Raw genomic sequence first — 57,671 nt, 5'->3', positions numbered from 1 at the left:
AACCATACATTACTGCCAGAAGCATTAGAGCGTTGGCCTGTACGTATGTTGGGGCATATGTTGCCGAGGATCTTAGAAATCATTTACGAGATAAACGCACGCTATCTTGAGCAGGTTGCACACCATTGGCCGGGGGAGCCGCAAAAGCTGACGCAAATGTCGATTATCGAAGAGGGTAATGAGCCCCATGTGAGAATGGCTTATCTCGCCATAGTGGCCAGCTTCTCGGTTAACGGTGTAGCGGGCTTGCACAGTCAATTGCTTATCTCTGGTCTATTCAAAGATTTTTATGCCATGTGGCCAGAAAAGTTCAATAACAAAACCAATGGCGTCACGCCAAGGCGTTGGCTGGCGCACTGTAATCCAAGACTTGCAGAGCTGTTAAGGAAAAGGCTGGGTAGTGAGTGGGTGACAGACTTGAGTCATTTAAATGCATTAAACGCGTTTACTGATGATATGGCCTTTATTAAAGAGTGGCAGCAGGTTAAGCAGCAAAACAAAGCGGCTTTGGCAGAGCTGATAAAGCTTGAGTGCGACGTCGAGTTTGATGTTGATATGTTATTCGATGTGCAGGTCAAACGTATTCATGAATATAAGCGTCAGCTGCTAAATATTTTGCATGTGATCCATCTTTATCATCAGATCCAGCAAGGTCATACCGCCGATATCGTGCCTCGCTGCGTGTTAATTGGTGGTAAGGCCGCCCCAGGTTATGCCATGGCTAAGTTAGTGATAAAACTGGCGAGTAATGTCGCCCATATGGTGAACTCAGATCCTGACGTTTCCAAGTATCTCCGCTTTGCATTTCTGCCTAATTACAACGTCAGTGCGATGGAAAAAATTTGCCCCGCAACGGATCTTTCTGAGCAAATCTCTACTGCAGGCAAAGAGGCGTCGGGTACTGGCAACATGAAGTTCATGATGAATGGTGCCATCACAATCGGCACGCTCGATGGTGCCAATGTTGAAATGCTAGAAGAGGTCGGGGAGGACAATTTCTTCCTATTTGGTTTAAATGCTCAGCAGGTGGTTGAACAGCGCCAAAATTATCAGCCACAGCAATTTATCCATGACTCTACAGCATTAACTCAAGTCCTAGAGCTGATTAACAGTGGGCACTTTAGTCTGCTCGAACCCGGTATTTTCTCCCCGATAGTCGACTCCATAACCAGCTGTGATGACCCTTGGATGACGGCGGCGGACTTTGAATCTTTTCGACTAGCTCAACAAAGTGTTGCTAAAGCCTACCGTAACCCAACCAGTTGGACTCAAATGAGTATTCGTAATGCGGCGGCAAGTGGGCGCTTCTCAAGTGATGTCACCATCGCAGGCTATCGCGATGAGATCTGGGGAGCATAGCAATGAAATTGACAAGATGGGTCGCTGAGACCGAGATTGCGGCCAAAACAGTGAAGCATGAATCCAACTATTTGTTTGTAACAGTTAACTTTAAAGACAGTGTTCAAGGAGCGAACCTCAATGACTAAAACAAGCCCGCGTTATATCAGTAATTTAACTCGTGATACCTATGCAATCATTCTTGCTGGTGGAAGAGGTTCAAGGCTGCATGAACTGACAGATTGGCGTGCTAAGCCATCGCTGTATTTCGGAGGCAAGTTTCGCATTATAGATTTCCCGCTTTCAAACTGTATTAACTCAGGGATCCGTAGAATTGGTGTGGTCACGCAGTATAAGTCTCATTCACTGATCCGCCACGTGATGCGAGGCTGGGGCCACTTCAAGAAAGAATTAGGTGAATCGGTTGAGATCTTACCGGCATCACAGCGATATTCAGAAAATTGGTATCAGGGCACCGCAGACGCGGTGTTTCAAAATATCGATATTATCCGTCATGAATTGCCAAAGTACGTGATGATTTTATCTGGCGATCATGTTTACCGTATGGATTATGCCGGCCTGTTAGCGACCCATGCAGAATCTGGTGCCGATATGACAGTCTCTTGTTTAGAGGTGCCCGTTGCCGAAGCCGCCGGAGCATTTGGCGTTGTAGAGGTCGATGAAACTAAGCGCATTCTAGGGTTTGAAGAGAAACCTGAACTGCCTAAACACTTACCTGAAAACCCTGAGATGTGCTTAGCCTCTATGGGGAACTATGTGTTTAATACTGAGTTTTTGTTTGAGCAATTAAGGCGAGATGCACAAAACGAAGACTCAGATAGAGATTTTGGTAAAGATATTATTCCCGCCATTATCAAAGAGCATAAGGTGTACGCCCACCGTTTTCGTAGTGCCTTCCCTAACGAAGAGGCTTACTGGCGTGACGTGGGGACGTTGGACTCTTTCTGGCAATCGAACATGGAGTTGTTATCACCGACTCCCGCATTGAATCTTTATGATGCTAAGTGGCCAATCTGGACCTATCAGGAGCAGCTGCCTCCGGCTAAATTTGTGTTTGATGATGATGAACGTCGCGGTATGGCGCTGGACTCGATTATCTCTGGAGGTTGTATCATTTCAGGCTCAACGGTGCGCCGCAGCGTGTTATTTAATGAGGTGCGAGTCTGCTCTTATTCAACCGTAGAGGACTCGGTGATCTTACCTGATGTGGTGGTGCTACGAAATTGTAAAATTAAGAATGCGATTATCGACAGAGGCTGCATCATTCCTGAGGGAACCGTGATTGGTTATAACCATGAGCATGATAAAGCGAAAGGCTTTAGGGTGTCAGAAAAGGGCATAGTCTTGGTCACTCGTGACATGCTGGGCTTACCTGTAGGGTATGAGTAGCTTATGGCCTCTTTCAACCATGTAGAAGCCTCCGCATCAGAATACGGCGCTAGGGTATTAATGCTCGCTGCCGAGAACGGTGCAATAGCTGGCGCTAAGGTTGGCGGTATGGCAGATGTTATCCGTGATCTGCCGCTTGCTATGGCTGGGATGGGGGTTGCTGTCGATGTAGCTATGCCCAATTTCGGTAACTTGATCAATACAGCCGATGCCCGCTGGGTTGGTGATGTTCAGTTGCAGTTTTCAGGTCAGGAATATCAGGTTGGTGTTTATCAAGCGGCGCATCCTGCGCTTGATAACTGCAACTTTTATCTGTTTCAACACCCACTGTTTAATGGCAGCTATGGTGCCTATTCACAAGGCGATGCCAACCGGCCATTTGCTGAAGATGCCACTAAGTTTGCGTTGTTTAATCTGGCGGTTGCCGAAGCGTTACGCTGTGATACTCATGCAGTCAATAATCAAGGAATAGCGCAGAAGCGGATTGAGCAATCGAGTTTTTTTAAAGCTCTACCGAATATTGTTCACCTACATGACTGGCATACGGCACCGTTTGCAGTATTGCGGGCATTTGATCCTAACTATGCTTTTTTACAGGCGCTGCCTTGCGTGTTCAGCATACATAATCTGGCGCTACAGGGGATCCGGCCTATACGCGATGAGCCCTCGTCGTTTGCCGCTTGGTATCCTGAGCTGTTAGCACAGCTTAGCGAGCAACAGCTTAATCTTTTTCGCGATCCACGTTACCCAAACTGCATTAACCCTATGCGTGCAGGCATAGTACTGAGCGACAAGGTACATCTGGTATCGCCAAGTTATGCCGAGGAGGTGTTATTGCCTTCAGAGGCAGAAAAAGGCTTCTTTGGGGGAGAGGGACTCGAGCAAGATCTGCTTAACAGACTCGAAGAGCAGGCTTTAGTGGGCATATTAAATGGCTGTATGTACCCTGATGGCAGTGGTGAAAGCAATCATTTGTCCGAGCCGACATCAGATCTCAACAGACAGCAGCTGATTAACAGCCACATCGAGCTGGCACAGGAAAAGCTCATAGCGTGGCAGGTGGGTAACACTCAGGTCAGAACTCAGGACTTTATCGCTAAGCACCGGCTGCAGCAGTGGCAAAGGAGCGTTAGCGAGCAAGGGCAAGCTGATGGTGGCCATGTTGATGAAGCGCAAACTTCTCCCTTTATCATGACCTCAGTCGGCAGACTGACAGATCAAAAGGTATTGATCTTAAGAGCTCGTTTCCCTAGTGATATTGCTTTGGCATCACTCAGGGGAAAAACCGTGTTAGAGGCCCTGCTTGATAGGCTGGCTAAGCATCAAGCTGATGCTCGGTTTGTGTTACTTGGTAGCGGCGATGAGGTTATTGCCAGAGAGTTTAGTGATATTGCAGCTAAGTATCCGCAGTTTGTGTTTTTAAATGGTTATGACGAGCAATTGTCTCAGCAGCTCTATCAATTGGGGTCGCTCTTCTTAATGCCAAGTTCATTTGAGCCTTGTGGCATAAGTCAGATGCTGGCAATGCGAGAAGGGCAGTTATGTTTAGTTAACCGAATTGGTGGTCTTAAAGATACGGTGCATCACCTAGAAACGGGCTTTGTGTTTGAAGGCGATGACTTATTGGCGCAGGGGTTATCCTTACTCGCCATGTTCGAACAAGCGCTATCTATGGTCGATAGCCAAGCTTGGCTGGCTATGCAGCAGCACGCTAGGATGCAGCGTTTCGATTGGCACTCTCAGGCGCAGCGGTATAAACAGCGATTATATAGCTTGTCTGATTAGGGAGCACTAGGGTTAATTTAGGTGACTGTTTGAGGAGCGGGCGCATGCTAACTAAGCGCCCGATATTTTTAAATTTGAATGCAGGTAAGCTATCAAACTATCGATAAATCAATCAGTAAAACTATCAATGTATCAATGTATCAATCTATTAAAAGTAAAAACAGTTAAAGCAGTAAGCTATCATCAATTTCGTGGAACTGGTTTACTGAATCAATCAGTGATTTGGCGGTTAATGTCGGCACCCCATAGACCTGAGTTTCCACGCCGTACTTCTGGTGGATTTTTTGCATCAAGAGATCAAAGTCGCCATCCCCCGAGAGCAAAATGACACAATCGACTTCGCTTGCCGCCTCCATGATGTCGATAGTGATCCCCACATCCCAATCTCCTTTCGCCGAGCCATCACTTCTCTGGATAAAAGGTTTCAGTTTTACCTCAAAGCCGATGTGTTTCAGGGCATCTTGAAACTTGAGCTGGCCATCATCACCGCGATGAATCGCATAGGCCGTGGCCTGTTCTATATCGCCTTCATAGCCTAAGTGTTGCCAAAGTTTGCGGTAATTAAATTGTCGTCCGTATGCTTGGCGGCAAGTGTAATAGATGTTTTGAACATCGACAAAAAGGGCAATTTTTTTCACTTTATACTCATTTAGTTAGCTTGCGAGTAGAGAGGCGTCAGCGTTATTAAAGCCTGTAACTTGGAATAAAGAATACTATTGCATCGAGTCGAAAATAGCGACTGGAACAAGTATAAAATCTGATGCATTCAAAATGAGTGCTAGCAGCTTGAGTCAATATTCAGATTCTGACTGGATCTCTGCTTGTATAGTCGGGAGAGAAGAAATAAGCATAGCGAGAGTGCTCATTAAATATATAGGTCGACATGGGGCGTACGCCTTTGATTTGCTTGACGACGATCATACAGATCTAATCGACCCGATTGTTCGTTTGCCCTTCTGTCTAGGCACGATCGGCGCTCGGTAATATATTGGCCATTAATATTGAAGGTTTCATATAGCATGGGCTCGAGAGTTTTTGGCTTAGGTTTCTGCATAGGAGTCCTCCAACGAATGTAATCTTAGCCATCGGGGCGGTATGGCGTTAGTCAAACGATTGCAAACACCAACAATGATGAAGCCAATTGCATGGGTGTTATACCAATCAGTATAGGGGAGATTGTATTAACGGGAGTAGGTTTAGCCAATTGTTGCGGGAGAATAATTTGCTTGCTAAGCAGGTTATTTTAGCAAGTTAAGGAGCCACTGCTGATGAGCGGTGACTCCTTAATTGGGTATGCTATTTTCAGTTAGAGACTTGCTGGTGATCCTTAATAGCTTGATTAAGCTGTGACTCGACAAAGCCTGGTGACTTGGTTGCCACTGAAATTAAGCGATACATAGCTGGGATAACGAGCAGAGTAACAAAGGTGGCAAAAGCCATACCAAAGAACACCACAGTACCGACCGATATGCGGCTCTCAGCGCCCGCACCCGTAGATAAGATCAGCGGTATTGCACCAATCAGCGTGGTAAAGGCCGTCATCAAAATTGGACGTAAGCGTCTAGTTGATGCATCAATAATCGCTTGCTCAATCTCAAGACCTTTATCGCGAAGCTGGTTAGCAAACTCAACAATCAAGATGCCGTTTTTGGTTACCATACCAATTAGCATGATCATACCGATCTGGCTGTAGATATTTAGGCCTTGGCCTGTTAGATACAAACCTAAGAAACCACCGAATACGCCCATAGGTACGGTGAACATCACCACTAATGGGTTAATAAAACTCTCAAATTGCGCAGCTAACACTAGGTAGGCAACGAGCAAGGCTAAACCAAATACAATAAAGATGCTGCTTTGATTTTCTTTAAAGTCTTTCGACTCACCGGTATAAGCCACTGTGATGTCACTTGGCAGCATCTCAATCGCTTTTTGATCTAAGAAGTCTAATGCTTCACCTAAGGTGTAGCCATCGCCTAAGTTCGCCTTTAGGGTGATCGATTTTTGCTTGTTATTGTGGCTAAGTTTAAGCGCCGACGCCACTTCTTCAATATGAGTAATGGTATCTAAGGTGATGAGCTCGCCCTTGTTTGAGCGCATATAAATCTGGCTTAGATCTGCAACGTTATTAAAGCTGTCCTCGTCGCCGCGCAGATAAACATCGTACTCTTCACCACGTTCAACAAAGGTGGTTTCACTGCGACCGCCAAGCATGATCTCTAAGGTTTCAGATACTTCAGCAACACTAATGCCAAGCTGCGCTGCACGCTCTTTATCAACGGTAACCACAAGCTCTGGAGAGGTTTCTTTATAGTCGATTTCAGGGCTTTCAAATATCGGGCTATATAGCGCTTCTTCTTCAAGCATTGTGGCCCATTTAAATAGCTCTTGGTAGTCAGAGCCACCCAGTACAAATTGCACTGGCTCACTTGAACCGCCTCTAAAGCCTGGCAGTAAAGGACGCACCATTACATCTGGAATACCTTTTAACGCGTTGGCGATAACGCCTAATGCTTGCTGAGCATTAACGGTTCTGTCATTCCAATCTTCTAGCTGAATGATCACAAAGCCTGTTTGGTCGCCAGCGCGGCCGCCAAAGGCTGGGGCTTGAATACTAAACGACTTTACAACGCCTTGGCCTAATAGTGGCATTAGCTTATCTTCTGCGATCTCCATGTTCGCGGCCATACGGTTGTAACTGGTGCCTTCAGCGCCTTTGATAAAGGCAAAAATCACCCCACGGTCTTCACTAGGTGCAAGCTGAGCTGGAACTTGTTGCATTAACCAGCCACTACCAAGCACACACGCGATAATTACCAAAGGTGCGGCTAAACGTAAATTAACCGCTTTAGTGACCATTTTACGGTAGCCATTCTCGAGGCGGTTAAAGGCACAATCGACCATTAGGTTAAAGCGGTTTGGCTTCACATTCGCCTTGAGAATTTTACTGCCAAGCACAGGGGTCAATGTCAGTGCAATCAATGATGAAAACAGCACCGAAACGGCAAGCATGACAGAGAACTCGGTAAACAGTAGACCAACCATACCTTCCATAAAGGAGATGGGGAGGAACACCATAACCAGTACTGCAGTGGTTGCTATAACGGCAAAGCCTACTTCTCGGGTACCATTATATGCTGCTAGTAACGGAGGTTCGCCTTTTTCGATATGGTGGAAAATGTTTTCTACTACAACGATGGCGTCATCCACTACCAAACCGATAGATAAAATCAGCGCCATTAGGGTGAGTAGGTTAATTGAATAACCGAAGACGTTGGCAGCAATAAATGCTGAGATAAGTGATACCGGTACAGTAACGGCTGGAATTAAGGTGGCTCTAGCTTGACCAATAAAGATGTATAACACCAAAATGACCAGCAATGCGGTTACGGCTAAGGTGCTAAATACTTCATCAATAGAGCGGTCGATAAAAACGGTAGAGTCGTAATCGACAATCAGGTTTGTACCATCAGGTAAGAAGTCTTGGATTAGATCGACTTCTTTGTGAACGTCTTGCGCCACTTCCAGTGGGTTTGCATCAGATTGGGCTACGATACCCAGACTGATGTTAACTACGCCGTCACTTTTAAAGGTCGAGTTTTCGTTTTCTGCGCCAATAAATACGCTAGCCACATCTTTTAAATAGACTTGAGAACCGTCGCTTTCAGTGCGTAGTACTAAGTAGTTAAAGTCTTCTGGGCTCTGATAAAGGCGCGCTGTACGAACAGCCATTACTGTTGTGTCGTTACGGACTTGACCGCCAGGCGTTTCGACGTTTTCTTTATTCAGTACATTAACAATATCTGAGGTGGTAACGTTTCGGCCAGCCATGAGTTCAGGCTTAAGCTGCACATACATTACCTTGTATAGGCCACCAGAAATATCAACGCTACTGACGCCAGAGATAAGGCTGAATCTGTCTTCTAATACGCGCTGAGCGTAGTCTGTCAGCTGAGTTCTATCCATAGTCGATGAACTTAAATTGACATACACAGAAGGCTCGCCTGTACCGTTATCTTTAGATACAACTGGATCGTCGGCTTCATCAGGCAGGCGGCGCTGGGCTCTTGCTACCGCATCTCGCACGTCACTGACACCTTCAGTAAGATCCCAACCGATAAAGAAAGTAACAGTAATACGCGACATACCATTTCGGGTAACAGACTCGATTTGGTCTACACCGCTAATACCGGTTAATTCCGACTCTAGTGCGGTGGTGATCTGGCTTTCCATAATGGTGGCGGAAGCACCAGAATAGGTGGTCATTACGGTAACGACAGGGCTTTCTACATCAGGCATTTCGCGTACTGCGAGTTTGCTAAATGAGACCATGCCAAATACGCACAGCAATAAGCTTAATACGATAGCGACAACCGGGCGTTTTACTGAAACATCAGACAACCACATTTAGATGCTTCCTCTTGCTTGTTGTTCTTCTTGCGCTGCCTTGGCTTGTTTTTTAGCGAGAGCCGACTGGGCTAAATCATCGACACGTAAACCATCGCGCATATTCACAAGGCCTTGGACTACCACTTTGTCGCCAATTTTAATGCCGTCGGTGATCAACACTTCATCATTAATACGCGCGCCTAGCGTGACTTTAGTGCGCTTAGCAATATTGTCTGCACCAATAACATACACAAAGCGGTTAGTCCCTGAGTATTCAAGCGCTTGTACTGGAATCACCGGTTCTGACACACTTGGGAATAGCATAGTTGCAGACATCAACATGCCAGGTTTTAGTTGGTGCTTTGGATTACTAAACTGAACGCGTACACGTAGGTTTAAGGTGTCTTGGTTAACACGTGAATCAATAGCGATAACTTTGCCGACAAACTCTTGCTTAGGCCAAGCGCGGCTTTTTGCAACCACTGACATACCAATACTTAGCTGTGATAAGTAGTTTTCTGGTACTTGAAGATCGAGGCGCATGCTCGAAAGGTCATCAAGAGTTAATAATTCAGTTCCTGCACTGACCATCTTGCCCTGACTAAAATCGATAAGGCCGGCAGTCCCTGCGAAAGGTGCACTTAAATAATGATAATCAAGATCGGCCTGAGCTGCGGCTAAGCGAGCACTGGCCATATCGACACTGGCTTTTTGGGCGTCAATTTCTGTTTTAGTAATCGCGTTTTGATCAATCAGCTTTTGGAACTCTTTGAGCTTTCTCTTTTCATCGGCAAGGTAGGCAGCGGCTTCAGCAAGCGATGCTTGCGCTTTGGCATCGTCAAGTTGCACTAAGATCTGCCCTTGAGCGATCTCTTGATCTGTGTTGACTTGCACTGATTTAATTTTGCCAGTGATTTGCGGCGCAATGAAAACCGATTGTTCTGCATCCAATTTGCCAATAAGCGAGAGTGCCTGAGACAGTTCATGCTGCTCAACAAGACCGGTAACGACAGGAACAGTCCGAACGGGTCTATCTTTTGAGTCGGCTCGCTTCGCTTCAGACAGACTACTGAAGGTAAATGCTCCCGCAATAATTAATGCCAGAGGTAGAAGGAAATAGGATGATCTCATGAGTGATTACTTACACAGCTAAAGTTGGGATTATTCTAGATAAAAATCCAAGCTTGTAGGGTAAAGCAATGTAAAGTAAAGAAAATTAGAATATGATGTTTTACATTTTTGGATCTGAAAGTTATCACAGTTAACATTTGATATGGTTTTCTGATCATATTATTTGCAATGTTTGCGTTTGGTCTGTGAAAAAGTTGGGCTAGGTACACAAAAATAGCCATTGAGCTTGTGGTTAAATCGAGCTAGATGTTAGTGGCTCACTATTAAAGGGAGGAGTGTTCGTAGGCTGGTAAGGTGGGCTAGATATTAAGGCTCTGCTGTTTAGACTCAGTTATTAAGGCTCTGCTGTTTAGACTCAGTTATTAAGATTCAGTTATTAAGGCTCAGTTTTTTAAGGCTCTGCTGTTTAGACTCAGTTTTTAGGCCTGTAGTTTAGCATCAGGGATTAAGAGTCAGCCATGTTTGTTGGCTGACTGCTACTCAATATTCAATTGGCTCTTATGCTGATTTATAACGCTTGGCGAGAACCGTCATAGAGACCACGAGTTAATTCGCCATTCTGGATAAGCAGCAGCTCACCCTGTTCACCGAGTTTTATGCTGCTATCGATTGCAATAATCTTATTATCAAACAGCCCTAACACCTGCTTTTGAGAGGTGTGGCCGACGGTGATACGGTTGACGTCAAAATAGGTGAGGATTTTATCCAGCTCAGCTTCGGAAAAGCTGTCTTTAAAATAGCCCCGATACCAAGTTGGGCCATTGCCATAAAACAGGAAGTTTAATAACTCATCTTGTTTTAGCTCCGCTTTTGGCCTGCCAATATTCGCGCGAAATAGCTGGTTAGCCTCTTCGATGGTCAACTGACGCTCTAACCATTCACTACTTATGCCGCCGTGCATGTAAAGCACGTCATTGACCTTAACTAGGGTGTTTTTACTTCTAAGCCACTGGCCAATTTCGGTGTCTTCGCCATAAAGGGCATCGTTGCTTCTATCGAGTAATTTGCTAGCTAACTCATAACGCTCATGGACATACCTTAAGTCACCACCGAGTACCATTTGCTCGTGGTTACCCATAAGCAGGTGCAACATACCGCCTGCGGCTTTGGCTTGCCTGTCGAGTTGATACATAAACCACAGCACTTCGTTTATCTGATCGCCGCGGTCGAACATATCGCCTGTCATCACCATATGCCCATCACCAAAGGCCCAGTTGTTATCGGCATCTATTATTTTTTGGTTTTTTAGCAGAGTGATTAATACATCATACTGGCCATGGACATCGCTAAGGGCAACGACCTTTTTCACGCCATTATAACTGTCAGGCATCACCTGTTTGACATCCTCGCTGAGGAGCGGCTCAGGTAACTTGCCACAGTTTTCTGGTCGTTTTAGCGAGTGTTCACTCACTAAGGAGCTTATTAGCTGGCTATGGCAGATCCAATAGGCTGTTTGCTGGGATTGCGTAGCGGCCTCATCTTGGATGACATAGGGACCATCGAACTGATAGTTGATGGCTTCATGAGCGTTAAGCTGGTTTGAAATGCCAGCGAGCGCTGCGGCGCAGAGTAGGGTTTTAAACATCATCTTTAGTTTCTTATTAATTGTTATTGTTGAATGTTTTTATATTTCTGGTTCTGAATCTAGTTCTAAATTGAGTCGGTTAATATCACGCTTTACCAACCAATCAAATAGCGGCTACGTTTACTGAGCATCTTCTTTATCACTATCGCGATAGCATAAGAGATAGCGACCACCACTAAGGTGACGATTAAGGTGGTGAAGATATTCCCTTTTCCGGCGAGGCCAAATAAGTCTGGGCTGTCATAAATCATCCACCAGGGAGTGGTGATCCAAGGGTGAATAAAGTAGATGGCAAAGCTAACCTCGGCCAGCTTTTGCAGTGGCGCAATCGAGACATGCTCAAACTTATTTAAAATGGCCAATATGACTAAGGTCAGCAAGATCTTTTGCGGTAGCATCAAGTCCGGCACTGTCATCTCAAATGGCGCCTTATTGAGCACGCCAGCACCAAAATACTCGGCTTGAATGAGCGCTAAGGCAACCCCCGCCAACAACATCGGCAGCCAATACTTATCGATAAAGGGAAATAACTTATCGCGGTGAGCCGAGCCCCAAACCCCGAGTAGATAAACCGGTAAAAAGTAGACTAATGACTGGATCGCATTGAGGTTGGAAATCGGCCTATGCACCATGATGGCTATCAATAACAATGGAATGGCGTAGTAGAGTACTTGCTGCTTTTTAATCAGATACATGACCCAAGGTGACAAGGCGAACAGCATCATGCCCATGGGAATATACCAATATGCGGTAAGAGTACGGCCAGTGATGACATACCAACTCGCCGCCTGTGCTGGAGCGGTAATATCGGCAAGCTCTTTATGCATCATAGGATCAGTGCCGACCGTGAGGTGCCACACAATCCAGGGCAGTGACAATAAGAGGTAGGGCAGAAAAACAAACTTGGTTTTGCTCTTCATGTATTTCTTGTAATCCCAGCGATGATAAAACACATGGTGAAACAGAAAGCCTGAGATAAACACAAAAAACACCGTGCCATTCATCATCAAGTTAAACCAAGCCTTATCGGCAAAGGTTTCTATTTGCCAACCCGCTGGGCGGTAGCAGTGAGCCATGACGATAAAGATAATCGCTATGCCACGAAAATGGTTGATGCTATTTAAGAAGCCGGTAGATTTTTTAGGCTGAGTTTTATCCTGAGTCTTAGGCGTTGTAGACTCATGAGCGGTCGCCGATGAGTTTTCGCCAGCGGCACTGGTATTAACCTGAACCGAATTCGTTTTATCGTCCATAGCTTTGTTGTCCATTAATCGCTTTCTTATCCATGAGAGTACTTTTATTATTTTAGCGACACAGGGAAAACTGTTGCCGTTTCAATTGGCTATTTTATACCGATAGCTATCTTCGCATAATTATTAGGCTTTTTGTTGCTGGTTTGAAAATTATTTGTTTGCGAGATGCTGGCTTTGGATGGCAGTGATTAGATTCACTTTTTGGCAAAAAACAAAAAGGAGGCCGAAGCCTCCTTTTAAATGTGTGATTAACTTACTTAACCATACGCTTGTACTTCAAGCGGTGTGGCTCAACCACATCAGTACCCATGGTTTCTTTTAACCAAGTTGAATATTCGGTGTAGTTACCTTCGTAGAAGTTAACCTTACCTTCGTCGCGGTAATCTAGAATGTGAGTCGCGATTCTATCTAGGAACCAACGGTCGTGCGAAATCACCATGGCGCAACCTGGGAACTCAAGCAGCGCTTCTTCTAGTGCACGCAATGTTTCAACGTCCAAGTCGTTGGTTGGTTCATCGAGTAATAGTACGTTACCGCCAGCTTGTAGAAGCTTAGCAAGGTGCACACGGTTACGCTCACCACCAGATAGGGTGCCGATGATCTTTTGCTGATCGCCACCACGGAAGTTAAAGCGGCCAACATAGGCACGGCTTGGAATTTCCGTGTTGTTGATGCGCATGATGTCTTGGCCGTCAGAGATCTCTTGCCAAACCGTGTTCTTGTCATTCATTGAGTCACGGAACTGCTCAACCGATGCGATTTGAACAGACTCACCTAGCTCAACACTGCCGCTGTCTGGCTGCTCTGCGCCTGAAATCATCTTAAACAGGGTAGACTTACCAGCACCGTTAGCACCGATAATACCGACGATTGCGCCCTTAGGCACTGAGAAGCTTAAGTCATCGATCAGTACGCGGTCGCCGTAAGACTTAGTTAGGTTATTGATTTCAATAACCTTGTCACCTAAGCGTGGTCCTGGTGGGATAAATAGCTCGTTAGTCTCGTTACGCTTTTGGTAGTCGTTAGTATTAAGCTCTTCGAAGCGAGCCATACGCGCCTTACCTTTAGACTGACGGCCTTTAGCGCCTTGGCGTACCCATTCCAATTCTTTAGCGATAGTCTTTTGACGTGCACTTTCGGTCGCTGATTCTTGGGTTAAACGCGCATCTTTTTGCTCAAGCCAAGATGAGTAGTTACCTTCCCATGGAATACCTTCACCACGGTCAAGTTCTAAGATCCAGCCTGCGGCGTTATCGAGGAAATATCTATCGTGGGTAATTGCCACAACAGTCCCTGTGTACTCTTGTAAGAAGCGCTCTAACCAAGCAACCGATTCCGCATCCAAGTGGTTGGTTGGCTCGTCGAGTAATAGCATGTCTGGCTTTTCAAGTAGCAAGCGACAAATCGCGACACGACGACGCTCACCACCCGATAGGACTTCGATTTTCTCATCCCAATCAGGAAGACGCAGTGCGTTAGCCGCACGGTCCAATACCACATCTAGGTTATGAGCATCTTGAGATTGAATAATGGCTTCTAGCTCACCTTGCTCTTTTGCAAGCGCGTCAAAATCGGCATCTGGCTCAGCATAAAGTGCATAGACTTCATCTAAACGTACCAAGGCATTTTTCGCTTCGGCAACCGCTTCTTCCACCGCTTCGCGCACGGTTTGGTTTGGATCTAGTTTTGGTTCCTGTGGTAGGTAACCAATCTTAAGATCTTGCATTGGGCGCGCTTCACCCTCAATTTCAGTATCTAGACCCGCCATGATGCGCAGCAGGGTAGATTTACCTGAACCGTTTAGACCTAGGACACCGATTTTAGCGCCAGGGAAAAAGCTTAATGAGATATCTTTAAGGATCTGCTTCTTTGGCGGGACGATTTTGCCCACTCTAAGCATGCTATATACAAACTGAGCCATGTTAGTTCTCTTTGACTGTGTTTTTGAATCGGGAATGGAGGCAATTCTACAAGATCCGTTGCAGAACTTAAATCTGAATTAGAGGCGTTTAACATTAACAATCAGGTTAATGTCGTTGCGACTATTTCCAACAATTTTTATGTCCATTAGCGCTTTTTACGAAACTCACTCATCTAGAAATGCAAGTAATTTCATGTTGTAAATGCTGGGATTGTGATCAAATGCGCTGTAGAATACCGCGCAACCCTATTACAAGACTTTACAGCTGGAGTGAGTAATGCTGAAAAAAGATATGAATATCGCGGATTACGATCCACAACTATTTGCAGCAATTGAAGATGAAACACGCCGTCAAGAAGAGCACATCGAACTCATTGCTTCAGAAAACTATACAAGTCCTCGCGTAATCGAAGCACAAGGTACTCAGCTTACTAACAAGTATGCCGAAGGCTACCCAGGTAAGCGTTACTATGGTGGTTGTGAGCATGTAGATATAGTTGAAGAGTTAGCAATCTCTCGTGCTAAAGAGCTGTTTGGTGCAACGTATGCCAACGTTCAGCCACACTCAGGTTCTCAGGCTAACGCAGCCGTATTTATGGCACTACTTCAAGGCGGCGACACGGTTCTAGGTATGAGCCTAGCGCACGGTGGTCACCTAACTCACGGTTCTCACGTGAGCTTCTCAGGCAAACTATACAACGCAGTTCAGTACGGTATCGACGAAACAACGGGCCAGATTGACTACGCCGAAGTTGAGCGTCTAGCCGTTGAGCACAAGCCAAAGATGATCATCGCAGGTTTCAGTGCTTACTCAGGTATCATTGACTGGGGCAAATTCCGCGAAATCGCTGACAAAGTGGGCGCATACCTATTTGTCGATATGGCGCACGTTGCAGGTCTTGTTGCTGCAGGCATCTATCCAAACCCAATGCCACACGCGCACGTTGTAACAACAACGACTCATAAGACGTTAGCTGGCCCTCGTGGTGGTTTGATCCTTTCATCAATTAATGATGAAGATATCTACAAAAAGCTAAACTCTGCAGTTTTCCCTGGTGGCCAAGGCGGTCCTTTGATGCACGTTATTGCTGCTAAAGCGGTTGCATTTAAAGAAGCCCTAGACCCAGAGTTCACGACTTACCAAGAGCAAGTCGTTGTTAATGCTAAGGCAATGGCTCGTACGTTCATCGAACGTGGCTACGATGTGGTTTCTGGTGGTACAGATAACCACCTATTCTTGCTTGATTTGATCAGCAAAGACATCACAGGTAAAGATGCTGACGCGGCCCTAGGCAACGCTAACATTACAGTTAACAAGAACTCAGTACCAAACGACCCACGTTCACCATTTGTGACTTCTGGTCTTCGTATCGGTTCTCCTGCAATCACTCGCCGTGGTTTTGGTGAGCAAGAGTGTGTTCAGTTAACTCACTGGATGTGTGATGTACTGGATGATATTTCAGATCTAGCCGTTAGCGAGCGCGTTAAAGGACAGGTTCTGGAATTGTGCGCTAAGTTCCCTGTTTACGGTTAACCTTAAGCGTTAAATCAGTTAGACTCCAATGGCCGCATTTATGCGGCCATTTTTGTATGTAAACAGCATACTTTCTGAGGTTTTAAGTCGTACCAATCACATTTTTATTTTTGTCAAAGGTGACATAATTAAAAGGTTAGGTATAAATCCAGTGAGTCATAACATTTTTTCTAAACGGAGGCTAAATGCATTGTCCATTTTGCAGCGCAACTGACACAAAAGTGATTGATTCGCGATTAGTCGCTGACGGCCATCAGGTGCGTCGACGTAGAGAGTGTGTTCAGTGCCACGAACGTTTTACTACCTTCGAAGGGGCCGAGCTTGTGATGCCTCGCGTGGTGAAACAAGATGGCAGTCGCCAGCCGTTCGATGAAGAGAAGTTGCGCGGTGGTATGTTAAGAGCCGTAGAGAAAAGACCTGTTTCTATGGATCAAATTGAGCAGGCATTGACTAAGATTAAGTCGACTTTGCGCGCCACTGGTGAACGTGAAGTGAAATCTGAAATGATTGGTAACTTGATGATGGACCAATTAGTCAACTTAGATAAGGTTGCCTACATTCGTTTCGCGTCTGTTTATCGTGCCTTTGAAGATGTTTCAGAGTTTGGCGAAGCGATCGCCAAGCTACAAAAATAACCTACGCATTCGGGGCTAAGCGCTGCGCCTAGCCCTTCATCAATCGAATAATCGGAATTGCCGCCAATATGTGGTCTATAGAAGACAGTCAAATGATGAGCCTTGCCATTGAATTGGCACAAAAGGGCATGTACACCACTCGTCCAAACCCTAGCGTGGGCAGCGTTATCGTTAAAGATGGCGAGATCGTGGGTGAGGGCTATCATATTCGAGCCGGCGGTCCTCACGCGGAAGTGTACGCCCTGAATATGGCGGGCAGCGACGCAAAAGGCGCGACTGCTTACGTGACACTTGAGCCTTGCAGTCATTACGGCCGCACGCCACCTTGCGCAAAAGCGTTAATCGAGCACGGCGTTAGCCGAGTGGTTATCGCGGTGACCGACCCTAATCCAGAAGTTTCTGGCCGTGGCATTGCCATGTTGCGTGATGCGGGCATTCGAGTCGATGTTGGCCTGATGACCGAAGAAGCTAAGCAGGTTAATCTAGGCTTTTTGAAGCGTATGGAAAAAGGCATGCCTTGGGTGACGGTTAAGCTTGCCGCGAGCCTCGATGGCAAAACGGCACTGTCTAATGGCGTATCCAAATGGATTACCGGCCCTGAAGCGCGCCGAGATGTGCAGCGTCTTCGTGCTCGCCACTGTGCCTTAGTCACTGGGGTTGAAACGATTCTTGCCGATGATCCGAGTTTAAATGTGCGTCACGCAGAGTTAGGCTCACTAGCCAATCAGCTAGCCCCCGCCGAAATTCATCAACCTCTAAGGGTTGTATTAGACAGTCAGGCTCGCCTTGGAAGTGATTTAAACTTGTTTAAAGTTGATAGTCCGATTTTACTGGTGTCGACTCAAGCTTATCCCGAGAGCGTGCAGGCCGCTTGGCCGGCTCATGTTCAGAGTCAGGTATTAGCGGCAGTTGATTCACGTATCGACTTAAATGGATTGTTGAAGCTGCTGGGTGAGACTTGTAACTCCGTGTTGGTTGAAGCCGGTGCGACACTTGCGGGGGCCTTTGTTAATCAAGGGCTAGCCGATGAGATTGTACTGTATCAGGCGATGAAAATTTTAGGCTCGCAAGGGCGGAACCTGCTGACTCTGGATGATTTTCAAGCCATGTCAGAGGTGCCAAAGATTAACCTAATCGATGAGCGCAAAGTGGGGCCAGACACCCGCTTAACGTTAAGAGTGAGTAATTAGTTTATGTTTACTGGGATTATTGAATCAGTCGGACACCTACGAAAAGTTGAGCGCCGCGGCGATGATATTCGTTTAACGGTAGCCAGTGGTAAATTGGATCTGTCAGATGTAAAGCTTGGCGACAGTATCGCCACCAACGGTGTGTGCTTAACTGTGGTTGAGTTGATGAGCGACGGTTACGTGGCAGATATTTCTGCTGAGACTGTAACTTTGACGGGCTTCTCTCATTATCAAGTGGGAAAAGCCGTTAATCTTGAGAAGGCTGTGACCCCGACAACTCGTTTAGGCGGGCATATGGTCAGTGGCCATGTCGATGGCATCGCTCATGTGGATGACAGACAGTTTCGTGGCCAAGCCATCGAATTTTGGTTAAGCCCACCTGAGGAACTTGGCCGTTATATCGCCCATAAAGGCTCGATCACTATCGATGGTGTGAGTTTAACGGTCAATGAGGTGCAAGGTCATCGTTTTAGACTGACTATTGTGCCGCACACTGCAGGCGAAACGACCTTAGTGGATTTGAAAGCTGGTGATAGCGTTAATATTGAAGTGGACTTGATTGCGCGTCACTTAGAAAGGTTGATGAGCTATGCAAGCCAAGAGCAAGAGAGCGCTCCAAAGTCGGAAGTGACTATGGAATTGTTAGCTCGCTCAGGATTTTTGCGATAAACACTGGATTCAGCCTGTTATGGCGATTAGATTTGTCGTAATAGGCGTATAAAAGTAATAGATATAAGCATAATCATTAAATAATTCACTACAAGAGAGCATTGACCTCGATGCACGTTGTTCATTGTAGTGACAAAAATAAAGGTCTGAACATGGCGTTACATAGTATAGAAGAGATCATTGAAGATATTCGTCTAGGCAAGATGGTCATCTTAATGGATGACGAAGACAGAGAAAATGAAGGCGATCTAATCATGGCTGCCGACATGGTGACGCCAGAAGCGGTAAACTTTATGGCGACTTTTGGCCGTGGTCTGATTTGCCAGACATTGACCAAGGCACGTTGTCAGCAACTTAACCTGCCTTTGATGGTTACTAACAACAACGCGCAGTTCTCGACTAACTTCACCGTTTCAATCGAAGCGGCCGAGGGCGTAACTACCGGTATTTCAGCGCAAGACCGCGCGGTAACGGTATTAGCAGCGGTAGGCAAAGATGCTAAGCCTTCAGATATCGTGCAACCTGGACATATCTTCCCGTTGATGGCGCAGGAAGGCGGCGTACTTATTCGTGCAGGCCACACTGAAGCGGGTTGTGATATTGCACGTCTTGCAGGCTTTGAGCCTTCATCGGTTATCGTTGAGATCCTTAATGACGACGGCACCATGGCACGTCGCCCAGATCTTGAAATCTTTGCACAGAAGCACGGTTTGAAGATGGGCACCATTGCCGACCTTATCGAGTACCGTAATACCAAAGAAACCACCGTCGTTCGTGAAGCAAAATGTAAACTGCCAACCCGTTTTGGCGAGTTTGAGATGCTGACTTACCGCGATACTATCGACAACCAGTTGCATTATGTTCTGGTTAAAGGTGAAGTTTCTGACAACACCTTAGTGCGTGTACACCTGCAAAATACCTTCAATGATTTATTGCACTCAGAGCGCGATCAGCAACGCAGCTGGCCACTAGAGAAGGCGATGGAGCGTATCAGCAGCGAAGGCGGTGTGTTAGTGCTATTGAGTAGCCATGAACACAGCAGCGATATTCTCGCTAAAGTTAAGGCGTTTGAAGCCGAAGATAACGGTAGCACGCCTGCTGCAGCGCAGTGGAAGGGCACATCTCGTCAAGTCGGTGTTGGCTCACAAATCTTGGCTGACGTAGGCGTGACTTCTATGCGTCTATTGAGCTCGCCAAAGCGTTACCATTCTCTTTCAGGCTTTGGTTTAGAAGTAACTGAATATATTGCAGAATAAATCCTTGCCTCGGGTTGTTTAATAACCTGAGGCTTAAATTCACACTTTTCTTATTAATTGCATAGAGATCAGTAGGGAGTGCTGTGGTATCATACCGCCTCTTCCGTCCCTATGTAGGGTAATTAAGCTAATTTAGGTAAGATAAATGAACGTAGTTCAAGGTAATATCGAATCGAAAAACGCCAAAGTTGCGATCGTAGTTTCACGTTTTAACAGCTTTGTTGTTGATAGTTTACTCGATGGCGCGGTTGACACTCTTAAGCGTTTTGGCCAAGTTGCAGATGAAAACATCACTGTAGTTAGAGTGCCTGGCGCTGTTGAACTGCCACTGGCTGCACGTCGTGTTGCGGCGAGCGGAAAATTTGACGGAATTATCGCACTAGGTGCGGTGATCCGTGGTGGTACACCTCATTTTGATTTTGTAGCAGGTGAATGTAATAAAGGTTTGGCTCAGGTTGCACTTGAGTTCGATATCCCTGTTTCATTCGGCGTATTAACCACAGATACCATTGAACAAGCTATTGAGCGTTCGGGTACTAAAGCGGGCAACAAGGGCGGTGAAGCTGCACTTGGTCTGCTAGAAATGGTTAACGTTCTGCAAGCACTTGAAGAACAGCTGTAATTTAGGACAATTTAATGAAGCCTTCAGAGCGCCGCAAGGCACGTCGTTTAGCCGTTCAGGCCATCTATTCATGGCAGCTAAGTGGCAACAATATTGCTGATGTTGAGCATGAGTTTCTAACTGAACAAGTTGTTGATGGTGTCGACATTGCTTACTTCCGTGAGCTATTAGGCGGCGTTGCAACTAAAAAGAGTCAATTGGATGAGCTAATCGCTCCATTCGTGACTCGCCCACTCGATGAAGTGGATCCAGTTGAAAAAGCGATTGTACGTATCGCAACTTATGAACTGACATTCCGCAAGGATGTGCCTTACAAGGTAGCGATTAACGAAGCTATCGAGCTTGCAAAAGCATTCGGCGCAGAAGATGGACATAAGTTTGTTAACGGCATTCTAGATAAGCTGGTAGCACGCAATAAGTAGTAGAAACGGCATCTTCGGATGCCGTTTTTGTTATATCCGTTAGGGAGCTTAGAACAGTCCGCATATTCCCACTTTGAGCAAGCCTTGTGGCTTCCTTTTTTCGCTTGAGTGACGGCCTGAACTACACTTATCTTTTCTCTCCCTGAATACTTACTATTATTTGTGATTGGTATTGTGAAAGAATTTCAATTAATCGAAAGTTTCTTTACTGGACGCGCCCAGTCCCGCAAAGATGTAACCCTTGGTATTGGCGATGATTGCGCCATTGTGCAGCCAGCCGACAATAAGTCTATTGCCATCTCTTGTGACACCTTAGTGGAAAATGTCCACTTCTTCCCCGATATGCCAGCTGCCGATCTCGGCTATAAGTCTTTGGCGGTGAATCTATCTGATCTGGCCTCAATGGGGGCGGAACCTGCATGGATGACACTGGCCCTGACTCTACCTGAGGTTGACGAAACTTGGCTGGCTGAATTTAGCGCTGGTCTGTTTGATATTGCCGAGTATTACGGCGTGGCTTTGGTGGGAGGTGACACTACACGCGGTCCACGCTCAATTACCATCACCATCAACGGCCAACTTCCAAGCGATATAGGGTTGACCCGCAGTGGTGCTAAAAATGGTGATTGGATCTATGTGACTGGCACCTTAGGCGACTCGGCGCTAGGTTTAGATCTACTGAGAAATAAAGTCGAAGCAAATGCAGAGGACAGAGCCTATCTTATTCATCGTCACTACCGACCAACACCGAGAGTATTAGCTGGCCAATCGCTTAGAAATATCGCCTCAAGTGCCATCGATATCTCAGATGGTATCATGTCAGATATTCAACATGTCCTGAAGGCCTCAAATGTGGGAGCAGTCATTAACGTCGACAATATTCCATTGTCAGAGGCACTGACACGCAGCGTTTCACCTGAGGTGGCGCTGAGTTACGCGCTAACAGGCGGTGAAGACTATGAGCTGTTATTTACTGTTTCAGAGGCGCAAAAAGGCATGCTAGAGGTCGTCTTGGCGGAATCGGGAGTTAAGTTTACTCAGATAGGTCAGGTATGCACCGGTGGCCAGTTAAAGTTGCTTAAAGACAATCAGCCTTTTGAACCGATAAACTTAGGTTTTGAGCACTTTAACTAATGAATCTACTCTCTAAAGATCCAGTGCTAGCAAAGCTGTCACTGAAGAATCCTATTCACTTCCTTGCTCTAGGCTTTGGCTCTGGCTTAGCAGCCAAAGCGCCGGGAACCTTTGGTACCTTGGCTGCTGTCCCTGTTTTTCTGCTGATGGCACCGCTGAGTTTACCTTGGTATATCGCCCTTACGGTATTGAGTGTACTGGCGGGTTTTTATATCTGCGATAAAGCCTCGAAAGATATGGGCGTGCATGACCATGGCGCAATTGTCTGGGATGAAGTCGCAGGACTTTTGATCACCATGATTGCTGCACCTGTGGGTTGGCAGTGGTTAGTGGTGGGTTTTGTGCTGTTTCGTATCTTCGATATCTTAAAGCCATGGCCGATTCGTTGGCTAGATGCCAAGGTTCACGGCGGCTTCGGTATTATGATTGATGATGTGCTAGCGGGGATCTTTGCCATGCTTTGCTTACAAGGCCTAGCGTATTACTTTGCTTAATTGCATCAACTCGCATCAAAAAAATGCAGAGCTCAGCTCTGCATTTTTTTATGGGTTTTAGTTTTTTATAAGTTTTAAAAGTTAACTCAGTAATAATTCTTTGGCATTAGCTAAAGTGTTATTAGTGATGGTGTCACCCCCTAATAAGCGCGCTAACTCTTCAATACGCTGTTCTTTATCTAGTGCCACCATAGAGGTCTCTGTTTGACCCGCCTTGCTACTCTTATTAACGAACATGTGTTGATGACCGTTACCGGCCACTTGTGGCAAGTGAGTTACACAAAAGACCTGAGTCGACTCGCCAAGGCTGCGAAGCATACGTCCAACAACTGCAGCCGTAGGGCCAGAAATACCCACATCGACTTCATCGAAGATCAGTGTAGGAGTCGAGACTTTCTTGGCGGTGATCACCTGAATACCTAAACCGATGCGCGATAGCTCACCACCAGAGGCGACCTTAGCAATAGGCTGTAGCGGCTGACCAGGGTTAGTCGACACCAAAAACTCAATGCTGTCACAACCTGTTGGGGTGATAACGGCCTCATTGAAATTCACCGCAATAGTAAACTTACCCTTAGGCATGTTGAGCTCATGGATAGACTGAGTCACCTGTTTATCTAGCTCTTTGGCGTAACGGCTACGGCTGTTGCTTAGCTTTCTAGCGTGCTGCAGGTAAGCCTCTCGGTTGGCGTTTAACTGCTCACGAATATCATCTAACTTGTCAGAATCTGAGCCTAAATCTTCAAGCTCTTCCAATAAACTTTGGTGATGAGTATAAAGCTCATTTGGCATCACTTGATGTTTACGGGCAAGTTGCATGGTCTTAGACAGGCGCTGCTCTAGGTGAGCAAAGTACTCAGGGTCCAGCTCCAAGCCCTCTAAGTAACGCTCTATCTCACTGCTGCTTTCTTGTACCTGAATGAGAGCGTCATTAAGCATGGCAAGTACACTACCAAGCTCAGGATCGTAACTCTCCAGATCTTGGCCCTGACTGATAGAGGTGTTCAGTAGTGACTCAACGCTGCCATCATCATTGTCTTGTAAAATATGCAGCTGATTACGGCACAGCTCGATTAGCGCTGTGCTGTTAGCTAATTTTTTATGCTCGGCCTCTATCGACTCGTATTCGCCCTCATTAATAGCAAATTCGTTTAGCTCTTCGACTTGATATTGCAGTAGCTGTTTACGGGCTAAGCGCTCTTGCTGCGACATCTCAAGTAGGTGTAGTTGTTTTTCAGTCGTTTTACATCTGTGGTAGCTGGCTGTCACGCTGTCGAGCAGCATCTTATGGTTAGCATAGCTATCTAACAGGGTAAGTTGATGTTCACTCTTTAGCATAGCGTGATGAGCATGCTGGCCATGAATACCGATAAGTAACTGACCAAGACACTTTATCTGCGCCAATGGGACTGGGTTACCATTGATATAGGCGCGTGAGCGCCCATCACTGCTAATAGTGCGGCGCAGGATACACTCATCCTCGAGTTCAAGGTCGTTATCTTCAAGCCAGCGTCTTGCCGCTGGGGTATCATCTAATAAAAAGCGGGCACTTACTTCGGCCTTAGTGGCACCAGGTCTAATGGTATTGGCGTCGGCCCGGTTACCTAAACATAGGCCGAGGGCATCGATAGCAATCGATTTACCCGCACCAGTTTCACCAGTAATACTGGTCATGCCGGCTTTAAAGTCGAGTTCTAAGAAACGCACAATAGCAAAGTTGTTGATGCTGAGTTGGCAAAGCATAGTGATGTCCTTTATCAAAACACTGTATGGTTAAACAGTATATACTGTTTATTCATACAGTAAATACCCAGTTGATAAATCCGTTGAGGTGAATCACGCTTTCAATCTGGTTTTGTTCTAGCTTGTTTTGGGTTTTAGCCAAGTTTTAGCTTAGTTTTCGTCAGGCTTTCGTTTGGTTTTAGCTCTGGTTTTAGTTCTGGTTTTAGTTCTGGTTTTAGCTCTGGTTTGAGTTCTGGTTTTAGTTTCAGACTGATCCTGACTCGTTATTTGAAACAGACTTTTGTTACCTTTTTATGAGTGTAGGAATAAAAGGTTGGTTTTTCAAAAAACTAAAAGGTTAGGCCAGCCTTGGAATGAAGGCTTATTACATTATCTTCGTGTCGTTGCTATGGGATAGCCCGTTTTAACTTGTAGCTAAGTAGCTATCAATCGCCTCCTGCGGGGGATGTGCAGACACTGCTGAAGCACGGTGAGTAAAGCGAAGCTTTGTGCTACGAACGAGAGGCAGGATGCCAAACTGGCTTTTTAGCAGGGATGTTATTCGTCATGGTCGAGCCTCCACGGACCCTTTCCGTTATTGAGAAGTGCTGCGTGTCACGGAAGTGTCTGCACATAAGGTCGTTCATTCACATCCTTGTGATCACGACATTCGGACATCCTGTCCAGCACCTGCCGCAGGCAATTGGAACCACATTTCCAAAAAAGTTATCATCAGCTTAAAAATACTGATGAGCTTTATAGCTGTTAATCTAAGGTGTGGGCGAAGCGCCACGACGTTAGTTGTTAGACGCAGTCTAACTTGGAGTTTATGTGTGAGCTGGAAGCTCACGACCTTTATCAAACGAAGTTTGATTTAGCGTTAGAATAAGGATTATCTGCGTTTATCCTGAAACGCTTATTCAACTCTGCTTTTGCATTTGTCTATTGCCGCGAGATAGTAGTCTTGATAATTGATATTGACTAACTCCTGTTCGGCGTAAAGTTGTCTGACTACGTTATCGCAACGGCTTATTATTTCCCGAACTTGAGTGACACCCACTCCTTGTGGCCAGACATAGGACAGAGTCTTGATGATATTCAAGCACACCATCTTCAGTAGTGGGGCTTTCTCGTGGATGGCGAGATAAGTTTCTAGCAAAGCCGAGTTGTCGAGTTGGCTATCTTTGACTGCGAGATACTTCTTTTTAAGCCAGTTTTTCTTCGACTCGTTACCACTTTTTAGACCATCCAGCATGGTCACTTTACTTGAAAACACTATCTGACTCTGCTCATAGCCTAAGGTCTGGCTACTCCACTGTATGGCTTGGTTAAACTCATTTTCAACGCTCATGATATTAAGTAGCCATGCGTAATGATACGCGGCATAGAAGTGATTAAAACACTCTTTGCTATGTAGGTTTTTAAGGATATTAATTGCCGAGCGGAAGTAGCCTAATTCAAGTGATATATGAGCCTTTATCAGCTCAATTTCATCCTGAATTGATGGGTTTTTTGACTCCATTAATAACCTGAAGTGATGCTTGGCTTCCTCGATAAGATTGGCCTTATTAGGGCTAGTTTGACATGCATATAGTAGCACCCTTATAAGAGTGAGTTTGGCGAACTCATTATTGCGATAGGTATCTTTGTTGATCTCCAGATACAGGCGATAGCGGTTTAACGCCTGTTGGTAGTCCTCAACCGATAGGCATAAGTTGACTATGATGAGCTCTCGCTCTGAGTTGCCAGGCACAAGTTGGCTCGCGATTTCTAGATGTGAAATCGCGGCGGGTGTATCCTGGCTCTTAAGTTTTAGGTAAGCGGCCTCGGTTCTTATTCTTGTGTCATTAGGCGAAGACATGAGTAGCTGGTTGATGATCTTTTCAGCTTCATCGGTTTGGCCTAGATTGGCTAAGGAATTAGCCAAGCCTACTTTAGCCCAGTCGAGCTGTTTCTTTGCCAGTGTCGATTGATAAACTTGTTTAGCCTGTTCATGGCGCTGCAACATGGTGAGAAAAGAGGCGCGAAACCTTTTAATCACGAAGTAATATTCAGGATGAAATGGCGCGAGATCATCACATAATTGCAAGCCTTGTTGGGCATCTAAGGTGCGCTCTGCTGCGTAGAGGCCTGACAATTTTTGTCTGCGCCTAATGGCTACCGAGATCCGCTCTTTTAGAGAAACCGCATTGAAAGGTTTTAATAGGTACTCATCGGGCTTTAGCTCTATGATGGGCCTAACCGTTGCCGCTGAGTTGTCGCCGGTGACTAGGATAAACACGGCTTCGTCAGACAAAAGATTCAGATGCCTAAACTCTTCAAACAATTGCTTACCATTCATGCCTGTACCAAAGTTATAGTCACAGATGATTACGTCGAATGGTTTATTTGACACCAGATCGAGAGCGGTCTTGGCCGACTTGCAGGTTTGCACGTTGTTTTCTAAAAATCCTAGCTTTACCAACATACTCTTTATAGTAAATAGGAAGGTCGGTGCGTCATCTACGACTAGCACTTTTAATGTTTGAAAAGATTGCATAAAGAGTATTGTCCAAAAAACGAAAGTTCTGATGTGCGGGCTTAATCACTAAGCCCGCACATCAAATAATCATAAATATTGTTCACTGAGCCAGGTATTAATCGCTGTGATGACGCTGTCAATCTCATCAGCAAGGCGTTTAGTCGCCAACGAAGCATTAGCAGCAGTCACTGTTTCACAGGCGCAGGCGAGGGAGGCTAACTCATGGAGATTGAGTGCATTTGCCGCACCTTTGATACGATGACCTATAGCCGCAAGTGGTATGCTTTGCTCTAGCAGCTGTGTTTTATCTGCAATGAGAGAGTCTCTAACAACGGCTGAGAGCTCAAGTTGCTCTTCGATCTCATATTCATTTAACCAGTCGAGCTTATCCTGGCCGACATCTGTTGCTTGTAAACGGCAATAACGCCCTAACATTGTGCTAAGCGTATAGAAGGAATAGGGCTTATAGACGAGTTCATCCATGCCGACACTTTGTGCTTTTTCGACCACTAAGCGTGAGTCTTCTGCGGTGCAACCAATTATGGGCAAGGCGGTAAACTTGCTTTTAGCTCTTAGCTGGCGCACTAAATCATAGCCATTTAGATTAGGCATATGGCAGTCAGTAATGAGTAAATCTATCTCTTCTAAGTGATGAGTTAAGTAATCGAGAGCCTCCCGGCCATCATTCACCGTCACGACATCTAGGCCTAACTTTTTCAGTTGTTTCTGAAACAAGAAACGGTTGATTGGATCGTCATCGGCGACTAACACCTTGCCAACATACTTAAGGTTTATTGGTGTATTGTGTTGCTCGTTGTTATTTGACACACAAAGCGCATTTAACAATAGATCTGGGTAGATATAGCTAGCCAAATTAAACTCTTCAACGGTTAGTCCGTATGTTCCCAGTTGATGTATGTTCACACCCCATTGCATGAGCCAACCTGTTAGCTTGTCATTTTGCGTTTGGACATCCGGCACCATATCGAGTGCTAAAGGATGAAATACAGCGGGCAAGCTCACGCATACTTGAGTACCTTGACCTAGTTGGCTCTCCACCTTTATATCGCCACCCATTAGCTGCACTAAGTGCTCAACTATCGACATGCCTAATCCACTGCCGCCGTAGTTTCTGTTGATACTTGGGTCACCTTGTACAAAGGGCTGAAATAGGGTGAGCAATTGTGCCGGCGTCATGCCGCAGCCTGTATCTTCAACTGATAGGTACAGCTTGTGCTCTGTATTTGATACTGAAACCTTGACTAAGCCCTTCTGGGTGAACTTAATGGCATTACTTACTAAATTGTTAACCAACTGGCTGAGCCTGAGCCAATCAAGCTCAGCATGGCAGAGGTTTGTTGGTTGCCAGTCGACAATAAACTTGAGCCCTTTTACTCGAGCGCCAGCTTCTAGAGTTCTCAGCATTGAACCGAGTTCAGCAAAGATATTTCCTTGAGAAACATCGAGCTGTAGCTGGTCAGCCTCCATTTTAGAGAAGTCCAAAATATCATTAACTAAGGCTTTTAACCGCTCGGCAGAGGCCTGAGCATTTTTCATTAACTCTTGGTTTTCAGTCGATTTAAGCTCAGGTCTCAGTAGCTCCATTAAGCCTATCATCGCGGCAAGAGGTGTTCTCAGCTCGTGGCTAATAATCCCTAGGAATGACTCTCTAGCCTTTAATGCATCGATAGCTTGCTGCTGTGAAAACTTCAGTTCTTGTTTGCGCTGCTTTAACTCGGTGAAGTCGGCAAACACCGTAATGTGATATTCGTGACCATCATTATGACGGATGACTTCACGGCAAAGCCGGTAATATTTATCTGCTATTGCGTACTCATCACTCTGGCTATTGACGATACTGATAATTGAGTCCGGATGTGAATCTGCTTTCGCAGCGTCGCTTTGTACGCAGTTGTTATAGGCCTTGTTGGCTAGCATAGGTTTGCCGTTGGCATCTGATATCAACACCATGCCGGGAAAGTTGTCCAGGACGGCCATTAACCACTGCATTCGGTCATGACTGGCTTGGCCACTGGCCAGCGCTTGTAATAAAACGGCTTTACGTTTTTTATTACGAAACCAGCTTAGGGCAAGCACTAAAGCGATAAGTGTTAATAGGAGTAATTGAGTGATCCTTGTTGCGTTTTTTGGATACTCATATTGGCTCGTGAACCAGATAGACTCTTTATCTGCTGCAACAGTACTCGCTATAGCTAATGTTTTTGGCTGTAACTGTAACAGCGGCTGTTGTTGTAGTTTGAGTTCAAAAGGCTGTGCCGATAGCGAGCTTGATAAGCCTGTGAATAGCAACAGAAAGACAAGAGTTTTAGCCATTTTTTGAGCAGTGATAGAAAAAGGTTGCGCATAATAATCTAAAACGAGTTTTTGACCAATTTATTTTTATGGCTATTTGGATTTAGCCAAATTCCGGCTCGGTTCATTATGCACTAGCATTGAAATCTAGCATTAGAGTTTGCCGACTCCTCCAAGGTTAAAAAGCCGATAACATTGAGCCAGAACACTATTCCATTTATGTTTTGGTATAATATTACGGCTCGCTTTAACTCAGTCTTTTTTTTGTCGCAGGGTATATATCAATGAGTACCAACTTTGGTTTGGAATTACAGCTGATCTATCAATTTGTGCATCTAGTGAATGCTGGGAGCTTTTCTCAGGCAGCTAAAGAGCTGGATATGCCGATAGCGACGGTTAGCCGTAAGTTGACCAAATTAGAAACGGTATTAGATAAACAGCTGTTGATGCGTAATACCCGTAAACTGAGGCTGACTGAAGAGGGGATAGCGCTATTTCAGCAATATCAGTCGATTATCTCTCAGTTTGATAGCATTAGCGGAGTCAGCGTGGATAAGCCTGAAGGCACGCTGCGCATCGCCGCGCCAGTGTCGATTATCTCGATGATTTTTATTAAGACGCTGAATGAGTTCTGCGAGCAGTATCCTGATATTCAGCTGCATATTGCGCAGAACAATAACGTGATTGACTTGATTGATGAGGGCGTGGATGTGGCTATTGTTGGCGGCACTCAGCCGGATTCATCTTGGATCTCTAGCTCCTTAGGTGTACTGAATTACGGTTTATTTGCTTCGCCTGAGTATATCGACAATGCGCCGCGATTAACCCATCCTAGTGAGCTGCAAAACCACGATTTGATTAAGGTATGGCCCCTATATAACTGGTCGCTTAAGCACCCATCAGGGGAGTCATTTTATTATGACGGCAAGGCAAAGCTCACTTTAAGTGACTTGCATGGCGCGGTTGAAGCGACGGTAGACGATGGTGGTATTCTTTACGGCCCCGAACTTTTCGTTAAGAAGGAGCTTAAATCAGGCGCCTTACAAGCCATACTGCCTGAGTGGATTGGTGAGAAGAGACGCATTTCAATTTTGTATCATCAGCGCAGTCATCAACCGCTGAAGGTAAAGCTGTTTATCGAGTTTATGCAGTCAAAGGCGGGCAGTTTGTTTTCGATGGCAAGTTAACGAGCAAGCTTTTGTCCAGTTATAAAAAAGCGCATAGGGTGATCAACCATATGCGCTTTTCAGTGAGGGTGCATTCAGACGTTTAATGCCAATCTGTATGGCTGGCGACGCTTATCGACTCGCTTCGATACCGATATTTGATACACCAATCTCAACGATTTCTTTACGTAAACCTTTAATGAAGTCGGCCTTCATTGATGGGTTTTCTTCGATGATTTGTAAAAGAGATTCTTGCATCTCTTTCTCTTCCTGCATAACTTCGTGACCGAAGATATAGTCATCGAGCGCGTCTTCGTTTTTGAACTCCTGCTCGCAGGTCGCTTCGATATAGTTGGCAACAGTGGATGAAGATAATTTACTGATGTTAGTGATATCTTCCTCTACTTTGCTCTGTAGTGCACTGATAAGTGAGGTTAATGCAACTGCGGCATCCATAGCTGGATACACACCGTAAACATCGAAGTCGCTTGGTTCGGGTGTATTGTCTTCAAGGCGTTCAAGGTAGATATCTATGTTCAGCTTGAGCTTGTTATCGTACATCGATTGCCAGAGTAAATTTAGCAAGGTGTCGAGTACTTTAGGATCGCCAAATTCGCACACTTCAGAAAAAAGCTGATAGTTAGGTAGCATGCGCTGGCATAGGGCAACCGCAAAAAGCTTTTTCTGAGGTAACTCTAATGCTTTTAGACGTTTAAAAAATCCCTGTTTGTTTGTCATCTTATATATCCACTGATAGCTGGGAGATCACTTGATTAGCGGCTGATTCTACCTTAGTTAGCTCGTCAAGTAACTCTAGTATTTCCGGTTCTACATCTTCAACCGATACGCCGCGCTTTAAGCTCGACTCAATTTCTTGGCAAAGTGATTGAGTTGTCGGTACACCGCAATAACAGCTGGCACCATGAAGCTTATGGATGCAGGTAAGCATCTTGTCATTATCAGAACTCGAGAGCGCTGACTCTATCTGCTCAACAGTCTCAGGTAACGATTTTAACAACATTTTTAGCATATCCAGTGCTAAGTCTGGCTTGTTATTCGCTTGGGTCAAACAAAGTTCCCAATTAAGTGTCCGCTGCTCGAAATGGGTAAATTTAGGTTTGGTCTTCCAGCGAGTAATGACGCCTTTTAGGGCGGCTTCGTCGATAGGCTTTGGTAAGTAACCATCCATGCCGCTGGAAGTAATCCGTTCTCTTTCTTCGGCGATTGCGTGAGCCGTGACTGCAATAATGGGGGTGTTACGGTTTGCCGAGTTGGCTCGGATCTGTTTGGTCGCCGTAATACCATCTGTGCCGGGCATCTGAATATCCATAAAGATTAAGTCGTAGCAGCGCTCTTTTGCGAGTTTCACGGCTAATTCTCCGGTGTCAGCGACCTGCACTTGTGTGACTAATTCTTTTAATAAGGTATCAATCAGTTTTAGGTTCGCCGGGTTATCATCGACTGCAAGTACGCTTAAGTTTTCCAGTTTTATAGGAGCAACTAGGGGCGAAAATGGGACTAAGTTATCGTTAAGAGTTGCTGAATGCGGATCCAATAGTGAGCTAGACAGTAACTTTTCGCCGACAGGCATCGAAAGCTGTTTATCTATATAAGGCCGTATCAGGGAGAAGACTTCTTCCTGTTCGACACAATCAGAGATAAGCAGTAGGTAGTCGATCTTCGTTTTAGCCAGTTTTAGTGCATTAGCAGGTTGATGGGTTGTGGCAACTGCGCGGCAGCTCATTAGGCCAAAATTAAAGACATGATTGGATTGGGTTAGAATGAACTCTAACTGTTTGATATTTTTTGCAATAGTTACTTTTAGCCCCCAGCGCTGTAACATACGTTCAATCGCATGTTGTGTAAGGCTGTTAGGTTCAAATAATATGATACTTTTGCCCTCTAGCGTCGACAGCGGCAAAGTGTCATGAATTGGATATTGGCTAATATTGAGCGGCAATGAGAACCAAAACGTAGAACCTTGCTTAGGCTCAGAGTAACAGCCTATTTGCCCCCCCATACGGTTAACTAATCGTTTAGTGATCACAAGCCCCAAGCCAGTACCACCGAAACGACGAGATATTGAGGAGTCTCCTTGACCAAAGGCTTGGAAGAGAGACGATTGTTGCTGCTCATCAATTCCTATGCCCGTATCTATGATCTCACAGCGTATATGTACTTTGCCATCTTTGACTTCTTCAAGTTGCAGTTTTAATTGTACGCTGCCTTTATCTGTAAACTTAATCGCATTACCCACTAGGTTGGTAATGATTTGGCTAAAGCGCATGGCGTCTCCAGAGACATCCTCTGGAATACGAGAGTCGACATCGATAACCAAGGCTAACTCTTTCTCCCGCGCGCTGCTCGATAGCATGGTTACTGTTTCTTCTATGGTCTCACGCAGCGAGAAGGGGATATTCTCTAGCACCATCTTGCCCGCTTCCAATTTGGAAAAGTCGAGAATGTCGTTAATGATGCTCAGCAGGTTGGTTGCGCTGCGCTCTATGGTGCGAATATAGTCTTGCTGGCTCGAGTGTAGTGGGGTTTTTAACAGTTGTTTGGCAAAACCAATAACACCGTTAAGGGGGGTTCTTAGTTCGTGTGACATATTAGCCAAGAACTCTGACTTGATACGACTCGCTTCTTGAGCGCGTTTCTTTGCCATATCCAGTTCTACGTTTTGGATCTCTATCTGCTCTAGTGTTTCACGCAGATCGGACGTGGCCTGATCGATGTTTTGTTGCATTTCATCGTGGTACTCCGACAAAGAGCCCGCCATGGCGTTGATACCACGCTTAAGCAGATCCAGCTCACCAATCAAGTTACCCGTTAAACGGGTATCGAGTTTACCTTCTCGAATTTTGGCCACCACGCGCACCATGTCGGTAATCGGTTGGGTTACGTTTTTAAGTAGGCGGAAGGTGAAGAACAGGTTTAGCTGTACACCAATTAATACAATAATAAAGGCGGCAATGGCTGCTCGGTGCTGTTGCAGCAATGCGTTTTCTTTATTGATAAGGATGGCGATATAGCCAATTTTAGGAATGTTAGCATTAGCGTGTGGCTCCCTGTTTAAGTCTTGAACAGGAATATTATCGCTCTTAAAAATGGGTGAACGTAAAATCATACTGTCGCCGACTTGTTCCAGTTCGGTACGCAGCATCGAGGCTAAGGGTTTATCGAAGCGCATGACTTCGTGATTTTTATAATGATGAGAGGTGACAACAACCCGGTTATTGGCATCGAAGATGGCAATAAACTGTACCAATGACGCCTTATTCAATTGCGCCGAGGTGATCAGCCTCTTGGTGGTTTCAAAATCTTTGCTTTCAAGGCCGACTTCGGAGGCAATTGCCAAGGGCTCAATGATATTACTTGCCTGTTCTATGAGCGTATCTTCAAGTTCATAGAAACGATTTATGGTAAAATAGCCACCCAATAAGATCCCCACTAAAATTGTAGGGGCTAACGCCAATACCAGAACCCACGAACGAAGGCTGTATTTGGTCATATTCTTGGCATCATTCATTCTTTGTATGGGTTACCATTTAATATAGTGTGAGTTATCGATAGACTGCCAGATATTAACCTGTTTTGGCCAGTTTTTTATCTATTTAGAGAGCAAAATGGCACAATTTTTTAAAGCAAAACCAAATAGATCTAAGCAATTATCATCGAAGTTGTCACTTAAGGTGACGCAGCTGGATCACCTCGGGGCTGGCATTGGTCATCACGACGGTAAGATCGTTTTCATCAATGGCGCCCTGCCTGATGAGACGGTATCGGTGCAATTAACTGAACAGAAGAAGAAATTTTCTCGAGGTAAGTTACTTAAAATTGAGCAGCGCTCAAACGAGCGTGTCTCTCCGCCGTGTCCACACTTTGATAAGTGTGGTGGCTGCGATCTGCAGCACCTTGAGATTGAGGCTCAGCGTAAACATAAGGCCAATACCCTCGTCGACTTGGTGAATAAGTTTGCTCAGACTCAGGCCAGTGAAGTCTGCGCCCCACTCAGTGGTGACGCTTGGCATTATCGCCGTCGTGCGCGTTTAGCGACCTGGTTTGATAAGAACACTAAGCACATAAGCTTGGGCTTTAGGGCGAGTAGCAGCAGCGACGTGGTCGAGATCCAGTCTTGCGCAGTATTAGCTAAAGCCTTATCGGACTTAATTCCTGACTTGGCTTTTATGCTTAACCAGTTAAGCGGTAAAAAAGCCTTAGGCCACGTTGAACTGACGCAAGCCGATAACGGCAACTTCGTTGTGCTTCGTGTGACTAAGGCGCTATCAGATAAAGATAAGGCTCGATTAATTGAATTTGCCAATAAGCATGAGGTTATCGTGCTACTGCAAGGTGATGATGCTCAGTGTGAACATCTAAATGGTTCGGGTGAGCAGCCGTTTTATGCCCTATCGGGCAGTGATATTAAGCTTAACTTCTCCCCTGGCAACTTTATTCAAGTGAATGGTTCGGTAAACCAAGCCATGGTGAACCAAGCTGTTGAGTGGTTATCGCCGCAGGCTGGCGAGCGTGTATTGGACTTATTCTGTGGAATTGGTAACTTCAGTTTGCCGCTAGCTAAAGATGGCGCAGAGGTGATTGGTGTAGAAGGGGTGCCGGCTATGGTCGAGCAGGCAAGAGCAAATGCTCTGCAAAGTGGCTTAGATAAAGTCTCTTTCTATCATGCAGACTTGAGTGCCGAACTGTCTAAAGAACCATGGTTAGGCAAGGTCGATAAGATGTTAATCGATCCGGCTCGTGCGGGGGCTTATGAGAGCATGCAGTCACTGAAAAAGCTTAAACCGAAAGCCTTAGTCTATGTTTCGTGTAATCCTGCAAGCTTAGCGCGCGACAGTGAAGTGATCTTAAAGCAAGGTTACCAGCTTAAAAAAATCGGTTTAATTGATATGTTCCCACAGACCCATCACTTAGAGTCGATGGCCTTGTTTGAGTTAGGAAATTAAACAAAAAGACACAAATAGATACACTTAATGAAACCTTTTGCTTAAATATAACTCATACAATTCAAACTCAGGCGTTATAGGCGTTTTTAGTCGCAATTGTCAGCTTTTGTACATTGACAATAACCGCTGAATGGCGAATATAGTGGGTATAAATTAAAAAGATATAGTTAAGCGGCTGTTAACCTCTATCTTAGGTATGTAAAGGAATTAAATACGATGGTATCTGTTCGTGAAGCACATTTTAGCGATCCTGATTTTCAACTTGAAGAATGGGTGCAACGTTATATAAGTGATGCTTCGGAAGCTCAAATTCTTTTGGCCTTAATTGAGCGGGTCGAACTGCTCGTGGGGCAAAAGAAAGACGCGAACGTTACCGTATTAAAACGTGCGCGCGAGATGATAGAAATTCTTGCACCGCTGAATATGGATATTGAAACACTGCAGGCAGCCATCTTGTTTGTGGTGTTTGACGCGGGTCTCATCACACAAGAAGATGTTGAAGAGGAGTTTGGCGCTAAGCTAGCCGTACTGGTGTCGAGTGTTGAGACCATGAACGCTATTGGCGCATTGAAAGTTGATAATCAGACTCGTAGCGGCGAGCCCCAAATCGATAATATTCGTAAGATGTTATTGGCCATGGTTGAAGATGTGCGCGCGGTGGTGATTAAACTTGCCGAACGTATCTGTTTGCTTCGTGAGATCAAAAATGCCGATGAGGAGGTTAAAGTCCTTGTCGCCCGCGAGATTGCCGATATCTATGCGCCACTGGCTAACCGTTTAGGTATTGGTCAGCTTAAGTGGGAGCTTGAAGATATTTCATTCCGCTACCTGCATCCACAAACCTATAAAGACATCGCTAAGCAGCTTGATGGTAAGCGTCTCGATAGAGAAACCTTTATCGATGATTTTGTCAGTCAGTTGCAAGCGAGGTTAGATCAAGATCTGATCCGCGCTAAGGTCTACGGCCGACCTAAGCATATCTACAGTATCTGGAAGAAGATGAAAGGCAAACAGCTTAAGTTTGATGAGCTGTTTGACGTGCGAGCCGTGCGAATCGTGACCGATCGCCTACAAGACTGTTACGGCGCCTTAGGCGTGGTGCATACGCTTTGGCACCATATCCCTCGTGAATTCGATGACTATGTGGCTAACCCTAAGCCAAATGGTTACCAGTCTATTCATACCGTGGTGGTAGGCCCGGAAGGTAAGACTGTTGAGATCCAAATTCGTACCGAGCAGATGCACGAAGATGCTGAACTTGGTGTGGCGGCGCATTGGAAATACAAAGAAGGTAGCGCCAGCGGCAAGCAGAGCGGCTACGAAGACAAGATCAACTGGCTACGTAAAATTTTACAGTGGCAAGAAGATGTGGCCGAAAGCGGCAACCTGGTCGATGAAGTTCGCAGTCAGGTTTTCGAAGACCGAGTATATGTGTTTACGCCAAACGGTGAGGTGATCGATCTACCATTAGGTTCTACGGTACTCGACTTTGCTTATTACATTCACTCTCATGTGGGGCATAAGTGTATCGGCGCTAAGGTCGACGGCCGTATTGTGCAGTTTACCTATCAAGTGGAAACGGGGCAGCGAATTGAGATCATCACCTCTAAGCACCCAAATCCAAAACGTGACTGGTTGAACCCAAATTTGGGTTACATTCAGACTTCTCGTGCTCGTTCAAAAATTCAGCACTGGTTTAAACAGCAAGATAGAGATAAGAATATCGTTGCAGGCCGAGAGATGCTTGATGCCGAGCTGTCTCGAATTAATCTTCATATTAAAGATGCACAGACTGCAGTAGAAAGATTTAACTTAGTCAGTATGGACGATCTACTGGCGGGTATTGGCGGTGGTGATGTACGTCTTAATCAGGTAGTGAACCATGTTCAAAGTCGTCTGCGCACTAAAGAGCTCAGTGATGAAGAGGTGGTTGAAGACTTAGTTAAGAAGAGCCAAAGTAAGTCGGTTAAAAAAGCTAAGGGTCAAGTCGAAGTCAATGGCGTCGGCAACCTGATGAGTCATATCGCTAAATGTTGTCAGCCAGTACCTGGTGATGAGATCTTTGGTTTTATCACTAAGGGCCGTGGAATTTCGGTGCACAGAGCCGATTGCGATCAGGTTAAAGAGTTAATTCGCGCCGCGCCTGAGCGCTCAGTCGATGTGGTCTGGGGCGAGAACTACTCGGGTGGTTATAAAATTCGTTTAAGCTTGTTGGCCAATGATCGCTCTGGGCTGCTTCGAGATTTAACTTCGGTACTCGCGGCAGAGAAGACCCATGTGATGGCGATGAGCTCGACCTCGGATGTGAAAACACAAACCGCGACCATCGAATTGGAACTTGAACTGTATAATCTAGATGGCTTATCCAAAGTGTTATCCAAGATTAACCAAGTGGATGGTGTGATACAGGCCAGAAGGCTTTAATTCGAAGATGCACGGCAACCAACGGGTTGCCGTTTTTATATGTGATTATTAATCGTGACTTTAGCGTGACAGCGTTAAAGTACGCTATAGGAAAGTGGAATGACTCAGTTAGTTGGCGATACCCGCCCTCTACTTAATATTATGCGAAAGTTGCGCGACCCTGAAACGGGTTGTCCTTGGGACAGGGCGCAGAGTTTTCAAACAATCGTGCCCTTTACTCTAGAAGAAGCTTATGAGGTCGCCGATACCATTGAGCGTATGGCACTCGATGAGCTGCCCGATGAACTAGGTGACTTGCTGTTTCAGGTGGTTTTTTACTGTCAACTCGGCAAAGAGCAGGGGCTATTTGATTTCGATACCGTGGTTGAACGTATTTGCAACAAGCTTACGAGGCGCCACCCTCATGTATTTGAAAATTTGGCAACGACCAGCACGGCAGAAATCAAGCAAAACTGGGAAGAGTTAAAGGCAGAAGAGCGTAGTCAGCGAGCTCAGAACTCAGTGCTAGATGATATACCGCTGGCGTTACCAGCGTTATCTCGCTCAATAAAAATCCAGAAGCGAGTCGCTAGAGTGGGTTTTGACTGGGCTGAACTTGAGCCCGTTGTCGCCAAAATTCATGAAGAGATCGATGAGGTCATTTATGAAGTGGAGCAAGAAGAAGTCGATGCCGGAAAAGTACAAGATGAAATGGGCGACCTATTGTTTGCAGTGGTTAATCTTGCGAGGCATTTAGGGGTTGAGCCAGAAAAAGCATTAAGACAAGCAAATCAGAAGTTTGAGAGGCGATTTCGTGGTGTTGAAGCCTATGCGCAAGCCGATGGTCGCGCCCTGAATGAGCACTCTCTAGCAGAGCTGGACGGCTACTGGGATCGAGTGAAACTAAATGAGTCGAATAAATAACTTAGGTTTTCGTTCAATTCTAGTTTGTCGAATCACTGTTGCTTTGGTATAATATTGCCCCGTCCTAGTGCTTTCTTACAAGCACATATTTCCAACTCATTTTCTCAGGTTCAGCATGACTACAAGGTATATCTTCGTTACTGGTGGCGTGGTTTCATCACTAGGTAAAGGCATTGCAGCAGCTTCTTTGGCTGCAATATTAGAGGCTCGCGGCCTAAACGTAACCATTATGAAGCTGGATCCATACATTAACGTTGATCCAGGTACCATGAGTCCAACACAGCACGGTGAAGTGTTTGTGACAGAAGACGGCGCTGAAACTGATCTAGACTTAGGTCACTATGAGCGTTTCATCCGTACCAAGATGAATCGTCGTAATAACTTTACTACAGGTCGTATTTACGAAGAAGTACTTCGTAAAGAACGTCGTGGTGACTACTTAGGTGCAACCATTCAGGTTATTCCGCACATCACTAACGCTATCAAGGAAAAAGTCCTTGCTGGTGGTGAAGGCCATGATGTGGCAATCGTTGAAATCGGCGGCACGGTTGGTGATATCGAATCACTACCATTCTTAGAGTCTATCCGTCAGCTAGGTGTTGAACTTGGCCGTGATAGAACCCTATTTATGCACCTAACGCTTGTACCTTTCTTGGGCGCAGCTGGCGAAGTGAAAACTAAACCGACACAGCACTCTGTTAAAGAGCTACGCTCAATTGGTATCGCTCCAGATGTGTTGGTTTGTCGTGGTGATCGCGCTATTCCTGCAAACGAGAAAGCTAAGATTTCTCTATTCTGTAACGTTGAAGAACGTGCAGTTATCTCACTAAAAGACGTAGACAGCATCTATAAGATCCCTGCGTTATTGAAAGCACAAGGTCTAGACCAACTTGTGACTAAGCGTTTCGGCATTGACTGCAAAGAAGCCGATTTAGCTGAGTGGGAAAAGGTTATTTACCAAGAAGCTAATCCAACGGGTGAAATTACCATTGGTATGGTTGGTAAGTACATTGAACTACCTGATGCATACAAGTCTGTTAACGAAGCATTAAAGCATGCCGGTCTATTTAACCGCGTATCAGTTAACATCAAGTATATCGATTCACAAAACGTTGAAGCTAAGGGCGATGAAGTCCTACAAGGCTTGGACGGTATCCTAGTTCCAGGTGGATTCGGTGAGCGTGGTGTTGAAGGTAAAATCATGGCGGCTAAGTTCGCTCGTGAAAACAACCTTCCATATTTTGGTATCTGTTTAGGTATGCAGGTTGCACTGATCGAGTTTGCTCGTCACGTTGCAGGTCTTGAAGGGGCACATTCAACAGAATTTATGCCAGATACACCACATCCAGTGGTTGGCTTGATCACTGAGTGGATCAACGAAGATGGTCAAGTAGAAGAGCGTCATGAAGAATCAGATCTAGGCGGTACTATGCGTCTAGGTGCACAGCTATGTCACCTTGAAGAAGGTACCAAAGCTGCCGCTGCTTATAAGTCTACGACTTGTGTTGAACGTCACCGTCATCGTTACGAAGTGAACAACAACTACAAAGAGCGTCTTGAGAAAGCAGGCCTTATCTTCAGTGGTCTATCATCAGACCGTTCATTGGTTGAAATGATTGAGCTACCAAACCACCCATGGTTCGTAGCGGGTCAATTCCACCCTGAATTTACATCGACTCCTCGCGATGGTCAGCCGTTATTTGAAGGCTTTGTTGCCGCTGCAGCAGCCTACCAAAAACGTGATTTAGAAGACTAATTACGCCAAAACCGCTTCCATGCTATGGGGGCGGTTTTTTTGTTTCTAGCGATGTAATAACTGCACAGAATTTCGTTTTACTTTTATCTTTAAATTTATCTTTAAAACTTAAATCGAGGGCATTATGGCTAAGATTATTAACATTATCGGTCGCGAAATCATGGATTCTCGCGGTAACCCAACTGTTGAAGCTGAAGTTCATTTAGAAGGCGGATTCATGGGTATGGCTGCTGCACCATCAGGCGCATCTACAGGTAGCCGTGAAGCACTAGAGCTACGTGACGGCGACAAAGCGCGTTACTTGGGTAAAGGTGTATTAAAAGCAGTTGAGAACATCAACGGACTTATCCGTGATGCGTTAATGGGTAAAGATGCGACGGCCCAAGCTGAGCTTGATCAAATCATGATCGACGTTGACGGCACTGAAAACAAAGATAAGTTAGGCGCTAACGCGATTCTAGCTGTGTCTTTGGCTGCAGCGAAAGCGGCAGCTGCATTTAAAGGTATTCCTTTATACGCTCATATTGCTGACCTAAACGGCACGCCTGGCCAATACTCAATGCCTGTTCCTATGATGAACATCTTGAACGGTGGTGAGCACGCAGATAACAACGTCGATATTCAAGAGTTCATGGTTCAGCCTGTTGGCGCTAAGAACTTCCGTGAAGCACTACGTATGGGCGCTGAAATCTTCCATAGCCTAAAGAGCGTGCTTAAGGCTAAAGGCTTAAGCACTTCTGTGGGTGATGAAGGTGGTTTCGCACCTGATTTGGCTTCAAATGCCGACGCTCTAGCAATCATTAAAGTTGCTGTAGAGAAAGCGGGTTACACCTTAGGTACTGATGTAACACTAGCACTAGACTGCGCAGCATCTGAGTTTTACAAAGATGGTCAATATGACCTATCTGGTGAAGGCAAAGTATTCTCTGCAAACGGTTTCTCTGACTTCCTTAAGTCGCTAACTGAGCAGTATCCAATTGCTTCTATCGAAGATGGCTTAGACGAGTCAGATTGGGATGGTTGGGCTTACCAGACTCAAATCATGGGTGACAAGATCCAGCTTGTTGGTGACGATCTATTCGTGACTAACACTAAGATCCTAAAGCGTGGTATTGACAACAATATTGCTAACTCAATCCTGATTAAGTTTAATCAAATCGGTTCACTAACCGAGACTCTAGCAGCAATTCGCATGGCGAAAGATGCGGGTTACACTGTTGTGATTTCACACCGTAGTGGTGAAACTGAAGATGCAACTATTGCCGATCTAGCCGTTGCAACTTCTGCTGGTCAAATCAAGACGGGTTCACTATGTCGTAGTGACCGTGTTGCTAAGTACAACCAGCTGCTTCGTATCGAAGAGCAGTTAGGTGAAAAAGCACCTTATAACGGTCTTAAAGAGATCAAAGGTCAAGCATAAAACGCTATAAACTTTAAAAAGGCCACCACTCGGTGGCCTTTTTTGTTGTACTATCTGTCTAATATTCTCAACTTCTTTCTACTTTGAATCATGAAACGGCTTCTTTTTGTATTAATTGCTCTACTTGCCATGCTTCAGTATCGCCTTTGGTTGGGGGATAAGAGCCTAGCTGACTCTTTTCACCTGCAGGAGCAAATAAAGCTACAGCAGCAAAGCAATGCGCAATTGGTTGCTCGAAATCAAGTGCTGAGAGAAGAGATCAGTGATCTTCGCAGTGGTACCGAAGCACTTGAAGAGCGTGCTCGCAACGAGCTGGGCATGGTCAAAGAGGGGGAAACCTTCTTTCGCGTCGTTGGAGGCGAACGTGGGGATACACCTGATAACTGATTTTAGCTTAACCGATCCTAGAAAGATGCTGCTATTACATGGAGCTCTGTCATGAGCCAAACACCCAAGCAAATTATCGCGATTGTCCCCGCTGCAGGTATAGGCAGCCGTATGGGCGCAGAAATTCCAAAGCAATACTTACAGCTTAATGAACAAAGCATTTTAGGCCATACATTAGACTGCTTATTATCGCATCCGAGTATCGAAAAGGTAATTGTCGCGCTTAATCCTGAAGATGAGTTCTTTGCGCGCTTAGCTCAAGCTCAACATCCTAAATTACAGGCCGTCACAGGTGGTAAGGAGCGTGCAGACTCAGTGCTATCGGCTTTAACTGTGGCAGCCGAGGATGCCTGGGCACTCGTGCATGATGCGGCGCGCCCTTGCCTAAGTCACCAAGACATAGATAAGTTAATCGAGTCGGCATCTCGCTTCCCACAAGGCGCTATTTTAGCGGCGCCAGTGCGTGACACCATGAAGCGCAGTAATGCACAGGGCTTAATTACCGAAACGGTTTGCCGCGAAAAACTATGGCATGCACTTACGCCGCAATTTTTTTCTGTTAAAGAATTAAAACAAAACCTCTGCGATGCTTTAGCCGCAGGTGCATTAATTACCGATGAGGCATCGGCTATGGAGTGGGCGGGCACCGCGCCCGGGATTGTAGCTGGACGCGCCGACAATATTAAGGTGACTCACCCAGATGATCTGCAGCTTGCGTCGCTGTTTCTTAAAAGCGCAGCCCAATAGCTAAGTTAGAAATTTATTCGCTTGAAATATAATCGATAGATAAACAGGAACACCGATGAAAATTAGAATTGGTCATGGCTTTGATGTTCACAAATTTGGTGGCGAGTCCCCACTTATTCTTGGTGGCATTACGGTGCCTTATGAGGTGGGTTTAATCGCGCACTCTGATGGTGATGTGGTTCTGCATGCTATCTCTGATGCGATTCTTGGCGCAATGGCGCTCGGAGATATAGGTAAGCACTTTCCTGATACGGATCCTGATTTCAAGGGCGCCGATAGCCGTGTGCTATTGAGACACTGCTATCAATTAGCGACAGATATGGGTTACAGCCTATCAAACCTAGATGTGACTGTGATTGCCCAAGCGCCTAAAATGGCGCCGCATATCGAAGCAATCCGCGCCGTGTTGGCCGAAGATCTAGCATCCGAAATTTGCGATATCAATGTTAAAGCGACCACAACTGAAAAGCTTGGTTTTACCGGCAGAAAAGAAGGCATCGCAGTCGAAGCTGTCGTGTTGATGACTCAGCCATAAATAAATCAAGTCATAGATAGAAGATAAACAGATTATGAGCGAACTACATTATTTATATGGCCAGCCTACCTCTACGGCTGACTTGCGTACCCATAATAGCGACTTTCAGGTACAGGAAATCCTGCCTTTTGCGCCTACGGGGGAAGGTGAGCACCATTTGCTGCATATTCGCAAAGAGGGGCTCAACACGGTCGAAGTCGCTAAGAAGCTATCTAGCTTTGCCCATGTGCACCCTAAAGAGGTGACCTACGCTGGCCAAAAAGATAAGCACGCGATCACCGAGCAGTGGTTTGGCGTACGTATTCCCGGTAAGGAAACACCAAACTGGGAGCAATTAAATAGCGAGCAGATCACTGTACTAAGCGCTTCAAGACACAGTAAGAAGCTACGTATTGGCGCTCTGGCTGGTAACCGTTTTACCTTAACCTTGCGCAATGTTTCGGATATGAGTGATGTGCTTGAGCGCATCGAGAAGATTAGCTTGCATGGCGTGCCAAACTACTTTGGTGAACAACGCTTTGGTCATGACGGCAAAAACCTTATATTTGGTCGTCAGATGTTTACAGGACGTAAAGTCAAAGACAGAAATAAACGCAGCATGTATCTGTCTGCTGTGCGCTCAAATCTATTTAATACGGCGGTATCTACCCGTTTAGCTCAACATGGCACAGCAACGCTTATTGGCGACTGCGTTATGCTGGCTGGCAGCAAGAGTTATTTTGTGGCCGAGCAGTGGGATGAAACTTTAGTCGAGCGTTTAGCTAAAAAAGACATACAACTGTCTGCACCTTTATGGGGACGTGGATTACCGCTTGCACAAGCGGATGCAGCCGAGTGTGAGGCGGCTGCACTTGAATCGCTAGCTATAGATAAAGACGGCTTGGAGCAAGCTGGACTGAATCAAGAAAGACGCGCATTGTTACTTGAGCCACAACATCTGCAATATGAAGTAGATGAAGATACCATTATTCTAAAATTTGCATTACCATCAGGTTCTTATGCTACATCGGTACTACGTGAGTTATTTGTGTACCAAGATGTCCAAGAAGTGGCGCGCCAACAAATGCTAGCTGAGCAACGAAATGCAGAGGCGCAGCAATGAAGATTCTGATCAGTAATGACGATGGAGTGAACGCTATAGGCATTGCGGCTCTGACGCGGTCATTAAGCCAGATAGCCGAGACCCTCACGGTCGGTCCTGATAGAAACTGTTCTGGTGCGAGTAACTCGTTAACCTTGACCAACCCGCTTCGACTCAATACCTTAGACAATGGTTATATTTCGGTCAGTGGCACACCGACCGACTGCGTTCATTTAGCCATACGAGAGTTATATCAAGATGAGCCCGATATGGTGGTCTCTGGTATTAATGCTGGCGCTAATATGGGAGATGATACCCTGTACTCTGGGACGGTAGCGGCGGCGATGGAAGGACGCTTTCTTGGGTTTCCTGCAATAGCTATCTCTTTGGTCGGCCATGAGCATTACGAAACTGCGGCGCATTATGCGTTAAAAATCGTCAAAGCCTTGCAGGAAAATCCAGTGGCTCAAGATAAGATCCTGAACATCAATGTGCCAGATCTGCCATTGTCTGAAGTGAAGGGGATGAAGATAACCCGTCTTGGTGCAAGGCATAGAGCCGAAGGCATGGTGAGAACACAAGATCCTGCTGGCAAAGAGATATTTTGGCTTGGTCCGCCAGGTGATGAACAAGATGCCAGTGAAGGCACTGACTTCTACGCTGTCGCTAATGGTTATGTGTCTATCACACCATTAACGGTAGACTTAACTGCTTTTGAGCAGCTCAAGGCCCTGGATAATTGGTTAGCTGAGATGACCGACTAACAGCGAGTTATTCAGTCGAATATAGCATCACAACTCATCAGTGAGTGAGAGACTTTATAGATTGCCCTGTATCAGCGGGCAATCTACGCGTTAACAAATTTTATTGAATATTGGAAAAGAGCTATGACCCCTGTTGCCTCTACATCAGCATTGAACCTTGCAAGAAGTCTGTATGAGGCTGGGATCCGTAATGAAGCGGTACTGCGTGCGGTCGCAAATACACCAAGGGAGCAGTTTCTTGATGCAGCACTAGGTCATAAGGCTTATGAGAATACTGCGCTGCCGATAGGGCAAGGTCAGACTATTTCTCAGCCTTATATCGTTGCCAGAATGACTGAAATCATCCTACAGAACAAACCAAATAAGGTACTAGAGATAGGCACAGGTTCGGGCTATCAAGCTGCTGTCTTAGCGCAATTAGTACCACAACTTTGTACGGTAGAGCGTATTAAAAGTTTACAGATCCAAGCAAGACAGAGGCTAAAAAAGCTCGACCTGCATAATATCGCCTTCAAATATGGCGATGGTTGGCAAGGCTGGCCAAGTAAAGGCCCATATGACGCCATTATGGTAACCGCCGCAGCAAGTTCAGTTCCTGAAGCTTTAATCGCGCAATTAGCAGACGGAGGTGTGTTAGTTATCCCTGTTGGCGAGTTATCGCAACAGCTGTTGAAGCTTACCCGAGTCGGTAATCAATTCACCTCAGAGGTTATTGAGGATGTCCGCTTTGTACCGTTAGTGAGTGGCGAACTGGCATAGGCTTTTTACAGTTTTAAGCAAGCAACAAATAATTAAATAATGTCGTCAACTGGGGAATTTGGGGTGAAGAGTTAACAATGAGGTTCGTTTACTTTTATTGCGTCTGCGTGGTGTTACTTTCTGGCTGTAGTTTTCAGGCAGAAAGACCTGCTCCAGTAGAATCTATTAACGGTCCCCAAACCCCATCGATCACCAAAGGATCGATTACTGGAAGTCGCTATATCGTAAAAAATGGTGACACTCTCTACTCTATCGCCTGGGGAGCGAATAAAGATTTTGTAGATATCGCAAAGCAAAATCGTCTGCCAAAGCCTTATACCATCTACCCTGGCCAAGTATTGAGTCTTAACTCTAAAAGATATGTTACAAATACTCAAAGCGCCAAAAAAACGACGAACTCAAGCACTAAAAGCCCTGTGGCAAATGCTAAAACCACTCAAAAACAAGTGGTTAGTTCTAATGTTTCTACAGCGTCAAGCCAAAATAATGGGTCAAAAAAACAGCTTGATCCTGTCGCCAAGCCTGCGTATTCTGTAACAAGCAGTCAACAAGATGTTAACCGAATTGTCCACAAGCCAGTCGAGCTTCCAAAGAAAGTAAGTCGCTGGTCATGGCCTGTGAAAGGTAAGGTGATTGGAACTTTCTCTGCCAAAGAGCAGGGAAATAAAGGGATAAAGATCGCAGGTAACCGAGGTGATGTGATTCGAGCCGCAGCAAGTGGTCGAGTTGTTTATGCAGGTAGCGCACTTCGGGGGTATGGTAACTTAGTTATCATTAAGCATAGTGATGACTATCTAAGTGCTTATGCTCATGCTGATAAGATCTCAGTTAAGGAAAAGCAACTTGTTAATGTTGGACAAACCGTTGCGACAATGGGTAGCACTGGTACAAATCGGGTCATGTTACATTTTGAGATCCGATACCATGGAAAGTCAGTAAACCCAGTTAAATTTTTGCCTAAACAATAGTTGTTGGGCCGCCATTTTGGCAAATCGGAGGATAGTGAAGTGCAGTAGTTTAATGTGAAAATTTGGGAGAAATATTATGGGCAGATTAAATAGTGCCGTTGTTGCAGAGCAACCAAGCAGTGACTCTGTAAAAGATTCATCAGATAGTCTTACTAAACAGGATGTAAAAGAAGCTGAATTAGAGCAACAAGTGCAAGATGATTTACAAAAAAACTTAGATGCCACACAGCTGTATCTAGGTGAAATTGGATTTTCCCCTCTCCTCAGTGCCGAGGAAGAAGTGTATTTTTCACGTAAATCCCTTAAAGGGTGTGAAAAATCCCGTAACCGCATGATTGAAAGTAACCTCAGATTGGTCGTAAAAATTGCACGTCGATATAACAATCGTGGCTTAGCGCTACTCGATCTTATTGAAGAGGGCAACTTGGGCCTTATCCGTGCCGTAGAGAAGTTCGACCCTGAGCGTGGCTTTAGATTTTCAACCTATGCAACATGGTGGATTAGACAGACGATTGAGCGAGCAATTATGAATCAGACTCGCACCATTCGTTTACCCATTCATGTAGTAAAAGAGCTCAATGTTTATCTGCGTACTGCAAGGGAGCTAGCGCATAAGCTAGATCATGAGCCTACGGCTGAAGAGATTGCAGATAAGCTAGATTTACCCAGTGCAGACGTAAGCCGTATGCTTAAGCTTAATGAAAGAATCACCTCTGTCGACACGCCGTTAGGTGGCGAAAGTGATAAGGCATTATTAGATGTGCTTGCCGATGATGATAACGTAGGTCCTGACTACAAGGTGCAGGACGAAGATATGTCTAAGTCTGTGGTGAAATGGCTAGATGAGCTTAATACCAAGCAAAGAGAAGTGTTAGCGCGCCGATTTGGTTTATTGGGTTACGAGCCATCAACGCTTGAAAATGTAGGTAAAGAAATTGGCTTAACCCGTGAAAGGGTACGTCAAATTCAAGTGGAAGCGCTCAAGCGCTTGAAAGACTTACTGGGGGCTCAAGGCCTTTCAGTTGAAGCCATTTTTAAAGCATAGAATTAAAGCATAAAGTACTGCCTCGTTCTGAGGTCAGATAAATAAAAAGCGCAGTTGATTTCAACTGCGCTTTTTTAATGTCTGCTCTTTATAAACGACTGCTTAGTCTAGAGCGTAAATAAGCCTCTTATAACGCTAGTTTCTTGAGGTTATACAGATAATCCAAAGCTTGCCTTGGTGTTAATTCATCAGGGTTAATTTTCTCTAGAGCTGCAAGTGCAGGAGAGGGCGCAGGTGATGAGAAACTCATGCTTTGTTGGATAGGCTGCTGAGCTTCGCCTTGATTAAGGCTATGATCGCGGCTCTCAAGTTGGTGTAACTTGTGTTTAGCTGCGCTGATAACACAATTAGGTACACCTGCCAGAGCGGCTACTTGCAGGCCATAACTGCGGCTTGCTGCCCCCTCTTGAACGGCATGCATAAATACGATGCTGTCACCATGTTCGACGGCATCAAGATGGACATTTTCCACATTGACGAGCTGTTCAGGCAGCTGGGTTAGCTCAAAGTAATGAGTCGCAAACAGTGTCATCGCCTGTAATTGTTTTGCCAAATACTCGGCAGCAGACCAAGCAAGAGAAAGACCGTCATAGGTCGACGTTCCTCGGCCAATCTCATCCATCAAGACTAAGCTGTTTGGCGTGGCGTTATGCAAGATGTTAGCGGTTTCTGTCATTTCAACCATGAAGGTTGAGCGACCCGAGGCCAGGTCATCCGATGCACCAATACGGGTAAATATCCTGTCAACTGGACCAATCACTGCATGCTCAGCTGGAACATAACAACCGATATGAGCCATAAGAGTGATCAAGGCAACTTGACGCATATAGGTAGACTTACCGCCCATGTTAGGACCGGTGACAATTAGCATCTTGCGCTGTGCGTTTAAAGTCACCGGGTTGGCGATAAACGGACTCTGGCTAACTTGCTCCACGACAGGGTGACGACCCGCTTCAATCTGAATACCCGATATGTTGGATAGCTCAGGGCAATGATAGTTTAGGCTCTCGGCTCGTTCGGCAAAGTTACATAATACATCTAGTTCGGCAGAGGCTTTGGCAAAATCTTGTAGTTCGTGCAGCTTAGGTAAGATCAGATCGAATAGCTGCTCCCATAACTGCTTCTCTAGCGCAAGTGCCTTACCTTGGCTAGATAGCACTTTTTCTTCATGCTCTTTTAGCTCGGGAATGATATAGCGTTCGGTGTTTTTCAGGGTTTGTCTGCGCTGATAGCTCAGCGGCACGAGATCAGACTCACGACGACTGACCTCGATATAGTAGCCATGGACTCGGTTATAGCCGACTTTGAGTGTCGAAATGCCAGTAAGCTCTTTCTCACGGGCTTCAAGTTCATGTAAGTAATCTGTGGCGCCTTCGCTCAACTTACGCCATTGATCTAGCTCTTCATTGTAGCCTTCACGGATCACACCACCATCGCGAATAAGCATAGGTGGGTTATCGACAACCGCACGAGAGAGTAGCTCAACTTCCTCAGGAAACACACCAATCACTTGTGATAGGTATTTAAGGTGCGGCGCATTGGCTTGGCTTAGCGTTTGTTGTAGTTGAGGCAGTAAGGCCAAAGCTTGACGTAGGCGTGCAAAGTCTCTTGGGCGAGCATTACGTAGTGCAATACGTGCCGTAATGCGCTCGACATCTCCGAGAGCCTTAAGATCTTCAGATAGCGTCTGAAAGTCGCCAGTCGTCATCAGTTCTTCTATCGATGCTTGTCTTGCTCGAATAATGTCGTGATCCCTAAGAGGCTGGTGGATCCAGCGTTGCAGCATTCGGCTGCCCATTGGGGTCACTGTGTTATCGAGCACTGAAGCTAGGGTGTTTTCGCGGCCACCCTGTAGATTTACAGTAAGTTCTAAGTTACGGCGAGTCGCGGCATCTAATACGATACTGTCTGACTGATTGAAGCGAACAATCGAATTGATATGCGGCAATGCTGTACGCTGAGTGTCTTTCACATACTGCATCAAGCAACCCGCAGCCTGTAAAGACAGCCTCGCATCTTCGATACCAAAGCCTTTTAGATCTTTAGTGCCAAATTGATTGAGCAGCATCCGGTGACAGGTGTCGTAATCGAACTCCCATTCGGGGCGACGTCTTGTACCGTTCATACCCGCGATAAGGCTCATCTGCGAGAAGTCTTCACTATAGAGTAGCTCTGCTGGATTAGTGCGTTGTAGCTCGGCTTCCAAGGCTTCAGTATTGGCAAGCTCGGTGATGACGAAACGTCCCGATGCGACATCTAAAGTCGCATAACCATAGCCGGTTTTACCTTGGTATAGAGCTGCAAGCAGGTTGTCTTGTCTTTCTTGCAATAGGGCTTCGTCAGTTAAGGTACCTGGGGTCACAATACGAACGACTTTACGCTCAACCGGGCCTTTGGAAGTTGCTGGATCACCCACTTGCTCGCAAATCGCTACCGAAACACGTAGCTGCACTAATTTAGCTAAATAACCTTCGACTGCGTGGTAAGGCAAGCCCGCCATAGGGATAGGATCACCGCCACTTTTACCTCGGGCCGTTAACGAGATCCCAAGTAGCTCAGATGCTTTCTTTGCATCTTCATAAAAGAGCTCATAAAAGTCGCCCATGCGATAAAAGAGCAACATATCAGGATGCTGGGCTTTTAACGTCAAATATTGACGCATCATAGGAGTGTGTTTTTCTAAGCTTTGGGGATCAATAGCGGTCATCGATTTGTTTTGCCTGTCATTTACTGTGGCAGCATAAAGTGCCTTAAACAATATTGGCGCTAATATTAACAATATTTTGTGCCTTTGAGGCGTAATTCTTACAGTGTTTACTGAATAAAATACCGTGTATTACTGTACGATATTAGTAAGTGATTGATTTTTGGTTATTTGCAAAATATTTTTACACAGCACTTGATACTGTATGATTGTACAGTATACTAGTTTCATATTGAGGCTCTAGCTACAGCAAATTGAGTCGTCACCCAAATGATAAATCAGTACCGCAACCCTGTTTGCGCTGTGATCCAGAGGATATAGGAATGAAGATAGATCCAAATAAAGAGAAAGCATTGAACGCCGTTCTTGGACAGATTGAGAAGCAGTTTGGTAAAGGCTCAATCATGAAGTTAGGTGAAGACCGTTCAATGGACGTAGAAACTATTTCTACTGGCTCATTAGCTTTGGACGTGGCTCTAGGCGCTGGCGGCTTACCTATGGGACGTATCGTTGAGATCTATGGCCCAGAATCTTCAGGTAAAACAACCTTAACACTAGAAGTTATCGCTGCCGCTCAAAAGCAGGGTAAGACCTGTGCCTTTATCGATGCTGAGCATGCACTTGATCCTATCTATGCTAAAAAGCTAGGTGTAGATATTGATAACCTACTATGTTCACAGCCTGATACCGGTGAGCAAGCGCTTGAGATCTGTGATGCACTAACTCGAAGCGGCGCCGTTGACGTTATCATCGTCGACTCGGTAGCTGCATTAACACCAAAAGCGGAAATTGAAGGTGAAATTGGTGACTCTCACATGGGCCTAGCGGCGCGTATGATGAGCCAGGCAATGCGTAAACTTGCTGGTAACCTTAAGCAGTCAAACACGCTACTTATTTTCATTAACCAAATCCGTATGAAGATTGGTGTGATGTTCGGTAACCCAGAAACCACTACTGGTGGTAACGCACTTAAGTTCTACGCTTCTGTTCGTCTAGATATCCGCCGTACAGGTGCGATTAAAGACAGAGAAGAAGTGATTGGTAACGAAACCCGCGTTAAAGTGGTTAAGAACAAGATTGCGGCACCATTTAAACAAGCTGAGTTCCAAATTCTTTACGGTCAAGGTATTAACAGTACTGGTGAGCTTGTAGACCTTGGTGTACAGCACAAGTTAATTGAGAAAGCTGGCGCTTGGTACAGCTACAAAGGTGACAAGATTGGTCAGGGTCGTGCTAATGCGGGTAAGTATCTAATCGAAAACCCAGCAATTTCAGATGAAATTGAAACGACATTGCGCGCTATGCTTCTAGGCAACGGTGAGAAGGTGAGTGCTGATTCAGCTGACACCGCTGGTGATAACATCGATTTAGAGACTGGCGAAGTATTTTAAGAATGCTTGAGTAGTTAAATGATTTAACTAAGTCAGCTGACTGAATAGATAATCGCGGCCGTGTTATAAACACGCCGCGATTTTTTTTAAAGCGAATAAGCAAATGTCTTAGCTTGTGCTGCAAATTTGATAAATGAATTTCAGACTCTTATACCTCCTCTTATCGTCTTCCTGCTGCTATTTATCTATTAGCCACACAGTTTTGTATTAACAGGGCTGGTTGTTAGTCATGACTCTGCTTATAATGCTATCCATAAAAATTTATCTCAGCTCGTTAAGGGCTATTTGCACAACCTAATTCAGGACGGTTTCATGTATCAAACCACTGCAGCACTGCGAAGTGCTTTTTTGGAATATTTCCGCACAAATGGTCACCAGGTCGTTGATAGTAGCTCTCTCGTTCCAGCGAACGATCCAACGCTATTATTTACTAATGCGGGTATGAACCAGTTTAAAGATGTGTTTTTGGGTGCAGATAAGCGTAGCTATTCTCGTGCAACATCTTCACAGCGCTGTGTTCGCGCGGGTGGTAAGCACAACGATTTAGATAACGTTGGCTACACAGCACGTCACCACACCTTCTTTGAAATGTTAGGTAACTTTAGCTTTGGTGATTATTTTAAAGAAGAAGCAATTCACTTCGCATGGACTTTCCTTACAGAAGAATTGAAGCTGCCAAAAGAACGTCTTTGCGTCACCATCTATGAGACAGATGACGAAGCATTTGAAATTTGGAATAAGAAAATTGGCGTAGCTGCGGAAAATATTATCCGCATCGGCGACAATAAAGGTGCAGCGTACGCGTCAGATAACTTCTGGCAGATGGGTGACACGGGCCCTTGTGGTCCATGTTCTGAAATTTTCTACGATCACGGCGATCATATCTGGGGTGGCCGTCCTGGTACTCCCGAAGAAGATGGCGACCGTTTCATCGAGATCTGGAATATCGTATTTATGCAGTACAACCGTCAAGCAGACGGTGAGATGAAGCCACTACCAAAGCCATCGGTTGATACTGGTATGGGTATTGAGCGTATCGCTGCAATTATGCAGGGCGTACATTCAAACTACGAAATCGATATTTTCCAAGCCTTGATTAAGAAAGCCGCTGCAATTCTTGGCGTAACGGATCTTGAAAACAAGTCACTACGCGTTATTGCCGATCACATTCGTTCATGTGCCTTCTTAATTGCTGATGGTGTTATGCCATCAAATGAAGGCCGTGGCTATGTGCTTCGTCGTATTATTCGCCGTGCAGTGCGCCATGGTAACAAGTTGGGTGCGACTGAAAGCTTCTTCTACAAACTGGTTCCAACATTAATTGAAGTCATGGGCGCCGATGCAGCAAAAGGCCTGCAAGAGACTCAAGCGATTGTTGAAAAGTCTCTAAAAGCTGAAGAAGAGCAATTTGCACGTACACTTGAACGTGGTCTAGGTATTTTGGATGCGGCGCTAAATGAGCTAGCAACTAATGTGTTAGACGGCGAAACAGCATTCAAACTTTACGATACTTACGGCTTCCCTGTCGATTTAACTGCTGACGTGTGTCGTGAGCGTGATATCACAGTTGATGAAGCTGGATTTGAAGTTGCTATGGCAGCACAGCGCAGTCGTGCACAAGCTGCTGGTCAATTTGAAACTGACTACAATGAAGGTCTGAAAATTGATGAACAAAGCGCCTTTACTGGTTACACAGAGTTAAACAATCAAGCGACCGTGACTGCGATTTTTAAAGCGGGTGAGTCAGTAGAGAGCATTGTTGCTGGCGACGATGTAGTTATCGTACTTGATAACACACCTTTTTATGGTGAGTCAGGTGGTCAATGTGGCGATGAAGGTGTATTGATTGCCGATGGTATCGAGTTCACCGTGACTGATACGCAAAAATATGCTCAAGCGATTGGTCATATCGGTCGTGTAGCGACAGGCACGATTAAAGTGGGTCAAGTTGTGACGGCTAATGTTGATAAAAAGCTACGTCACAGAACTGAACTTAATCACTCAGTGACTCACCTTTTACACGCGGCATTACGTCAAGTATTAGGTACTCATGTTAGCCAGAAAGGTTCTTTAGTTGACCCTGAGCGTTTACGTTTTGACTTCTCACACTTTGAAGGTGTTAAAGCTCACGAGCTTAAAGAAGTTGAAGAGCTAGTAAATACGCAAATTCGTCGTAACCACGAGCTAACTGCTGAAGTGATGGATATCGAAACCGCTAAAGAAAAAGGTGCTATGGCACTATTTGGCGAGAAGTATGATTCAGAAGTGCGTGTTGTGACCATGGGCGATTTCTCTATCGAGCTTTGTGGTGGTACTCACGTTGGCCGCACTGGTGATATCGGTTTGTTTAAGATCACTTCTGAGGGCGGTATCGCTGCAGGCGTACGTCGTATTGAAGCAGTTACTGGTGCAGCAGCGATGGCTTATGTTGCTAAGCAGCAAGCACTGCTTGAAGAAGCGGCTGCATTACTGAAAGGCGATAGCGCTTCTGTGGTTGCTAAGCTTAAAGCACAGCTTGATAAGACTAAGTTACTTGAAAAAGAGCTATCTCAACTAAAAGACAAGTTAGCCGCTGCGACTAGCGCCGATCTTGCTGGCGAAGCTGTTGACGTGAATGGCGTTAAGGTTCTCGTTAAGAAACTTGACGGTGTTGATGCTGGGGCATTGCGTGGTCTACAGGATGAGCTTAAGCAAAAGCTACAGTCTGGTATCGTAGTGCTAGCCATCGCTGGCGAAGATAAAGTTAACATGATCGTTGGTGTGACTAAAGATCTTACTGGCAAGGTAAAAGCGGGTGAGCTTGTAGCCTCTATAGCAGTACAAGTTGGTGGTAAAGGCGGTGGACGTCCAGATATGGCTCAAGCCGGTGGTAGTCAGCCAGAAAACCTAGACGCTGCTTTAGAGCAAGTTATTCCATGGATCTCAGCTAAGCTGGCATAATTGTTAGCGATAACGAGATATTAAGAAGCGCCCTTTAGGGCGTTTTTTTATGGCATAAACAAAAATATTCTTGAGGGCAGGGGCCAGGATTGAGGCTTTAGTTAACTTTATTACTATTCATCCAATGCTTTTACTGGCTAAAAGAACTAGCCAATGAGAAAAAAACTATTTATATAAATAGTGAATTGTTTGGTTAAAGTATCGGCAATGTGGCCTTTGGTTTGGGGAATGTGCGCTTTCATGTTAGTTTAATGTCAATGCTTGATAGTAGTACTACCGAGCAAAGATTATTCTTAATATGGCTAAAAAGGTTTCAGGTAGATAACTGTGATTTATTACTGAAAAAGCTGTAATTATTTGACGCTTTTCTAATAGAAGACTGTTAATTTGTACTAAGCTAACCTTATAATACAGATATAACGGAATTATGCCGTATAAGCAGAACTAGGAACTAAAGGAGCAATGTAATGCTGATATTGACTCGTCGTGTTGGTGAAACACTGATGATTGGTGACGAAGTAACTGTCACTGTATTAGGCGTTAAAGGTAACCAAGTAAGAATTGGTGTAAATGCACCTAAAGAAGTCTCTGTACATCGTGAAGAGATTTACCAGCGCATTCAGTCTGAAAAGTCAGGTACCCCATCAGAAGGCGGTAACTTTTGATCTGAATGGATCACTTAAGAATTTTAGAAGCCAGTTTTTAACTGGCTTTTTTATTTTTAGGCTTTTTATTTTTAGGTGTTGGATTTTGGCTCTGCTGCTAACAGAGTTTAGACTGCGTCAACGCAGCGACTCCCAAAGAAGTCTCTTCTGTGTGATGAGCTTGCGTGAAGAGATTTACCAGCGCATTCAGTCTGAATTGTCAGGTACGACAGTCGATGACGATAGTTTTTGATCTGCATGGATCACTTAAGCCTAATATGAAAACAGTAGAAGCCAGTTTTTAACAGGCTTTTTTATTTTTGGGCTTTTTATTTTTAGGTGTTGGATTTTGGTTCTGCTGCTAACAGAGTTTAGACTTGCGTCAACGCAGCGACTCCCAAAGAAGTCTCTTCTGTGTGATGAGCTTGCGTGAAGAGATTTACCAGTGCATTCAGTCTGAATTGTCAGGTACGACAGTCGATGACGATAGTTTTTGATCTGCATGGATCACTTAAGCCTAATATGAAAACAGTAGAAGCCAGTTTTTAACAGGCTTTTTTATTTTTGGGCTTTTTATTTTTAGGTGTTGGATTTTGGTTCTGCTGCTAACAGAGTTTAGACTTGCGTCAACGCTGCGACTCCCAAAGAAGTCTCTTCTGTGTGATGAGCTTGCGTGAAGAGGTTTACCAGTGCATTCAGTCTGAAAAGTCAGGTACCCCATCAGAAGGCGGTAACTTTTGATCTGAATGGATCACTTAAGTCTAATATGAAAACAGTAGAAGCCATTTTTTAACTGGCTTTTTTATTTTTGGGCTTTTTATTTTTAGGTATTGGATTTTGGCTCTGCTGCTAACAGAGTTTAGACTGCGTCAACGCAGCGACTCCCAAAGAAGTCTCTTCTGTGTGATGAGCTTGCGTGAAGAGATTTACCAGCGCATTCAGTCTGAATTGTCAGGTACGACAGTCGATGACGATAGTTTTTGATCTGCATGGATCACTTAAGCCTAATATGAAAACAGTAGAAGCCAGTTTTTAACAGGCTTTTTTATATTCTGAGTTTTTTATTTCAGGGTGCTAGATTTTTGCTTTCTGGCTCATGTGTTTTAGGCAAGGTGATAAATGAACACTATGCTACTTTATTTAAGTCTTGTGTAAATCCATCCACTCCCAAAGAAGAAGTCTCTTCTGTGTGATTGTAAGCCTCCTAATTTTAGTTCCACTTAAATGTAGAGTTTTCTCCCTGTTTCTTATGGTTCGGCTTTAATTGATGAACTCTTAGGTTTAAGGGGGAGGGGTCGCTAATCCACATATAAGAGGTGTCTGACTTATAGAAGTTGTCTCAGTCATAGAAGTTAGGAGCTTCTATGGATGAAGTTTTGCTACATAGTGCTAAGGTTTACTCGCGGATTTAGTTTGAAAAATCACCTAAGCCGAATCATGGCAGTATTTTTTGATCTCAATAAGATCAATTTGACAGTTTTACCAACCAGTTCATTGCTGGATTTTGTATATTTAAGATTGATAAATTCCAAATGAAATGTCGAAATAAACGCCTTTGAGCCGTAACTTAGACTGTTATACAGACAAGATGCTTAAAAACAGCTCAAATGGAAATGGTTTCTTAAAAAGGGTTTGACTTATTTTCGGCAGACAGTAATATGTGCGCCAAGAAACGGAGAGGTGGCCGAGTGGCCGAAGGCGCTCCCCTGCTAAGGGAGTATGGGCTTTAACTCCCATCGAGGGTTCGAA

45 protein-coding genes (1 of these 45 running past the window's edge) are annotated in these 57,671 nt (G+C 45.2%); 32 read left to right on the top strand and 13 right to left on the bottom strand.

Translation table 11 applies throughout. From position 1 onward, the window contains the following. The 4 genes in view from Q1A86_RS14810 to Q1A86_RS14795 are tightly spaced (at most 3 nt apart) and all read left to right on the top strand, a layout consistent with a single transcriptional unit that may run on beyond the window. On the top strand, positions 1-1,359 hold the 3' portion of the coding sequence (locus tag Q1A86_RS14810; protein ID WP_299807918.1) for a glycogen/starch/alpha-glucan phosphorylase. It extends 1,170 nt beyond the left edge of the window; only the last 1,359 of its 2,529 coding nucleotides appear in the window; its start codon lies off the left edge, out of view; it ends in the stop codon at positions 1,357-1,359. Positions 1,360-1,361: 2 nt separating this feature from the next. Beyond that, positions 1,362-1,487, top strand: coding sequence for a hypothetical protein (locus Q1A86_RS14805; RefSeq protein ID WP_299807916.1), 126 nt, complete (start codon positions 1,362-1,364; stop codon positions 1,485-1,487). After that, positions 1,480-2,748: a glucose-1-phosphate adenylyltransferase gene (gene glgC, locus Q1A86_RS14800; protein WP_299807914.1), complete on the top strand. Its 1,269-nt coding sequence runs from the start codon at positions 1,480-1,482 to the stop codon at positions 2,746-2,748. The genes Q1A86_RS14805 and glgC overlap by 8 nt, the downstream gene beginning before the upstream one ends. A gap of 3 nt (positions 2,749-2,751) precedes the next feature. Beyond that, positions 2,752-4,533 (top strand): glycogen synthase, encoded by a 1,782-nt coding sequence (locus tag Q1A86_RS14795; protein ID WP_299807912.1) that lies wholly within the window; start codon positions 2,752-2,754, stop codon positions 4,531-4,533. Between the two features lie 164 nt (positions 4,534-4,697). Here the strand turns inward: Q1A86_RS14795 and Q1A86_RS14790 are convergent, their stop codons facing one another. The 7 genes from Q1A86_RS14790 to ettA form a co-directional block, all read right to left on the bottom strand. Next, the gene (locus Q1A86_RS14790) at positions 4,698-5,171 is read right to left on the bottom strand and encodes an NYN domain-containing protein (RefSeq protein WP_299807910.1); all 474 of its coding nucleotides are present in this window, start codon (positions 5,169-5,171) and stop codon (positions 4,698-4,700) included. Positions 5,172-5,398: 227 nt separating this feature from the next. After that, a complete protein-coding gene (locus Q1A86_RS14785) occupies positions 5,399-5,587 on the bottom strand; it encodes a hypothetical protein (RefSeq protein WP_299807908.1) in 189 nt (62 codons plus the stop codon). 248 nt (positions 5,588-5,835) lie between these two features. Beyond that, on the bottom strand, positions 5,836-8,940 hold the full coding sequence (locus tag Q1A86_RS14780; RefSeq protein ID WP_299807906.1) for a multidrug efflux RND transporter permease subunit: 3,105 nt from the start codon (positions 8,938-8,940) through the stop codon (positions 5,836-5,838). Further along, positions 8,941-10,053 (bottom strand): efflux RND transporter periplasmic adaptor subunit, encoded by a 1,113-nt coding sequence (locus Q1A86_RS14775; protein WP_299807904.1) that lies wholly within the window; start codon positions 10,051-10,053, stop codon positions 8,941-8,943. A 508-nt stretch (positions 10,054-10,561) separates the two neighbouring features. Then, positions 10,562-11,638 (bottom strand): metallophosphoesterase, encoded by a 1,077-nt coding sequence (locus tag Q1A86_RS14770; RefSeq protein WP_299808037.1) that lies wholly within the window; start codon positions 11,636-11,638, stop codon positions 10,562-10,564. A 92-nt stretch (positions 11,639-11,730) separates the two neighbouring features. Next, entirely contained in the window at positions 11,731-12,906 is a 1,176-nt protein-coding gene (locus Q1A86_RS14765; RefSeq protein WP_299807902.1) for an acyltransferase, read from the bottom strand. Positions 12,907-13,144: 238 nt separating this feature from the next. Then, complete coding sequence (ettA, locus tag Q1A86_RS14760) at positions 13,145-14,812, bottom strand: energy-dependent translational throttle protein EttA (RefSeq protein ID WP_299807900.1); 1,668 nt, start codon at positions 14,810-14,812, stop codon at positions 13,145-13,147. A 277-nt stretch (positions 14,813-15,089) separates the two neighbouring features. Here ettA and glyA point away from each other — a divergent pair, with 277 nt between their 5' ends. From glyA to Q1A86_RS14715, 9 genes are all read left to right on the top strand, one after another. Continuing rightward, positions 15,090-16,346, top strand: coding sequence for a serine hydroxymethyltransferase (gene glyA, locus Q1A86_RS14755; RefSeq protein ID WP_299807898.1), 1,257 nt, complete (start codon positions 15,090-15,092; stop codon positions 16,344-16,346). A 185-nt stretch (positions 16,347-16,531) separates the two neighbouring features. Continuing rightward, complete coding sequence (gene nrdR, locus Q1A86_RS14750; RefSeq protein ID WP_012154416.1) at positions 16,532-16,981, top strand: transcriptional regulator NrdR; 450 nt, start codon at positions 16,532-16,534, stop codon at positions 16,979-16,981. A gap of 68 nt (positions 16,982-17,049) precedes the next feature. Then, entirely contained in the window at positions 17,050-18,171 is a 1,122-nt protein-coding gene (gene ribD / locus Q1A86_RS14745) for a bifunctional diaminohydroxyphosphoribosylaminopyrimidine deaminase/5-amino-6-(5-phosphoribosylamino)uracil reductase RibD (RefSeq protein ID WP_299807896.1), read from the top strand. A gap of 3 nt (positions 18,172-18,174) precedes the next feature. After that, entirely contained in the window at positions 18,175-18,840 is a 666-nt protein-coding gene (locus Q1A86_RS14740) for a riboflavin synthase (protein ID WP_299807894.1), read from the top strand. Positions 18,841-18,992: 152 nt separating this feature from the next. Continuing rightward, the gene (gene ribBA / locus Q1A86_RS14735) at positions 18,993-20,096 is read left to right on the top strand and encodes a bifunctional 3,4-dihydroxy-2-butanone-4-phosphate synthase/GTP cyclohydrolase II (RefSeq protein ID WP_299807892.1); all 1,104 of its coding nucleotides are present in this window, start codon (positions 18,993-18,995) and stop codon (positions 20,094-20,096) included. Between the two features lie 145 nt (positions 20,097-20,241). Further along, a complete protein-coding gene (gene ribE, locus Q1A86_RS14730; RefSeq protein WP_202722445.1) occupies positions 20,242-20,718 on the top strand; it encodes a 6,7-dimethyl-8-ribityllumazine synthase in 477 nt (158 codons plus the stop codon). 14 nt (positions 20,719-20,732) lie between these two features. Then, on the top strand, positions 20,733-21,140 hold the full coding sequence (gene nusB / locus Q1A86_RS14725; protein WP_220759860.1) for a transcription antitermination factor NusB: 408 nt from the start codon (positions 20,733-20,735) through the stop codon (positions 21,138-21,140). A 174-nt stretch (positions 21,141-21,314) separates the two neighbouring features. After that, positions 21,315-22,274 (top strand): thiamine-phosphate kinase, encoded by a 960-nt coding sequence (gene thiL / locus Q1A86_RS14720; protein WP_299807888.1) that lies wholly within the window; start codon positions 21,315-21,317, stop codon positions 22,272-22,274. Then, positions 22,274-22,768: a phosphatidylglycerophosphatase A gene (locus Q1A86_RS14715; protein WP_299807886.1), complete on the top strand. Its 495-nt coding sequence runs from the start codon at positions 22,274-22,276 to the stop codon at positions 22,766-22,768. Before thiL ends, Q1A86_RS14715 begins: the two co-directional genes overlap by 1 nt. A gap of 81 nt (positions 22,769-22,849) precedes the next feature. Here Q1A86_RS14715 and recN read toward each other — a convergent pair whose 3' ends face one another. The 3 genes from recN to Q1A86_RS14700 form a co-directional block, all read right to left on the bottom strand. After that, the gene (recN, locus tag Q1A86_RS14710) at positions 22,850-24,511 is read right to left on the bottom strand and encodes a DNA repair protein RecN (RefSeq protein WP_299807884.1); all 1,662 of its coding nucleotides are present in this window, start codon (positions 24,509-24,511) and stop codon (positions 22,850-22,852) included. Between the two features lie 895 nt (positions 24,512-25,406). Continuing rightward, on the bottom strand, positions 25,407-27,029 hold the full coding sequence (locus Q1A86_RS14705; RefSeq protein WP_299807882.1) for a tetratricopeptide repeat-containing response regulator: 1,623 nt from the start codon (positions 27,027-27,029) through the stop codon (positions 25,407-25,409). A 69-nt stretch (positions 27,030-27,098) separates the two neighbouring features. Beyond that, positions 27,099-29,345: an ATP-binding protein gene (locus Q1A86_RS14700; RefSeq protein ID WP_299807880.1), complete on the bottom strand. Its 2,247-nt coding sequence runs from the start codon at positions 29,343-29,345 to the stop codon at positions 27,099-27,101. A 263-nt stretch (positions 29,346-29,608) separates the two neighbouring features. On the opposite strand from Q1A86_RS14700, the gene Q1A86_RS14695 reads away from it, so the two are divergent. Next, complete coding sequence (locus tag Q1A86_RS14695) at positions 29,609-30,511, top strand: LysR family transcriptional regulator (protein ID WP_299807878.1); 903 nt, start codon at positions 29,609-29,611, stop codon at positions 30,509-30,511. A 111-nt stretch (positions 30,512-30,622) separates the two neighbouring features. Here Q1A86_RS14695 and Q1A86_RS14690 read toward each other — a convergent pair whose 3' ends face one another. Continuing rightward, positions 30,623-31,228 (bottom strand): YjaG family protein, encoded by a 606-nt coding sequence (locus Q1A86_RS14690; RefSeq protein ID WP_220759879.1) that lies wholly within the window; start codon positions 31,226-31,228, stop codon positions 30,623-30,625. Between the two features lies 1 nt (position 31,229). Beyond that, a complete protein-coding gene (gene barA, locus Q1A86_RS14685; protein ID WP_299807871.1) occupies positions 31,230-34,019 on the bottom strand; it encodes a two-component sensor histidine kinase BarA in 2,790 nt (929 codons plus the stop codon). A gap of 97 nt (positions 34,020-34,116) precedes the next feature. Between barA and rlmD the strand changes: the two genes are divergently transcribed. The 13 genes from rlmD (at position 34,117) to rpoS (ending at position 48,243) form a co-directional block, all read left to right on the top strand. Further along, a complete protein-coding gene (rlmD, locus tag Q1A86_RS14680; protein WP_299807869.1) occupies positions 34,117-35,454 on the top strand; it encodes a 23S rRNA (uracil(1939)-C(5))-methyltransferase RlmD in 1,338 nt (445 codons plus the stop codon). 216 nt (positions 35,455-35,670) lie between these two features. Beyond that, positions 35,671-37,878, top strand: a complete 2,208-nt coding sequence (gene relA, locus Q1A86_RS14675; RefSeq protein ID WP_299807867.1) for a GTP diphosphokinase — start codon at positions 35,671-35,673, stop codon at positions 37,876-37,878. Positions 37,879-37,977: 99 nt separating this feature from the next. Next, positions 37,978-38,781 carry a nucleoside triphosphate pyrophosphohydrolase gene (gene mazG / locus Q1A86_RS14670; protein ID WP_299807865.1) on the top strand — a complete coding sequence of 268 codons (804 nt, stop codon included), beginning with the start codon at positions 37,978-37,980 and terminating at the stop codon, positions 38,779-38,781. A 115-nt stretch (positions 38,782-38,896) separates the two neighbouring features. After that, positions 38,897-40,537 (top strand): CTP synthase, encoded by a 1,641-nt coding sequence (locus tag Q1A86_RS14665; protein WP_299807863.1) that lies wholly within the window; start codon positions 38,897-38,899, stop codon positions 40,535-40,537. A 124-nt stretch (positions 40,538-40,661) separates the two neighbouring features. Beyond that, a complete protein-coding gene (eno, locus tag Q1A86_RS14660; protein WP_299807861.1) occupies positions 40,662-41,957 on the top strand; it encodes a phosphopyruvate hydratase in 1,296 nt (431 codons plus the stop codon). A gap of 90 nt (positions 41,958-42,047) precedes the next feature. Next, positions 42,048-42,344 (top strand): cell division protein FtsB, encoded by a 297-nt coding sequence (gene ftsB / locus Q1A86_RS14655; protein ID WP_299807859.1) that lies wholly within the window; start codon positions 42,048-42,050, stop codon positions 42,342-42,344. A gap of 51 nt (positions 42,345-42,395) precedes the next feature. Further along, positions 42,396-43,091 (top strand): 2-C-methyl-D-erythritol 4-phosphate cytidylyltransferase, encoded by a 696-nt coding sequence (ispD, locus tag Q1A86_RS14650; protein WP_299807857.1) that lies wholly within the window; start codon positions 42,396-42,398, stop codon positions 43,089-43,091. A 55-nt stretch (positions 43,092-43,146) separates the two neighbouring features. Then, positions 43,147-43,626: a 2-C-methyl-D-erythritol 2,4-cyclodiphosphate synthase gene (ispF, locus tag Q1A86_RS14645; RefSeq protein WP_299807855.1), complete on the top strand. Its 480-nt coding sequence runs from the start codon at positions 43,147-43,149 to the stop codon at positions 43,624-43,626. Between the two features lie 34 nt (positions 43,627-43,660). Next, positions 43,661-44,728 (top strand): tRNA pseudouridine(13) synthase TruD, encoded by a 1,068-nt coding sequence (gene truD, locus Q1A86_RS14640; RefSeq protein WP_299807853.1) that lies wholly within the window; start codon positions 43,661-43,663, stop codon positions 44,726-44,728. Continuing rightward, positions 44,725-45,471: a 5'/3'-nucleotidase SurE gene (surE, locus tag Q1A86_RS14635; protein WP_299807851.1), complete on the top strand. Its 747-nt coding sequence runs from the start codon at positions 44,725-44,727 to the stop codon at positions 45,469-45,471. Before truD ends, surE begins: the two co-directional genes overlap by 4 nt. Before the next feature lie 123 nt (positions 45,472-45,594). Next, positions 45,595-46,230: a protein-L-isoaspartate(D-aspartate) O-methyltransferase gene (locus Q1A86_RS14630; RefSeq protein ID WP_299807849.1), complete on the top strand. Its 636-nt coding sequence runs from the start codon at positions 45,595-45,597 to the stop codon at positions 46,228-46,230. Between the two features lie 77 nt (positions 46,231-46,307). Then, the gene (locus tag Q1A86_RS14625) at positions 46,308-47,198 is read left to right on the top strand and encodes a peptidoglycan DD-metalloendopeptidase family protein (protein WP_299807847.1); all 891 of its coding nucleotides are present in this window, start codon (positions 46,308-46,310) and stop codon (positions 47,196-47,198) included. A 76-nt stretch (positions 47,199-47,274) separates the two neighbouring features. Further along, positions 47,275-48,243 carry an RNA polymerase sigma factor RpoS gene (gene rpoS, locus Q1A86_RS14620; RefSeq protein WP_299807845.1) on the top strand — a complete coding sequence of 323 codons (969 nt, stop codon included), beginning with the start codon at positions 47,275-47,277 and terminating at the stop codon, positions 48,241-48,243. A gap of 127 nt (positions 48,244-48,370) precedes the next feature. Here rpoS and mutS read toward each other — a convergent pair whose 3' ends face one another. After that, on the bottom strand, positions 48,371-50,950 hold the full coding sequence (mutS, locus tag Q1A86_RS14615; RefSeq protein WP_299808035.1) for a DNA mismatch repair protein MutS: 2,580 nt from the start codon (positions 50,948-50,950) through the stop codon (positions 48,371-48,373). 320 nt (positions 50,951-51,270) lie between these two features. Here mutS and recA point away from each other — a divergent pair, with 320 nt between their 5' ends. From recA to Q1A86_RS14590, 5 genes are all read left to right on the top strand, one after another. Then, entirely contained in the window at positions 51,271-52,338 is a 1,068-nt protein-coding gene (recA, locus tag Q1A86_RS14610; RefSeq protein WP_299807843.1) for a recombinase RecA, read from the top strand. 312 nt (positions 52,339-52,650) lie between these two features. After that, positions 52,651-55,278, top strand: coding sequence for an alanine--tRNA ligase (alaS, locus tag Q1A86_RS14605; protein WP_299807841.1), 2,628 nt, complete (start codon positions 52,651-52,653; stop codon positions 55,276-55,278). A gap of 467 nt (positions 55,279-55,745) precedes the next feature. Then, positions 55,746-55,943 (top strand): carbon storage regulator CsrA, encoded by a 198-nt coding sequence (csrA, locus tag Q1A86_RS14600; RefSeq protein ID WP_006082602.1) that lies wholly within the window; start codon positions 55,746-55,748, stop codon positions 55,941-55,943. A gap of 85 nt (positions 55,944-56,028) precedes the next feature. Next, positions 56,029-56,175: a hypothetical protein gene (locus tag Q1A86_RS14595; RefSeq protein ID WP_299807831.1), complete on the top strand. Its 147-nt coding sequence runs from the start codon at positions 56,029-56,031 to the stop codon at positions 56,173-56,175. A gap of 584 nt (positions 56,176-56,759) precedes the next feature. Further along, complete coding sequence (locus Q1A86_RS14590; protein WP_299807831.1) at positions 56,760-56,906, top strand: hypothetical protein; 147 nt, start codon at positions 56,760-56,762, stop codon at positions 56,904-56,906. The last annotated feature ends 765 nt before the right edge of the window (positions 56,907-57,671 follow it).

Source organism: uncultured Shewanella sp. (genome assembly GCF_947497935.1).
Taxonomy (GTDB): Bacteria; Pseudomonadota; Gammaproteobacteria; order Enterobacterales; family Shewanellaceae; genus Shewanella.
Note: the sequence above shows the minus strand (reverse complement) of the source record. Positions and strands in the feature narration are given on the sequence as shown.

Bases quoted from the DNA above. Each gene is read 5' to 3' on its own strand.
- Q1A86_RS14805 (WP_299807916.1), top strand. From the start codon at position 1,362: ATGAAATTGACAAGATGGGTCGCTGAGACCGAGATTGCGGCCAAAACA.
- glgC (WP_299807914.1), top strand. From the start codon at position 1,480: ATGACTAAAACAAGCCCGCGTTATATCAGTAATTTAACTCGTGATACC.
- Q1A86_RS14795 (WP_299807912.1), top strand. From the start codon at position 2,752: ATGGCCTCTTTCAACCATGTAGAAGCCTCCGCATCAGAATACGGCGCT.
- Q1A86_RS14785 (WP_299807908.1), bottom strand. From the start codon at position 5,587: ATGCAGAAACCTAAGCCAAAAACTCTCGAGCCCATGCTATATGAAACC.
- Q1A86_RS14780 (WP_299807906.1), bottom strand. From the start codon at position 8,940: ATGTGGTTGTCTGATGTTTCAGTAAAACGCCCGGTTGTCGCTATCGTA.
- Q1A86_RS14775 (WP_299807904.1), bottom strand. From the start codon at position 10,053: ATGAGATCATCCTATTTCCTTCTACCTCTGGCATTAATTATTGCGGGA.
- Q1A86_RS14770 (WP_299808037.1), bottom strand. From the start codon at position 11,638: ATGTTTAAAACCCTACTCTGCGCCGCAGCGCTCGCTGGCATTTCAAAC.
- Q1A86_RS14765 (WP_299807902.1), bottom strand. From the start codon at position 12,906: ATGGACAACAAAGCTATGGACGATAAAACGAATTCGGTTCAGGTTAAT.
- ettA (WP_299807900.1), bottom strand. From the start codon at position 14,812: ATGGCTCAGTTTGTATATAGCATGCTTAGAGTGGGCAAAATCGTCCCG.
- glyA (WP_299807898.1), top strand. From the start codon at position 15,090: ATGCTGAAAAAAGATATGAATATCGCGGATTACGATCCACAACTATTT.
- nrdR (WP_012154416.1), top strand. From the start codon at position 16,532: ATGCATTGTCCATTTTGCAGCGCAACTGACACAAAAGTGATTGATTCG.
- ribD (WP_299807896.1), top strand. From the start codon at position 17,050: ATGTGGTCTATAGAAGACAGTCAAATGATGAGCCTTGCCATTGAATTG.
- Q1A86_RS14740 (WP_299807894.1), top strand. From the start codon at position 18,175: ATGTTTACTGGGATTATTGAATCAGTCGGACACCTACGAAAAGTTGAG.
- ribBA (WP_299807892.1), top strand. From the start codon at position 18,993: ATGGCGTTACATAGTATAGAAGAGATCATTGAAGATATTCGTCTAGGC.
- ribE (WP_202722445.1), top strand. From the start codon at position 20,242: ATGAACGTAGTTCAAGGTAATATCGAATCGAAAAACGCCAAAGTTGCG.
- nusB (WP_220759860.1), top strand. From the start codon at position 20,733: ATGAAGCCTTCAGAGCGCCGCAAGGCACGTCGTTTAGCCGTTCAGGCC.
- Q1A86_RS14715 (WP_299807886.1), top strand. From the start codon at position 22,274: ATGAATCTACTCTCTAAAGATCCAGTGCTAGCAAAGCTGTCACTGAAG.
- recN (WP_299807884.1), bottom strand. From the start codon at position 24,511: ATGCTTTGCCAACTCAGCATCAACAACTTTGCTATTGTGCGTTTCTTA.
- Q1A86_RS14705 (WP_299807882.1), bottom strand. From the start codon at position 27,029: ATGCAATCTTTTCAAACATTAAAAGTGCTAGTCGTAGATGACGCACCG.
- Q1A86_RS14700 (WP_299807880.1), bottom strand. From the start codon at position 29,345: ATGGCTAAAACTCTTGTCTTTCTGTTGCTATTCACAGGCTTATCAAGC.
- Q1A86_RS14695 (WP_299807878.1), top strand. From the start codon at position 29,609: ATGAGTACCAACTTTGGTTTGGAATTACAGCTGATCTATCAATTTGTG.
- Q1A86_RS14690 (WP_220759879.1), bottom strand. From the start codon at position 31,228: ATGACAAACAAACAGGGATTTTTTAAACGTCTAAAAGCATTAGAGTTA.
- barA (WP_299807871.1), bottom strand. From the start codon at position 34,019: ATGAATGATGCCAAGAATATGACCAAATACAGCCTTCGTTCGTGGGTT.
- rlmD (WP_299807869.1), top strand. From the start codon at position 34,117: ATGGCACAATTTTTTAAAGCAAAACCAAATAGATCTAAGCAATTATCA.
- relA (WP_299807867.1), top strand. From the start codon at position 35,671: ATGGTATCTGTTCGTGAAGCACATTTTAGCGATCCTGATTTTCAACTT.
- mazG (WP_299807865.1), top strand. From the start codon at position 37,978: ATGACTCAGTTAGTTGGCGATACCCGCCCTCTACTTAATATTATGCGA.
- Q1A86_RS14665 (WP_299807863.1), top strand. From the start codon at position 38,897: ATGACTACAAGGTATATCTTCGTTACTGGTGGCGTGGTTTCATCACTA.
- eno (WP_299807861.1), top strand. From the start codon at position 40,662: ATGGCTAAGATTATTAACATTATCGGTCGCGAAATCATGGATTCTCGC.
- ftsB (WP_299807859.1), top strand. From the start codon at position 42,048: ATGAAACGGCTTCTTTTTGTATTAATTGCTCTACTTGCCATGCTTCAG.
- ispD (WP_299807857.1), top strand. From the start codon at position 42,396: ATGAGCCAAACACCCAAGCAAATTATCGCGATTGTCCCCGCTGCAGGT.
- ispF (WP_299807855.1), top strand. From the start codon at position 43,147: ATGAAAATTAGAATTGGTCATGGCTTTGATGTTCACAAATTTGGTGGC.
- truD (WP_299807853.1), top strand. From the start codon at position 43,661: ATGAGCGAACTACATTATTTATATGGCCAGCCTACCTCTACGGCTGAC.
- surE (WP_299807851.1), top strand. From the start codon at position 44,725: ATGAAGATTCTGATCAGTAATGACGATGGAGTGAACGCTATAGGCATT.
- Q1A86_RS14630 (WP_299807849.1), top strand. From the start codon at position 45,595: ATGACCCCTGTTGCCTCTACATCAGCATTGAACCTTGCAAGAAGTCTG.
- Q1A86_RS14625 (WP_299807847.1), top strand. From the start codon at position 46,308: ATGAGGTTCGTTTACTTTTATTGCGTCTGCGTGGTGTTACTTTCTGGC.
- rpoS (WP_299807845.1), top strand. From the start codon at position 47,275: ATGGGCAGATTAAATAGTGCCGTTGTTGCAGAGCAACCAAGCAGTGAC.
- mutS (WP_299808035.1), bottom strand. From the start codon at position 50,950: ATGACCGCTATTGATCCCCAAAGCTTAGAAAAACACACTCCTATGATG.
- recA (WP_299807843.1), top strand. From the start codon at position 51,271: ATGAAGATAGATCCAAATAAAGAGAAAGCATTGAACGCCGTTCTTGGA.
- alaS (WP_299807841.1), top strand. From the start codon at position 52,651: ATGTATCAAACCACTGCAGCACTGCGAAGTGCTTTTTTGGAATATTTC.
- csrA (WP_006082602.1), top strand. From the start codon at position 55,746: ATGCTGATATTGACTCGTCGTGTTGGTGAAACACTGATGATTGGTGAC.